Genomic DNA, 56,754 nt, shown 5'->3' on the forward strand with positions numbered 1-56,754 from the left:
AGCCCCAGGCGGGCCTGGGCCACATAGTTGCGGTACGGCGCCGGCGCCGGCAACTGCCCGGCACGGCCCTGCAGTACGCTGCTGATTTCCTCCACCAGCACTTCCAGGGAGGTGTGATCCAGGGCCAGGTGATGGAACAACAGGCTGGCGAACCAGCGTTGCTGCCCCGGCTCCTGGGCACAGGCCAGGCGCAGCAGAGGCGCCCGGGTCAGGTCCAGGCGATAGCGCCGGGGATCGAAGTGCGCCTGCAACTGCTCCAGGGTCGAGCCCGCGGCCGGGTCCGGCGCCAGCACTTCCACCGCCAGCGAGGCCCGACGCCAGACCACCTGCACCGGTTCGTCGAGGCCTTCCCAGACCACGCTGGTGCGCAGGATGTCGTGGCGCTGGATCACCTGCTGCAACGCCAGGGTGAAGGTCTGCAGGGCGTCTTCGCCGTCGAATTCGAACTGCACCTGGAGCCCGTAGGGATCGCCCTCGGCGCTGCTCAGGTGGTGATAGAGGATCCCCGCCTGCAGGGGCGCCAGGGCATAGATGTCCTGGACGTTGGCGACCCCGCCGGGCACCTGTGCCAGGACCCGGTCGATGCCCGGCTGGTCGAGGTCCGCCAGGGGCAGCAACTGCGGGGTGATGTGCTGGCACGTCGGCTCGATGCGGTTGGCCGGCACCTGCACCTCGCGCTGGCTACCCACCGCCCCTGCCAGGGCGGCCAGGGTCGGCTGGCCGAACAGCACCCGCACGTCGGCGCACAGGTTCACCTGGCGCATGCGTTCCATCAGCTTGACCGCCAGCAGCGAATGCCCGCCCAGCTCGAAGAAATTGTCCTGACGGCCCACCTGCGGCAGGTGCAACAGCTCCTGCCAGATCCGCGCGATGGCCTGCTCCACCTCACCCTCGGGCGCCTGGTATTCACGCCGGGCCAGCGACTCGCCGTCCGGGGCCGGCAGGGCCTTGCGGTCGAGCTTGCCGTTGGTGGTCAGAGGCCAGGCCTGCAGCCGCACGAAAGCGCTGGGCAGCATGTAGTCGGCGAGGGTCCGCTGCAGTTGCTCGCGCAGGTGCGCGGCGCTTGGCGTCGCGCCTGGCCGGGCAATCACATAGGCCACCAGGCGCTTGTCCCCCGGGCTGTCTTCCCGGGCGATCACCACCGCCTCGCGCACCCCGTCGCAGTCCGCCAGGCGGGCTTCGATCTCCCCCAGCTCGATGCGGAAACCGCGGATCTTCACCTGGTCGTCATTGCGCCCCAGGTACTCCAGGCTGCCATCGCCGCGCCAGCGGGCCAGGTCGCCGGTCTTGTACAAGCGTGCGCCCGGCTGGGCACTGAAGGGGTCGACGATGAAGCGCTCGGCGGTGAGCTGATCGCGGTTGAGGTAGCCCCGGGCGACCCCGGCCCCGCCAACATACAGCTCGCCCACCACGCCAGTGGGCACCGGCTCGCGCCGGGCATCGAGGACGTACAGCTGCAGGTCGGGAATGCGCCGGCCGATGGGGCTGCTGCCCACCAGTTGGGCATCCGCTGCCTGCAGCGGGCGATAGGTCACGTGCACCGTGGTTTCGGTGATGCCGTACATGTTCACCAGCTGAGTGCCGACATTCTCCACCCGGGCGTACCAGGGCTTGAGCATTCCCGGCTCCAGGGCTTCGCCACCAAAGATCACCTGGCGCAGGGAGTGCTTGAGCGAGCTCTGGCCCTGGGCCGCGATCAACGAGCGGAAGGCGCTAGGGGTCTGGTTGAGGATGCTCACCGAGGCTTCGCAGAGCAGCGCGTAGCAGGCCTCTGGCGAACGGCTGAGGGCCTGGGGCACCACCAGCAGTTGCCCGCCATGAACCAGCGCGCCCCAGATCTCCCACACCGAGAAATCGAAGGCAAAGGAATGGAACAGCGCCCACACATCGCGCCAGTTGAAATCGAACCAGTCGCGGGTGGCGGCAAACAGCCGGGTGACGTTGCGGTGCTCCACCATCACCCCTTTGGGCAGGCCGGTGGAACCGGAGGTGTAGATCACATAGGCCAGGTGCGCCGGGGTCAGCCCCGGCACCTCGGGGTTGTCCCGGGACTCGTAGGCCAGGGTCGGGCTGTCGAGGTCCAGCAGCGGCACTTGCAACTCGGCCACCAGGGCCTGGGTCTGGGCCTGTACCAGCAACGCCACCGGGGCACTGTCCTGCAGGGTGTAGGCGATGCGTTCCCGGGGGTAGGCCGGGTCGATGGGCACGTAGGCGCCGCCGGCCTTGAGGATCCCCAGCAGGCCAATGATCATTTCCGGGCCACGTTCGACGCAGATCGCCACTCGCTGGTCCGGGCGCACCCCCAGCGCCAGCAAGCGATGGGCCACCTGGTTGGCACGCTGGTTGAGTTCGCCGTAGCTCATGCGTTGCTGCAGGTGGATCAGCGCCGGGGCCTCGGGCTGGACCCGGGCCTGGGCCTCTACCTGCTGATGGATCAGCAGGGGTTCCGGGTAATGCCCCAGGGGCGTGTTCAGCCCTTGCAGCAGGTAGCGCCGCTCGCTGGCCGGGAGTATTTCCAGGCTGTGCAGAGGCGCCTCGGGCGTGGCCTGCAGGGCCAGGGCCAGGCTCTCCAGGGCGGTCAGCAGGTAACCGCCGATGCGCTCGGCGCCCAGGCGCAGGTCCGCCAGGGCAGTAATACGCAGGTCCTCGCCCAGGTCGTCGATGTTGATCGTCAGCGGGTAGTTGGTGCGCTCCTCGGCCCCCAGCACCTGGATGCCCGGCACCAGTTCCTGGACCTCGGCGCCGTCCCCGGCGTGGCTGTGACGGTAGTTGAGCATGGCGCTGAACAACGGGGTCGGCGCGCTGACCCCGCTGCAGCGCTGGGCCAGGGCCAGGGACGCGTGCTCATGGGCCAGCAGCGCGGTCAGCCGCTGGTGCGTGGCCAGGACCCCAGCACGCACGCCCTGGGCGCCCACATCCACCCGCAAGGGCAAGGTGTTGATGAACATGCCCAGGGCCCGCTCGCCGCCTTCGCCAGCCTCCATGCGCCCCAGCAGCACGGTGCCGAAGACCACCGCCTCGCGCCCCGACAACTGCCCCAGGACCCGGGCCAGGGCCAGGTGCATCAGGCTCGCGGTGCTCACCCCCAGTTGCCGGGCCTGACTGCGCAGGCGCTGGCTCAGGGAGCGGTCCAGGGTCACCCGGTGTTCTTCGATCTGCCCGCCCGTACCCTGCACGTCCCCCAGGCCACAGGGCAGGGTCGGCTCGTCGATGTCGCCAAGCATCTCGCGAAAAAAGGCTTCGTGCTGCGCCGCGCTCTGGCCCAGGCGGGCCTGGGCGAGGTGATTGCGAAAGGCCACGGGTGCCGGCAGCTGTGCCCGGTGCCCCAGCAGGAAGGCCTGGATTTCCTGGCGCACCACGTCCAGGGCCGAGTGGTCCAGGGCGATGTGGTGGAACAGCAGCAGCGCCACCTGGCGCCGATTCTCCGGGTCCGCGGCATGCACCAGGCGCAGCAGTGGTGCCTGGCGCAGATCCAGGCGCCAGTGCCGGGCATCGTAGCGCGCCTGCAACTGGCTCAGGACGTCGCCGCCAGGCGCCAGCGTCACCGCTTCACACACCAGCGCAGCGTGACGCCAGACCACCTGCAGCGGTTCATCGAGGCTTTCCCAGGCAATCGCCGTGCGCAGGATGTCATGGCGCTCGACCACCCATTGCAGGGCCTCGGCAAAGACCTGCAGGTGTTCATCGCTGGCAAACGCGAAGCGCGCCTGCAGCACGTAGGGATCGCCCTCGGGCGCGGACAGGTAGTGATAGAGCATGCCCTCCTGCAGCGGCGCCAGGGGGTAGATGTCCTGCACGTTGGCGGCGCCGCCCGGCACCCCGGCGACGATGCGCTCGATGGCCGGCGGGTCCAGTTGCACCAGGGGCAGCATCTCCGGGGTGATCCGGAACGCCGGGCTCAGCCAGGCGCCGCCCTGCTCCGTCACCAGCGCCAGAAGCTGCGCCTTGTGCTCGATCAGGCGGTCCCAGAGGGCGTCATCCAGCGCCTCGTCATCCCCCTGGACGATCAGGTCCTGCGCCTCCCGTTGAAGACGGATCGCGAGGGTCGAAAGAACTGCCATCAATTCGCTGAACTGCATGAGTAACCTGCCTGAGAATTCGGTAACGGTTGAAGAGAACGTCCTTGTTTCAGATGCAACCTGGCCTTACGCGAAACCTGTAGCCGAACATCGACCCCCTGCTGCGAGAACGCCGGGGACAGCGCACCCGCCAGGGGCTCCCCGGCAGCCTGGAAACGCTAAAACATCCGCTCGGGGGTGTCTGACATGGGAAGCCGGGACAGGGTCCCGGCCCTGTCCCGGGGTTGCACCACGCCGCGCGCCGGCCCTGGGGCCGGCGCATCGGGTGGGGCTCGGCAGGCGCTTAAAGGCGCCGTTGGCGCTTGAGCTGAGGGATGGTGGTGGCGGGGATTTCCAGGCGCTGCAACTGACCCAGGGTGTTGGCTGCCAGCGCCGCCAGGGTCGGCTGGCTGAACAGCATTCGTGCATCGGCGTACAGGCCCTCCTGACGCATCCGCGCCACCAGGCTGACTGCCAGCAGTGAATGCCCGCCCAGCTCGAAGAAGTGGTCGTGGCGCCCTACCCGCTCGACCTGCAGCACTTCGGCCCAGAGCCGTGCCAGGGTGGTTTCCAGTTCGCCCTGGGGGGCCTCGAACGCCCGGCTCAGCACCGCGTCCGCCCCGGGTTCCGGCAGCGCCTTGCGGTCCAGCTTGCCATTGCCGCTCAGGGGCAAGGCCGCCAGCTGCACATAGGCCGCCGGCACCATGTACTCCGGCAGGCGCTCCAGTACATGGGCCCGCAGCGCTTGGATGCCCGGCGCCGGCACGCCGTCGCGCAGGCTGAAATAAGCCACCAGGCGCTCGTCGCGCATCAGCACCGCCACCTCGCGCAGGGCCGGATGGCTGGCCAGCCGCGCCTCGATCTCCCCCAGTTCCAGGCGCAGGCCGCGCAGCTTGACCTGGAAGTCGTTGCGGCCGAGGAATTCCAGGTCGCCGTCGGCGTTGCAGCGCACCCGGTCTCCAGTGCGATACAAGCGGTCACCGGCGACGAAGGGGCTGGCGATAAAGCGCTCGGCCTGCAACTGCGGCAGGCCCAGATAGCCCCGGGCGACCCCGACCCCGCCAATGTGCAACTGCCCGCTGACGCCACGGGGCACGGGCTGGTCGTGGGCGTCGAGCACATACAGCCGGGTGTTGCTGATGGCCCGGCCGATGGGCAACTGCACCGCAGGCACCGGCGCCCCGGGTTCCAGGGTCCAGGCACTGCTGTCCACCGTGGCTTCGGTGGGGCCGTAGACGTTGTGCAGGCGAGCTCCGGGCAGGCGCTGCTGGAACAGCCGGGCGATGGCTTCGGTCAACTCGCCACCGCCGCACAGCACGTCGGTCAGGCTGTGGCACTGGCCGGCTTCTTCCAGCTGCAGGAACTGCAGGAGCATGGCGGGCACGAACTTGATCAGGGTCACCTGCTGCTCTTGCACCAGTTGCGCCAGGTAGGCCGGATCGCGGTGGCCATCGGGGCGCGCCAGGAGCAGGCGCAGGCCGCTGACCAGGGGCCAGAACAGCTCCCAGACCGAACCGTCGAAACTGAACGGCGCCTTTTGCAGCAAAGTGCCGCCGGCGGCGTCCGGGCACAACTGCGAGCCCCAGTGCATCAGGTTGCCCAGACCGCGGTGCTCCACCATCACCCCCTTGGGTGTGCCGGTGGAGCCGGAGGTGTAGATCACATAGGCCAGGTGCGAGACGTCCAGCCCCGGCACCCGCGGATTGTCCAGCGGCTGCTGTTGCCAGTGGCTGCGGTCGAGGTCGATCAAGGGCAGTGCCAGTGTCGTCAGCAGCTCCCGGGTCGGCTGATGCACCAGCACCGCCTGTGGCTGGCTGTCCTGCAGCAGGTAACGCAGGCGCTCCAGGGGGTACTGCGGATCCAGGGGCACGTAGGCGCCACCGGCCTTGAGAATCCCCAGCAGGCCGATCACCAGCTCCGGGCTGCGCTCGATGCACACACCGACGCGTACGTCCGGCCCCACGCCCAGCTCACGCAGGTGGTGAGCCAGTTGATTGGCCCGCTGATTGAGGTGCTCGTAGCTCAGTCGCAGCTCGCCAGCCTGCAAGGCGATGGCCTGGGGCGTGCGCCGCACCTGGGCTTCGAACAGCCCGTGCAGGGTTTGCTCCCGGGGGTAGTCGGACGCGGTGGCATTGAGCTCCAGCACCAGCTCCCGGTACTCCGCCGCCGGCAGGATCGACAAGCGCTGGAGCGGGGTCTGCGGCGCCTGTTCCAGGGCCTGCAGCAACGCCTCGACAGCGCTCGTCAGGTGGTCCAGCAGGCGCTGCGCGCCGACCTGCTGCGGCGCCCGGGCACCCAGGCGAAAGCCCGTGTCCAGGTCATCCACCGCCAGCATCAGCGGATAGCTGACCACTTCTTCGCTGCTGAGCAGGGTCACGCCCGGCTGGCCCGGCAACAGCTGTTGCCCGTCGGCGCCCAGCCCATGGCGGTAGTTGAGCAAGGCGTTGAACAGCGGCGTCGGCGCCGCCACCCCGCTGCAACGCTGGGCCAGGGACAGGGGCGCCTGCTCGTGGGCCAGCAGTGCGCTGAGGCGCTCCTGGGTCTGCAGCAGGCCGGCGGCGACGCTCTGCCCCTCCAGTTCCAGGCGCAGCGGCAAGGTGTTGATGAACATCCCCAGGGCCTGGTCGGCGCCGACACCGGCCTGCAAGCGGCCCAGCAACACGGTGCCGAACAGCACGTCCTCGCGACCGCTGGCACGCCCCAGCACCAGGGCCCAGGCCAGGTGAAACAGGCTCGCGGCACTGACCCCAAACTGGCGCACCCGGGCCCGCAGCCGCTCGCCGAGAGCCGGGTCCAGCAGGATTCGGGCCTCCTGCAGATCCAGGGCCTGCCCCGGGCGCTCCTGCAGTTCGAAGGCCAGGGTCGGTTCGTCCACCCGGGACAGGCCCTCACGGAAAAACGCCGCGTGGGATTCCAGCCCCAGCCCTGTGCGCGCCACGTAATCGCGGTAGGCAAAGGCCGGCGCCAGCAGCCCTTGCCGACCGCCCATGTGGGCGGCGATTTCCGCCATCAGCACGGCGGTGGAGGTGGCGTCGTTGACCAGGTGATGGAAACGCAGCAGAGCGAGCCAGCGCTGGTTCGCCCGGTCCTCGGCCCAGGCCAGGGCCAGCATCGGTGCCTGGCGAATGTCCAGCGGGTTGTGGCGCGGATCGTAATGCCGGCGCAACTGCTCCAGCACGGCCCCGCCAGCGGGATCCGGCACCCGCTCCTCCACCGTCAGCCGAGCCTCGCGCCAGACCACCTGCACCGGCTGCTCGAGCACTTCCCAGACCAGGCTGGTGCGCAGGATGTCGTGCCGGGCAATCACCGCCTGCAGGGCCTCGGCGAAGGCCTCAAGCTCTGCCCGATGGGCAAAGGCGAACGTTGCGTGCTGCTGATAGGGATCGCGCGCGGTGTAGGTCATGTGGTGGTAGAGCAACCCTGCCTGCAGCGGCGCCAGGGGGTAGATTTCCTGCACATTGGCGGCGCCTCCGGGGATGCCGGCCACCACCCGGTCGATGCTGTCCTGGTCCAGCTCCACCAGCGCCAGCATCGACGGGGTGATCCGCTGGCAGCCGGAGGGCACCCGATTGGCCGGGATCTCCAGCGCCGGCTGAGCGTGCACCGCCGCCGCGAGGCTGGCCAGGGTCGGCTGGCCGAACAGCACCCGCACGTCAGCCTGCATGCCGGCCTGAGCCATGCGCTGGATCAGTTGCAGGGCCAGCAGCGAGTGGCCGCCCAGTTCGAAGAAGTGGTCCTGGCGCCCTACCCGCTCCACCTGCAGCAGCTCGCACCAGAGTTGCGCCAGGGTGGTTTCCACGGTGCCCCGGGGGGCCTCGTATTCACGGCTGATCAACGCCTGCGCCCCCGGGGCCGGCAGGGCCTGGCGGTCCAGCTTGCCATTGCTGGTCAGGGGCAGTGTGTCGAGCTGCACATAGGCCATGGGCACCATGTAGTCCGGCAAATACTGGCGAAGATAGTCCCGCAGCGCGCTGATCGACACCTCCTCGCGGGCGCTGAACCAGGCCACCAGTTGGCCGTCGCGGGCCTGGACCACCGCCTCGCGCAATGCCGGGTGGGCGCCCAGGCGGGTTTCGATTTCCCCCAACTCGATGCGCTGGCCACGGATCTTCACCTGGTCGTCATTGCGCCCCAGGTATTCCAGGGTGCCGTCCGCCAGCCAGCGGGCCAGGTCGCCGGTGCGGTACAGACGCGCCCCGGGCCGAGCGCTGAACGGGTCCTGCAGAAAACGCTCGGCCGTCAGTTGATCGCGGTTGAGGTAGCCACGGGCGACGCCAGCGCCACCGACATAGAGTTCGCCAACGATGCCGATGGGCACCGGGCGTTGCTGCTCATCCAGCAGATGGACCTGGGTATTGGCGATGGGCCGGCCAATATGCAAGGCCTGACCGGCCTCGATGACCCCGGAGGTGGCGACCACCGTGGCCTCGGTAGGGCCATAGTTGTTGACCACGGCAAAGCCCTGCCCCTGGGGCATCTGCCGCAGGCGGTCGCCGCCGATCAGCAGGGTGCGCAGGGTCGGATGGCCCAGTGCCTGGCTGAAGGCGTACTCGGCCACCGGGGTCGGCAGGAAGCTCACGTCGAGGGGCTGCTGGCGCCACCAGGCGAGCAAGGCTTGCAGGTCTTCGAGGCCGTCGCTGACCGGCGCCAGGTGCAGGGTGGCACCGGCGCACAAGGTCGGCCAGACCTCCCAGGCCATGGCGTCAAAACCGAACCCGGCCAGGCACGAGACTTGGCTGGCAGGCTGCAGGTCGAAGGCCTGGCAGTGCCAGTCCACCAGGCTGGACAGGCTCCGGTGCTCAACCATCACGCCCTTGGGCAGGCCGGTGGAACCGGAGGTGTAGATCACGTAGGCCAGGTGTTCCGGACTCAGCCCCGGCACCTGTGGCGCAACCCGCGAGCCCGGCAGCCACTGGCGGCTGTCCAGCTCGACCAACGGCACGCTCAAGGCCGGCAATTGCTCACGCAGGGCGTGCTGGGTCAGCACCGCCACGGGGGCGCTGTCGGTCAGCAGATAGGCCAGGCGCTCCGCAGGATGGGCCGGGTCCAGGGGCACGTAGGCGCCGCCGGCCTTGAGAATCGCCAGCAACCCCACCAGGGTTTCCAGGCTGCGCCGGGCAACGATCGCCACCCGGTCATCCGGGCGCACCCCCAGCCCCTGCAGGTGCAACGCAAGGGCGTTGGCCCGCTGATCGAGCTGCGCGTAACTCAGGGACTGCCCCTGGGCCAGCAGGGCAATCGCCTCGGGCGTGCGCCGGGCCCATTCCTCGACCCGCCGGTGAATCCGCTGCTCGGCGGCCGGCGGTCGCTGCGTGGCGTTCCATTGCTCCAGCTGCGCGCATTCGGCAGCGGTCAGCAGGGAAAATTGCCGGACCGGCAAGTCGACATCCTCCAGCCCCTGCTCCAGCACATGGATCAGCCGCGCCGCCAGGGCCTCGACTTCCTCGGCCTGGAAATAGGCGCTGTCGTAGACGTAGTGCATCCATGCGGTGTCATCGAAACTGTTGCTGCGCAGGTGAATCGCCAGGGGCGTCGGCTCGTGGCGGTTGGAGACTTTCACCGACGAGGCGTCCGCCTCGCCATAGCGGTAGTCGAGGTCTTCCAGCTCATAGGACAGCGACAGCTCGAACAGCTGCGCGCGGTCCTCGCGCAACAGGCCGAGGGAACGGTTGAGCTCGCTCAGGGGAAAGCGCTGGTGGCGAAAATCCTGTTTCAGCACGTCGCGCACCGCGCCCACCAGGGCCTCGAACCTCAGCTCGCGGCCAAAGTCCATGCGCACCGCGCTGACCTGGGTGAAGGAGCCCAGGGTCACCTTGAAGGCCGCGTTGGGCCGGTTGAGCACCGGCATGCCGACCACCCACTCGTCACGCTGCCCGGTGCCGGTGAAGTACACGTGCAGCGCCGCCAGCAGCACATGGAAGGCCGAGGCCCCGGCCTGCTTGCCCAGGGCTTTCATGCGCTCGTGCAGGACCGCCGGAAAGGGCTGCACCAGGGTCGCTCCCGGGGTGGGGCCGTCCGCGGAGGCAGGGTGGCGCGCACGCAGCAATGGCTCCGGCAAGGTGCGGTACTTGTCCAGCCAGTAGTCGCGGTCACGGGCGTAGCGGCTGGACTGGTGATAGCGCGCGTCGTCCTCGATGAAGTCGATGAAGGACGGCGCCGACACCTGGGGCTCCTGCCCTTGCACCAGGGCGCTGTAGATCCCTCCCAGGGACTGGGACAGCTGGGCAAACCCCCAGCCGTCGAGAATCAGGTGGTGGGCCTCGACTTCCATCAGGTGATGCTCGGGGCTCAGGCGAAACAGCGAGAAGCGGCACAGGCGCTCGCCGTTGAGCTTGAACGCCTGCTGCATCTGCCGGCCAATCTGTGCCTGCGCCGCGGCCAGTGGATCGGTGTGGCCCGACAGGTCATGGAACACCAGCTGCACCGGCCAGTGCCGGTCGAAGTGCTGCAACGGCAGGCCGTCGTCGCAGCCCTCCAGGGACAGTACCGTGCGCAGCACGTCGTGCTTGTCCACCAGCAGTTCCACCGTGCGCTGCATCAGCTCGGGCCGGAAGGGCCCCCGGAGGACCGCATAGCCGCCGATGTTGTACAGCGGCGAATCGCCACGGCTCAGTTGGTCGAGCCAGATATCCCGTTGCCCGGCGGTCAGCGGCCGGCCCGGGCCCTGCATCGGACCCAGGTTCATGGGCGCCCCCGAGCCGCGCAGCGTGCGGCAGGCGAGCGTGGAAGGGGGCTGGTTTGTGCGGCGAGGTCGCCCACGACAACGGCAGAAAAAAGCGTCATAAGATCCTTCTCATGTGATGGCCCGGGCACCGGCGTTCGCGGATTTAAGCATCGGCCCCACGGCCTGTATGTCACCCGAAACCCGGACAATTCGGGCCGCCACCGGCCCTGGCCCGGCCCGTTGCAAGGCAATCTGTCGCCTGCTGCCGGGGCCACGCCCGGGACGCTGCGGATCAGCTGAAATGGCTGTAGGAGATTGGCTATCCGTCAACGACGCTCCTGGCTGCAAAAGCGCCTTCGGCAGCGGCTGATCCCTTCGCTATTTCAGCGACTTGCGCAGGCCTCGCGCCGAACGCCTACGGGCTCGACAAGCCCCTCGCAACCCCTTGATCCAGAGCCCTCGACACCGGCAGGCCGAGGCATGCTGTCCCGGTTTCCCCCTACAGACGCCAGGCAAATGCATAGGCTTAAATTACCTTCCGGGAACCGGCTCAGGTTCATGAAGAATCTGCTGCGGTGCACCCTGGCCACCGCGCTTCGATCAGCGATTTGTCTCGATCAAGGATGATAAGGATATGAGTCTGACCAGCAGTATTGCGAACATGGAAACCCCGCATTTCTACTTCGAGATGGGGCAATTGATCTCCAGCACCGGGCACCCGCAATTCGCCAGCAACATGCTCCAGCTGGTGGACAAGCTGGTGCCGGCAACCCAGCTGGTGCTCAGTGAATGGACCCTCGACGAGCGCCAGACCAGCCCGTTGGAAATTTCCCTGCTGGGCCGCGCCGGGTTGCAGGACGACCTGCCACTGCCCGAGCCGCCGCGACGCCACGACCCGCTGCTGCACAAGATGCTGGAAATGGACGACTCGCTGCTGATTCAAATGAATGCCCAGGGCGGCCATTCGCGCAATCCCCCGCACCAGTGCCATCTGGTCTCGCGCAAGGCCAACCGGCGCTGTGTCATCGGCCTCTACCGCGAGCCGTCCCAGGGGGTCTATTCCTTGGCCGAACTGTCGTTTCTCAAGAGCCTCTCGGCAACCCTGCTGCCCCTGCTGGAGCGGCATGCCCAGTTCCATCGCCAACAGGTGCTGAAGAACCTGCGCAGCTGGAGCACCCGGCCCTTCGATGCCCTGCAGCGGACGCCGTTGCAACGGGAATTCGACGAGCGCCTGTCGCTGGGGGACATCAACCTTTCGGCCCGGGAAAAGGAAGTCTGCCTGGGGCTGCTGACCGGCGGCACCGTACCGGAAATGGCCCAGCGCCTGAGCGTCAAGAACAGCTCGGTTGAAACCTACCTCAAGCGTGCCGCCGCCAAGCTCGGGGTCAGTGGCCGCCACGGACTGGCCAAGTGGATGGTCGGCGCCTGAAACCTGCTCCCGTCCCCCTGCCGTCCGCCATCAGGATGTCCTTGTCACGAGGCTGATCAATGCGTAACTCCCCCCTCCCCCTGGCGATCCTGGCCCTGGCCCTCGGTGGCTGCTCGCTGATCCCGGACTACCAGCGCCCGCCGCCACCGGTGGCTGCCCACTACCCCGAGGGCGAGGCCTATGCGCCAGCCAGCGGGGCGCCAGGGGCCAACTGGCACAGCCTGTTCCAGGACCCGCTGCTGCAACAGCTGATCCGCGATGCCCTGGAGAACAACCGCGACCTGCGGGTGGCCGCGCTGAACGTGGCGGCCTACCAGGCCCAGTACCGCATCCAGCGGGCCGACCTGTTCCCCGCGGTGTCGGCCAGCGGCCTGGAAAAACGCCAGCGCCTGCCCGAGCGAATGACCGGGGGCAAGGCGCAGATCAGCTCCAGCTACTCGGCGAACCTGGGCATCAGCGCCTACGAACTGGATTTCTTCGGCCGCATCCGCAGCCTCAGCGAACAGGCGCTGATGACCTACCTGTCCAGCGAACAGGCCCGGCGCAGCGCGCAGTTGAGCCTGGTGGCCAACGTCGCCAGCGCCTACCTGACCTGGTGCGCCGACCTGGAATTGCTGGAGCTGACCCGCAAGACCCTGGCGGCGGACGAGCAGAGCCTGCGCCTGACCACACGCAACGGCAACGCCGGCAAGGTCTCGGCCCTGGACGTGGCCCAGGCCCGGACCAGCGTCGACAGCGCTCGCGCCAGCCTGGCCCGCTACCAGCGCCAGGTGGCCCAGGACCTGAACAACCTGACCCTGCTGGTGGGCGCCCCGCTGCCGGCGGACATGCCGAGGCGTGGGCTGGCCGACGGCATGCTGGCCCAGGTGCCCGCCGGGCTGCCATCGAGCCTGCTGCAGCGACGCCCGGACATTCTCCAGGCCGAGTACCAGTTGCAGGCTGCCAACGCCAACATCGGCGCAGCGCGGGCAGCGTTCTTCCCCAGCGTCAGCCTGACCGCCAACGCCGGCAGCTCCAGCAAGGAACTCTCGGGGCTGTTCAAGGGCGGTTCCGGCGGCTGGCTGTTCCAGCCACAGATCAACCTGCCGATCTTCAACGCCGGCAACCTGCGGGCCAGCCTGGACTATGCCCGGCTGCAGAAGGACATCGGCGTCGCCCAGTACGAGAAGGCCATCCAGACCGCCTTCCAGGAAGTGGCCGACGGCCTGGCCGCGCGCCAGACCTACCAGCAGCAACTGACGGCCCAACGCAACCTGGTGCAGGCGACCCAGAACTACTACGACCTGGCGGAGCATCGCTATCGCATCGGCGTCGACAGCAACCTGGTGTTCCTCGACGCCCAGCGCTCGCTGTTCAGTGCCCAGCAGGGGCTGATCAACGATCACCTGGCGCAGCTGATTGCCGAGGTCAACCTGTACCGGGCCCTGGGCGGCGCCTGGGACGAGACACCGAGCCTGGCCCGCGGGCAGAGTCAGCCCTGAGCAACTGGCGAGCTTTGCCCAGGAGCGTCCAGGCGCCTTCCGGCCAGGCATCGGGCGGTTGGACGAGGGGCTGTTCGGGGAGGGCGGCGAGTGGGGCAATGAATGAATGTTGCAGGCTGTAGAACCAACCCGGTCAGCCAGGGCAGTAGGCGAAACATGGACCGGGCAGGCAAGTACAGCAGAGTTGCAGCCCGCCCTGACCAGCCACCGTCATTCAGCGTGTTGCCTGAGGTAGCAGGCCGGGCGAACAGGGAGCGAGTCTAGACAGAGGCTCCAGCAGCGTATGTAGGAACATTCTGAATCCAGACCAATACACATCTTGGTTTGGCCCCGGATAAAACAGGCTCGCACCCAGCCCCCGGCTGCGGGGGCCGGCCGCCAGCGCCTAACGGGTACCCGGCACCAGGTCGAGGATTTCATCGATGCCCAGGCACCGAGGCTCCACCTCCAGAGTCCGGCCGTGCTCAAGAATCCCCACCGCCACATCACGCATGGCCATATAGGCACTGCGCAGCATGTGGTTGGCGTAGATCACCGCGTTGAAACCGGCCCCCTCCAGCTCGTCGAAACCCAGGTGCGCATAGCTGGTGGGCACGCAGATCAGCGGCACCCGCGGGCAGTGGCGACGGAACAGCCGGGCGAACTCGAGGATCTCCAGGCCGTCCTTCTTGCGGCTGTGGATCATGATCCCGTCGGCGCCGGCCGCAACATAGGCCAGGCAGCGTTCGAGGGCGTCGTCCATGCCCTTGTCGAGGATCAGGCTTTCACAACGGGCGATGATCAGCAGGTCCTCGTGGCTGCGGCTGCTGCAGCCCACGCGAATCTTCTCGCAGAACTCCTCGATGGAGTCCTGCAGCTGGCTCACCGCGTTGCCGAACAGCGAGTTTTTCTTCAGCCCGCACTTGTCCTCGATCACCACCGCCGAGACCCCGGCCCGGTCGAGCATCTTCACGTGGATCGCGAAGTGCTCGGCCTTGCCGCCGGTGTCGCCGTCGAAAATCATCGGCAGCGAACACACATCGAAGATCTCGCGGATGCCGTGCAAGCGGTTGCTCGGCGAGAGGATCTCGATGTCTGGCAGGCCCTTGTGGGTGGAGTCGGTCAATGAACTGGACCAGATGGCGTCGTACACCAGGCTCGGCCCGGCGCCCCGCTCCAGCCTGGACTGCTCCGCCAGCAGCGCGGAAATCGGACTGTGGGCTTCGAGCACGCGAAGGCAGCGCTTGCGGCGCAGCAACTGGCTCAGGTTGGTTCGGCGAATATCAGCTTCCTGCATGGGATTCACGCGCCTCTTGTGATGGGGGAACAGCGGGTTCGCTCAGGGGTGGGTCATGTCCAGGGCCACCACGTAGCGGTCGAAATCCGCCGCCGAGACATAGCCCAGCTGCTGGGCCACTTCCCGCAGCGACTTGCCCTCGTGGTGGGCGGTCTTGGCGATGATCGCGGCCTTGTCATAGCCGATGTGGCGGTTGAGGGCCGTCACCAGCATCAGGTTCTTCTCGATGTTGGCCTCGATGCGCGCGAGGTTTGGCTCGATGCCCAGCGCGCAGTGGTCGTTGAAGGCCCGGCAGGACTCAGCCAGCAAGGTGATGCTTTCCAGCACGTTGTGCACCATCACCGGCTTGTAGACGTTGAGCTGGAAATTGCCCTGGCTGCCGGCGAAGGCCACGGTGGCGTCGTTGCCGAAGACCTGGGTGCAGACCATGGTCAGCGCCTCGCACTGGGTCGGGTTGACCTTGCCCGGCATGATCGAGGAGCCCGGTTCGTTCTCCGGGATATCGATCTCGCCGATGCCGCAGCGCGGCCCGCTGGCCAGCCAGCGCACATCGTTGGCGATCTTCATCAGGGCCATGGCCAGGGTACGGATCGCCGCGGAGGTGTTGACCAGGGCATCGTGGGCCGACAGGGCGAAGAACTTGTTGGCGCAGGACTTGAACGGATAGCCGGTGAGCTCGGCGATGATCCGCGCGCATTCGTCGCCGAACTGCGGATGGGAGTTGAGCCCGGTGCCCACTGCCGTGCCGCCGATGGCCAGGTCGTAGAGGCCGGCGAGGTTGTGCTGGATAGCCGCCACGGCGTAGTCGATCTGCTCGACCCAGCCGCCGATTTCCTGGCCCAGGGTGATGGGGGTGGCGTCCTGCAAGTGGGTACGCCCGACCTTGACCACGTCGCGGTACTGCTCGGCCTTCTCGAACAGCGTGTCACGCAGCACCGAGACGCCCGGCAGCAGGGTTTCGAAGATTTCCGCCACCACCACCATGTACATCGCCGTGGGGAAGGTGTCGTTGGACGACTGGCCACGGTTGACGTGGTCGTTGGGGTGAATCGGCTTTTTGCTGCCCAACTCGCCGCCGAGCATCTCGATCGCTCGGTTGGCGATCACTTCGTTGGCGTTCATGTTGGACTGGGTGCCGGAACCGGTCTGGAACACCACCAGCGGGAAGTGCTCGTCCAGTTGCCCGCTGATCACTTCATCCGCGGCCTTGGCGATGGGCAGCGCAATGGCTTCCGGCAGCTCGCCGAGCTTGAGGTTGGCCAGGGCCGCAGCCTTCTTCAGGATGCCCAGGCTGCGGATCATCGGTGCCCCCCACTGGAAGCGTGCACGGCCGATGGGGAAGTTGTGGATGGAGCGCTCGGTCTGGGCGCCCCAGTACTTGTTGGACGGTACCGAAATGGAACCCATCGAGTCGGATTCAAGACGCATGTGGGTAGTTCTCCAATAAATGAATGAGGGGCTGGCCTTTGGTGCCGGGCAGGCGCCCTGCCCGGCCTGGTGGGCAGGCGCTTACTCCTTGAGTACCGAGGCCATCTTCTCCAGGTGCTGGCAGGCGCGCAGCACGTACTCATCGGACAGGGCAGCGATGCGCCGGTAGTTGATCTGCTGGCCGGTGGCCTGGGTGTAGAGCTTCAGGGCGTCGGTGGCGTGGCGGAAATGCCGGGCCTCGACGGCGCCGCAGTGAACGCTGAGGAAGCCGGCGATGCGGTTCGCCTCCCCGGTGGGGTAACCACAGGATTCGCGCAGCCAGTTCTTCCACAGCGGCGTCATCAGGTTGTACTCGCCGGTGTTGAACAGCTCGGTCAGGGCCATCATCTCCAGGGCTTCCACCAGGTTCGGCGCCAGCGGACGCTTCTCTCCGACCCAGGTGGAGAACTCCTTGGTGATGGGGTTCAGGTACTTGTCCTGCAGGCGCCAGTTGTCCGAGCCACAGATGGCCGAGGCCATGCGGTGATAGAGCTTGGAATGGTGGGGATGGCCGTGCATCTCACCCAGGCCGACGTCCTCGACGATGATCTCGCCGCAGTGCCGGGCGGCCTCCAGCAGCTTGAGTTTGTTGTCGTCGCCGGGCAGGTCCTCGGATTCCTGCAGCAGCCGCACGATGATGCTGGACACCGCATGGGCCGCGCCGTCCGGGCTGCGCCAGCCGCAGAAGAAGGTGCACAGCGAATCCTCGGACCACTTGCGCGAGGTCATGCGCTGGTAGGTCAGGCAGTAGCCGTCCAGCTTGTCGGGGTGGTTTTCAAAGCCCGTCAGCAGGGCCTCCACCAGGTTGCGGTCCTCGACATCCACCAGGGCCTGGTGCACGTAGCCGATGAACTCCTTGCGCGAACTCTCCATGTTTCTCTCCTGTAATTATTCTTCACATCACGGACAACAAGATGAACGACGCCGGCCCGAGCCTCGGCGGGCTCGGGAACGGGCTCGGTCCCCCTGGGGGTTGGGCTGCCGGGAACCGCTTCAGTCGATGACGATGGCCGAGATGAACTGGGCGAAACGGCTCAGGCCTTCGATCAGCTCCTCATATTCCACGGCGTAGGAAATGCGGATGCAGTGGGGGTCGCCACAACCGGAGCCGGGCACCACGGCGATGTGCGCCTCGGTCAGCAGCAGGTCGGCCAGGTGATCGACATCGCGCACCGCTTCGCCGCGGTAGTAGCCGCCGAGCCGGGAAGAGACATCGATATACAGGTAGAAGGCGCCTTCTGGCGGTGCGTAGCTCACCCCTTGCAGGCGATCGAGGTAGGTGCGTGCGGCGTGCAGCTGGCGTTGCAGGAACGGGTTGACCAGGTCGGCAAAGTGCGACGAATCGGCGTTCAGGGTATTGAGCGCAGCGTACTGGGACAGGCTGCTGGGGTTGGAGGTGGTGTGCCCCTGCAGGTTGTGCATGGCCGCGATCACCGGCGCCGGAGCGCAGGCATAGCCAACCCGCCAGCCGGTCACCGCCTGGCTCTTGGAGAAGGAGTCGATCAGCACCGTCTGCCCTTTCAATGCCGGGCACAGCGCGAGAATGTTGTGGTGCTGGTGGCCCTCGCGCACCAGGCCGCGGTAGCACTCGTCGAACATCACCCACAGTTGCCGCTCCTGGGCCAACTGGGCGATGGCCAGCAGTTGCTCGCGCTCATAGACGGTGCCGGTGGGGTTGTTGGGGGTGTTGATGACGATCATCCGGGTGCGCTCGGTGAGCGCGCCACGCACCGCCTCCACCGTCAGCCGGTAATGGTCGGAGCGGGTCTCGATGCACACCGGGGTGGCGCCGGCCAGGCGGATCTGGGTGGGAAAGGTTTCCCAGTACGGGGTCGGCACTATCACCTCGTCGCCGGGGTTGAGCAGCACCATGCAGGCGTTGTACAGCGCTTGTTTGGCCCCGGCGGTGACTGCCACTTCATTGGCGGCGAACGCAGCCCCGGTGCGCTGGCTGACCCGCTGCGCGAGCTTCTCGCGCAGGGCCGGCAGGCCGATGGGCGGGGTGTAGCGGTTGCGCGCATTGGCGATGGCTTCGATGGCCCCGGCGCGCATGTCCTCGCAGGCATCGAAGGACAATTCGCCGGCGGCGAAATTGATCACCTTGATCCCGCTTTCCTTCAGGGCGTTGGCTTTGCTGCGCATGCTCGAGGTGCCTGGGGCACTGAGGCCCAGCGCACGCTGGGACAAGGAAAAACGGACGGCCGTGGCTTCGCTGTTTGTCATTTTTGTACCTGCGAAAACAATCGGGAAACAGAGCGACCCAAACCTGTGCCAATGCGTCCCCGGCAACCTGGAAAGCTGGTCTAGGCTGGTCGTCTTACATTCTGATGACAGTCGCAAATAGCGGCCAATACTGTTTGCGTCGTGATTGATACTGGAAAAACAAGAAATGCTAGAACTGCGTCGTCTGCGTTATTTCGTCACCGTTGCCGATGAATTGCACTTCGGCCGCGCCGCCCTGCGCCTGCGGATTGCCCAGCCGCCCCTGACCCGACATATCGCCGCCCTGGAGGCGCGGCTGGGTATCCGCCTGTTCGAACGCTCGACCCGCACCGTGTGCCTGACCCCGGAGGGCGAACTGTTCCTGCGGCAGGCCCGGGGGGTGATCAGCGCCGTTGGCGAGGCCGAGGCCACGGCGCGCAAGATCGCCCATGGCGCCATTGGCCGTATCGTCATCGGTTATGCCAGCTCGATCCCTTTGTCCAACGCCTTCTCCGAGATGATCCGCAACACCAGCCGCAGCCTGCCGGAAGTGGAGTTGGCGTTTCGCGAGGTGTCCACCGCCAGCCAGCGCCAGCAGTTGATCGATGGCAGCCTGGATATCGGCTTTGGCTGGGGAGCGCCCAAATTGCCGGCCCACGGTTTGCAGTCGCTGGTGAGTTCGCGCGATTCCCTGGTGGTGGCGGTGCCGTCGCGCAGCGCCTTCGCCGGCAGGAGCAGCCTGGGGTTTGGCGAACTGGCCGGGGAATCCTTCGTGACCTTTCCCAGCGCCTACGGCTCGGCTCTGAACACCGCCCTGGAGGACCTCTGCGCCCACAGCGGAATCATCCCGCGCCTGGGGCCGACGGCGTCGCAGATGACCACCCTGGTGTCCCTGGTGGCGGCGGAACGCGGGGTGGCGGTGGTCCCCGACTACACCGCGACCCTGCAACGCCCCGGGGTGGTCTACGTGCCGCTCGCCGAGCCCTATGTGCTGGAACAGACGGTCAGCTGGCGCGAACCCCTGGGGTCGCGCTGCCTGGAGCGTTTCGTCGAACAGGCCAGGACCCTGGCGGCACCGCTGCCGGCCCCTGCCGTGGGGCCTGAATGGCGCCTGCGCGGCTAGCGGCTCCACCAGCCAGCAGCAGGCCCGGACCATCCAGCGCCGGGCCTGCGCTTTCAGTGCATTGGCGGGACCTCAGCCGGGGCTGGGCAAGGACCGGGCGTCGGCGTCCAGGCCGCGCTGCACGTACCAGGACAGCGGCAGGGTCAGCAGCAGGGTCGCGGCCAGGGCCATCACCGCCAGGGGAATCCCGGTGACGTCGCCGAGGCTGCCGAACAGCACCGGGGCCAGCGCCCCGCCGCCGATGGTGCCGGTGTAGAACAGCGAGAACGCCTGCTCGCGCTTGCCCGCTCCCGCGAGGTCCGGCACTGCGCCATAGAGCACCGAGGAGGTGCCGTTCAGCGCCAGCCCCAGCAGCGGCAGCATCACCATCAACCCCATATAGGGCAGGAACACCGCCAGCACGATCAGGCTGGCGGTGGTGAACTCGGTGATCCACACGGTCTTCATCATGCCGATGCGCGCGCCGAGGTAGCCGCACAGCAGTTTGCCGAAGGCGCCGCCGACAAACAGCAAGGTCAGGGCCAGGCCGATACCGGCGGTGCCGGCGCCCTTGGCCTTGAGCAGGAACGGCAGGAACGTCAGGAAGCCCATGCGCACCGCGCTGTCCAGGGTGCCGGTGAGGATCAGCGCCCGCAGGCCGCCGACCGAACCCTGGCCCTGGACGGTCTTCGGCGCTTTCTCCTGCATGGCCTGGGTCGCCGCCCGTGACGGGATCAGCCACCACAGCGCCAGCGCAGCACCCAGCCCCAGGAGGCCGATCAGAGTCACGCTGGCGCGCCAGCTGATCACGGTCAGCAGCAGCCCCACCAGCCCGGGAATCAGGGTCTTGCCGATGTCCCCGGCGAAGTTGTACTGGGACAGCGCTTCCTTGACCCCGCCGCCAGCCTCATGGGTGTCGGTGATGATCGAGGACGCCAGCGGGTGCTGGGTACTGGCCCCCAGGCCGCCCAGCAGCAGCGCCAGGAGCAGCACCCCCAGCCCTCCCGCCTGGCCCGCCAGCAGGTAGGCCAGGCCGGCCAGGGCGGTGCCGCCCACCAGCAGGCGCTCGCGCCCCCAGCGCTTGGCGCCACGGCTGGCCAGCAACTGGAAGCCGGCCATCATCCCGGAATAGGCACCGCGCAGCAGGCCGATCTGGGCATAGCTCATGGCGAACTGCGCCTGCCAGATCGGCAGCAGCACATAGATCACGTCAGTCAGGCCGTCATGCACCGCGTGGGCGCCGCAACCGGCCACCAGGGAACGGCGGCGCACCGACACATCGGACGCCGGCAATGCCTCCGGGGAGGCGTGATGTTTCAGGTCATTCATTGTCGAGGCAGGCTGCAAAATGAAAAGGAAGGGTCAATCAGCAACAGGATAGGCGAGCCTGGGTCAGCCACAAGCCCCGTTGCCGGGGCCGGGCCGGAACCATCAACGCAGCAGCTGGGCACAGTCGCGCATTACCCGAGCCTTGCGCTGCAGGTATTCAGCGAAGATTTCCCGCGCCGCCTGCGGGTCGACCCGCACCTGCATGGCATCGACGAACTCGTTGACCGCCGCCACCGCATGGGCGAAGTGATTGCTCTCGGTGCCGCCGGTGTGCACCGTGACCCAGGCCACGGTGGTGCGCGCCTTCTCTGCCGGCACCCCCATGTCGCGGACGAACCACTGCTTGTACAGCGGGTGGATGAACTCCACTTCGCCGTGGGTGTAGACCTCGTGGATCAGGGTGGTCAGCAGGCCTTGCAGCAGGTCGCGGTCACGCAGGCGGCGGAAATCCGTCCAGTCCTTGAAGCCCTGGGCCGAAGGCAGGCAGTTTTCCTTGAGCAGCCACTGGTCATCACCGCAGATGGGCGTGGCCATGTTGTAGAACAGGTCCGAGTGCAGGGTGTTGCCCAGAGCGCCCAGGTCTTCATCGGTGATCCGCTGCAGGCTGCCGCAGGCCCGGTACAAACCGTCGGCCGCTGCCGAGCCCTGCCCGGAACGGGCCAGCAAGGTGATGCGGTTGGCCAGCCCAGACACACTGGTGGCGGAGTTGTTGGTCTTCGACCAGCTGGCGAAGAACTTGCGCAGCACCGCAGGCTCGTGGCGACGGGAGGTGAGCTTCTCGAAGGCATGCTCGATGTCCACCAGGGCGCCCTCTTCGCTCCAGAACGCCTCGAACAGCGCATGCTTCAAGACACTGGCCGGCATGTCGTTCAACACAGGTTCGACAATCTTCAGCAACTGGCTCTGCCGGGTCAGTACGTTATTCATGGTCACCTCACGTATTCCTTGTTGGATGATGAATCTATCGGGTTGGACGGTCCGCGAGCGGCGACCGGGGTTTCGGGTTTGAGGGGCTTCCAGCCGCCCCAGGCAATCAGCAACGACAACACTTGGAACAGCACGATCAGCGCCACGCAGCCCGGCCAGCCCCAATGGCTCCAGAACAAGGCCGGGACCACGGCGCCAAAGCTGCCGCCCAGGTAGTAGCAGGTCAGATACAGGCCCACGGCGCCGGCCTTGTTGTGGCCGGCGGTGGCGGTGGTAAAGGAGTTGGCGGCGGCCTGGGCCAGGAACACCCCGGTGGAGCTCAGGGCCAGGCCCAGCACGATCAGCCACAGCGACGCCAGCAGGGTCAGGGCCGAACCGCAGACCCCGAGCAACGCCGCGGCCACCAGCAGCTCGGCCTGGGGCCGCGACTTGCTCAAGCGCCCGGCGATGGGAATGACCACCAGGGCCAGCAGGAACACGCTGTAGATCGCCCCCAGGGCGGCGGCGCCCAGATCGAAGGGTGCCTGGCTCAGGTAGAGCCCGGCGTAGGTAAAGGTGGCCACTTGCGAAAACAGCACGCAAAAACCCACGCCGTAGGCCGCCAGCAAGGGCCGCCGACACAGCTCGCGCAGCCCGCTGAGGCCGCTGGTTGCCCGGCGCACGGCCAAGGGAGGATTGGCCGGCAGCAGGAAATGAATGGCCACACCAATCAGCAGGCTCAGGCCCCCGAGCAGGACAAAGGCTTCGCGCCAGCCCACATATTCCGTCATGAAACCGCTGATGAAACGCCCGGCAAAGCCGCCCAGCACGGTGCCGGCGACATACAGGCTGGTGACCTCGGTGACGGTGCCGCCGCTCCAGCGGTCGCCGATGTAGGCCACGCTGGTGGCAAAGACCACCGGAATCAGCATGCCTTCGACCAGGCGCCAGACCAGCAACTGGGCAAAGCTTGCGGCATAGGCCGCCAGCACCGCCGGTACCGCCAGCAGCAAGGCAGCCATCACAATCACCCGGCGCTGATCGAAACGCCTGGTGCAGCGGCTGACGAAAGGTGCGGTGAACGCCACTGCCAGGGTGCTGACCGTGATGCTCCAGCCGGCCTCGCGGATGCTCACCTGAAAGCTCTGGGCCAATTCCTGGAGAATGCCCTGGGTCGCATACAGGTTGAGAAATGCCGCACAACCACACAAAAACAGCGCGATGCGAGCACAATGCTGACGCGAATTCATGAAACCTCTCGTTTTATGAGCAAAGGCCTTTATAAAATACGTCGCCAAGCCAAGACCAATACCGAATTCAGACCGATCAATACCCAGGGAACAGGATGCTCGATCTACGCAGGTTGCGTTATTTTCTGACGGTCGCCGAAGAGCTGCACTTTGGTCGCGCCGCCCTGCGCCTGCACCTGGCGCAACCGCCGTTGACCCGGCAGATTTCAACCCTGGAAACCGAGCTGGGCTTTCGCCTGTTCGACCGCACCAGCCGTACCGTGACCCTCACCGCCCAGGGCCGGCATTTCCTGCCGTACGCCCGGGCGGTGCTGGAACAGGTGGACCTGGCCCAGGTCATGGCCGGCAAGCTGGCCGCCGGCTGCGCCGGGCAACTGGCCCTGGGCTACGCCAGTTCCATCGCCCTCTCGGACCTGTTCAGCCAGGCGATCCAGGCCTTCGCCCAACGCTTCCCGGACGTGCAATTGACCCTGGTGGAAGGCGCTTCGGTCAGCCAGTGGTCGCAGCTTATCGACGGGCGCATCGATATTGGCCTGAGCCGGATGCAGCCTCCCGGCGAGCACAGTGAAATCCAGGCCCTGTCTCTGGGAGACGAGCCGCTGGTGGCGGCCATCTCCAGTGACAGCCCCCTGGCCATGCGGGACCAGGTGACCCTGGCCGAACTCAGCGAACATCCCCTGATTCTGTTTCCGGCCGACTACGGTTCTGGATTGAACGAGGCGATCGAACAGTTGTACCGGCGCAACGGCCTGGCCCTGCGCCCTGGCCCCAGCGGGCGCCAGATCACGTCAATCATCGCTCTGGTGGCTGCCGGCCAGGGCATCGCCCTGGTGCCGCGCTGCACCCAGACCCTGGCGAAAAAAGGCGTGACCTACCGGCCCCTGGCGGCCGCGGACGCCACCGCGCAGTTGCTGGTATTGACCCGTCGCCAGGGGCACAGCCCACTGGTGGAGGCCTTCATGGGGGTACTCGACGAACTGCTGCAGGCGCAACCGAAAACAACGGGGATACTGCTTTCGCCCCCAGGCCAAGCAAGCCAGTAAAGCGCCACCCCTAGGCTCCCCCGCATGCAAATGACGGGTTTGTGCCCTATGGAATGGCCATTCTGGCTTTGAGTTTTATTGACCTGAAGAATCCGCCCAACACGTCAGACCTATACTGAAAAATAGGGAGCCGATTTCCCTGCTGTGACCGATGAGGTGATGTGATTGGGCTGGAATAGTAACGATGGCAAGTGCTATCAGGGCAAGCTGTTCAAGGTATTCGTTTCGCTCAACGAATCACTGGAGATAGAGGACTACATCGATCACTTCCTGCGAACCCGCGGGTATGAACTGACAGAGGCAAACAGGAAGAAGATCGCCGAAAAACTTGAGCATATTGCAGACCGGTCTCACCACGCGCTCAGTGAACTGGACCATTGGCTGGACATTCAATTCAGCGGGTAGGACCTCACGACAGGAGCTTGCCGGAACGGATGAGCCGAAAGGAGAAAAGCTGCATGGGGCAATTGGAAACCTCAGCGGCTCCTGAAATGAACAACCCAGCCGATGGCTGGGTTGTTTATTTTCTGGGAAGTTCTTTTCCCGTGACTTCCAGATATTTCTGCTTGTATTTCTCGGTCATTTTATCCGCATAACCAGCCGCCGACTTTGTTGCATCCTTTGCCGAGCCGCCCCCTGATTTACCGGCGATGTAGCCACTCAAGGCCTGACCGGCAAAGAACTTCCATGCTTCAATTTCACTCATGCTCTTATCCTCCAATTTGAACAGGGAACCTAACACCCACCCTGGATGCAGACAACCCGCGACATGGAAACCGATCAGCAAAGGAATGCGAGCTCTCCAGCCTGAAGAAGCTGTCGGTGAGTGACAGGCATATACCCTTGGTGGGCGGTTCGCCTTGCAAGACAGTCGAGCTCAGCTAGCAAGACACAGGTGGTAATGTATTCGCACTGCCCTCCCCCCTGCAGAAGCCTTTTCCGATGACCAAGAAACACCCGGCGGACACCAACGCCGCCACAGCCGCTGACATCGAACGCTCCATTCAAGCCCTCAATAAAATGGCGGAACGCCTGTGGGGGGACGGTCGAGAAGTAGAGGCAAAGGCTCTCCTGGACGCCCTGGATGGGTTAAACAGGGCACTGGACCGAATCAGAATTGGCGAAAGCCGCAGGCTCAAGACACTCCATTGAAATAGCCACGGCACACCAACCTGGCGTGGAGCTCGGTCAAGAAAACTCAAGGCTTCGGCATTTACCGAGGCCCAAATAACCTGAAGTGAATGCAAAAGCCCAACCCAGCCCCCGGACTTTGTGCACTCGCCCTGCTCGTCGACGCAGCAGACGCCAGGAAATCGATCTGCCGCCGGCTCCACTGCTGATGGATCGACCCAGCACAGGGCTTCAGGAATCTGGAATGCCAGGCAACCCTCTCCATCCCTATCCGGCAAACAATGTGAAATTCTTCACAGTTATGGAGCGTCAGGGTTGAAGGTCAATAATTGACCAAATTATATTTTTTCTCGCCCGAGCGCTCATTTCTAATACGGATATTGTTCTGCGCCAGCTCGGGCCCCTCTGTGCGCAGGCAATCAAACATTGAGGTTTGCCATGCGTCTCTCCAAACTCGTGCCAGTCACCGCTCTGTTCAGCCTGTTCGCCCTGAATGCCCACGCCGCCGACCTGACCGCCCTGACAGGCGCCCTTGGATCGGTTCTAGGAGGGGCCAGCAACACCACGGCCAATGCAAACAACACCTCCTGCCAGCAACAGATCCGCGACCTGCAGGCAAACATCAATGCTGCCAATGCCAAGGGTGATACCTTGCGAGCGAATGCCTTTCAGGCAGCCCTGACGCAGACCAACAAAAGCTGCAGCGGTGCCAACTACAACGCTCAGACTCAGGTGGACACCAACTCCCAGCGCCAGCAGAACATGAACAAGGCCGCAGATGCGATTAACGCCATTGGAGGCCTGTTCAAATAAACCGGAATGCCCTCTGAAAAGGCCCGCGCTTGCGGGCTTTTTTCTGCCAGTCCAAGAGGCGGCGGTTACTCGACCAAGGCGAATTCGTCATTCAAGTCAGCGAACGACAAAGAATCCAGCCCTCCCCCAAAAAAGCGAATGTTGCTGTCCAGAGGAGAGAACGGATTCAAGTTCGTTGAAATGCCCTGCAGCGCATCGGCAAAGTGGGTTGCCGATCGTATGAATGATTCGCTAGGGAAAAGAACCTCGGCGAGCGAGACCCGATCCTGGCCAGAGAAGTAGCTGTGAACGCTATTGCCTGGCTTTGTACCGGTCCTGCCAGGCACTGAAGTACAAGGCTATAGCAAACGAGAAAGAGGAAGAGAGGCCATCAATAAAGCATCGATCAGGAGTTGACGCGAGCCTGCACTGGCAGTGCCAAGAGGGAAAGCGAAGCCTCTCCCTGCAGATGTCCCAGACATGAAAAAGCCCAACCTGTGAAGATTGGGCTAAGTCATTGAATAATATGGTCGGGACGGAGTGATTCGAACACTCGACCCCTAGCACCCCATGCTAGTGCGCTACCGGACTGCGCTACGCCCCGACTAGGCGTGAAACCTGTTTCACTTCTCAGGAAACGTTGAGGAATATACCGCAACCTTTTGAAAAGTGGAAGTATTTAAACACTGAATTATTTCTTGAGCACCACAAGCACATCTTCCAGCTCGGAAATCATCTGGCGGATCAGTTGCTTGTACTGAGTGGTGTCGTCTTTGGCCTCATCACCAGACAAACGCAGGCGCGCGCCGCCGATGGTGAACCCCTGATCGTACAGCAACGCACGGATCTGCCGGATCATCAGCACATCCTGGCGCTGATAATACCGGCGATTTCCGCGGCGTTTGACGGGGTTGAGTTGAGGAAACTCCTGCTCCCAATAACGCAGCACATGCGGCTTGACCGCACAGAGCTCACTGACCTCACCAATGGTGAAGTAGCGTTTACCCGGGATGACCGGGAGCTCGTCGTTATGACTTGGTTCCAGCATAAGCCTCAACTCGGGCCTTCAACTTCTGCCCTGGACGAAAGGTGACCACACGGCGAGCCGTGATCGGGATTTCTTCACCCGTTTTCGGGTTGCGGCCAGGACGCTGGCGTTTATCCCGAAGGTCGAAGTTACCGAAACCGGACAATTTGACCTGTTCGTTGTCTTCGAGAGCGTGCCTGATTTCTTCAAAGAATAGCTCGACCAATTCCTTGGCCTCGCGTTTATTCAGGCCTAGCTCTTCGTAGAGACGTTCGGCCATTTCAGCTTTCGTCAGAGCCCCCATACGTCACTTCCTTAACGTGGCGTTCAACCTTTGTTCGAGCGAGGTGAGGATGTTTTGCGTCGTGGAGTTCACCTCATCGTCATTAAGAGTGCGCGATGGATGCTGCCAGGTCAAGCCAACGGCCAGGCTTTTTCTATGCGGATCAATGCCTTTACCCTGATACACGTCAAATAGCCTGAGGTCCGTCAGCCATTCACCTGCATTCTCACGGATTACGTCCATTACCGCACTGGCTGCCACGTCACGATCGGCCAGCAGCGCCAGGTCACGGCGCACTTCCGGGAAACGCGACAGTTCGTGGAACTTCGGCAAACGGCCTTGGGCCACTTCACTCAGGACCAATTCGAACACATAGACCGGACGATCCAGGCCGAGGTGCTTGGCCAACTCAGGGTGAATGGCTCCCAGGTAGCCGACTTCACGACCATCACGCTCGATACGTGCAGTCTGGCCAGGGTGCAGGGCAGGATGCTTGCCCGGAGCAAAGGTAAATGCATCCAGCGCACCCGCAAAGCCCAGTACCGCCTCGACATCTGCCTTGACGTCAAAGAAGTCCACACCATCACGGCCCTGTGCCCAGCCTTCTGGCAAGCGGCTGCCACAAACGACACCGGCGAGCATAGGCTGCTGCTTCAGGCCTTCCAACTGACCGACAAAACGCAAGCCGCTTTCAAACATGCGGACGCGGTCCTGCTGGCGGTTCAGGTTGTGTTGCAGCGACTTGACCAGGCCGGGCCACAACGAGGAACGCATGGCTGCCATGTCCGCCGAAATCGGATTGGCCAGCAGTAGCGGTTCGACGCCTGGGTTGAACAGCTCAAACAGTTTCGGATCGATGAAGCTATAGGTGATCGCTTCCTGATAACCACGTGCCACCAGCAAACGGCGCAATGCTGGCAGGTCACCTTGGGCTTCCGCCTTGGCCTGAGGAGCAAGGCGCGCCTGCGGGTAACGAACCGGCAAGCGGTTGTAGCCGTAAAGACGTGCCAGCTCTTCGATCAAGTCGACCTCAAGGCTGATATCGAAACGATGACTTGGCACCTCGACACGCCATTGCCCCGCCCCATCAGCGGTCACGGTCAGGCCCAGACCGGTGAGCAGACGCTCCACCTCGGGACCGTCGAGTTCCATGCCCAGCATCTGAGTAATACGCTCGGCGCGCAAAGTCACGGGCGCTACGGATGGCAGGTACTGTTCGCTGACGGTCTCGATAATCGGACCGGCATCGCCTCCTGTGATTTCCAGCAGCAGCCCCGTAGCACGCTCCATGGCCTCACGGGCCAGTTGCCAGTCCACACCACGCTCATAGCGATGGGAGGCATCGGTGTGCAGGCCGTAGGAGCGGGCCTTGCCGGCAACCGCGATCTGGTCGAAGAAAGCGCTTTCCAGGAACAGGTCACGGGTCGTTGCAGTAACGCCGCTGTGCTCTCCCCCCATCACGCCGGCAATTGCCAGGGCCCGGGTGTGGTCAGCAATCACCAGGGTATCGCTGCGCAGCGCGACTTCCTGACCGTCCAGCAGTACCAGCTTCTCGCCCTCTTCCGCCATCCGAACTCGGATGCCACCGTTGATCTCGGCGAGATCGAAAGCGTGCAGCGGCTGACCCAGTTCAAGCATCACGTAGTTGGTGATATCCACTGCTGCATCGATGCTGCGTACATCGGCACGGCGCAAGCGCTCGACCATCCACAGCGGAGTCGGCTTGGACAGGTCGACATTACGAATCACTCGGCCCAGATAACGCGGGCAAGCTGCAGGTGCCAATACTTCTACAGGGCGCACTTCATCATGCACCGCCGGGACCGCTTGCACTTTCGGACGCCGCACTTCAGCCCCGTAGAGGGCTCCGACTTCACGGGCCAGGCCAGCCAACGACAGGCAGTCACCGCGGTTCGGAGTCAGGTCGACCTCAATGCTGGCATCTTCCAGATTCAGGTAGACACGAACGTCCTCCCCTACTGGCGCATCAACCGGCAGTTCCATCAGGCCGTCATTGCCTTCACCAATCTGCAGCTCCGCCTGGGAGCACAGCATGCCGTTGGACTCAATGCCACGCAGCTTGGCCTTCTTGATCTTGAAGTCACCCGGCAGCTCGGCACCGATCATCGCAAACGGGGTCTTCAGGCCAGGGCGCACATTGGGCGCGCCACAAACAACCTGGAAAGTTTCCACGCCATTACTGACCTGGCAAACCCGAAGTTTGTCGGCATCCGGGTGCTGCTCGGTGCTCAGCACCTCGCCCACCACTACACCACTGAAATCACCGGCGGCTGGTGTAACGCTGTCAACCTCAAGACCGGCCATCGACAGACGAGCTACCAGCTCATCGCGACTTACCTGCGGGCTAACCCAGCCGCGCAGCCATTGTTCACTGAATTTCATCCTGCTCTCCTAATAGATTCGTTACGGACGCGCGACTAGCGAAATTGCGCGAGGAACCGCAAGTCGTTGTCGAAGAACAGGCGCAAGTCATTCACACCGTAACGCAGCATGGCCAGACGCTCGGCGCCCATGCCGAAGGCAAAGCCCTGGAATTCTTCCGGATCGATCCCGGACATACGCAGCACGTTCGGGTGAACCATGCCGCAACCCATGACTTCCAGCCAGCCGGTTTGTTTGCAGACACGGCAGCCTTTACCGCTGCACATCACGCATTCCATGTCGACTTCAGCGGATGGCTCGGTGAACGGGAAGTACGAAGGGCGGAAACGCACGGCCAGTTCTTTTTCAAAGAACACCCGCAGGAATTCCTCGATGGTGCCTTTCAGGTCGGCGAAGTTGATGTCGCGATCAACCAGCAGGCCTTCGACCTGGTGGAACATCGGCGAGTGGGTGATATCCGAGTCGCTACGATACACACGGCCTGGGCAAACGATGCGGATCGGCGGCTGCTGCGACTCCATGGTGCGAACCTGTACCGGGGAGGTATGGGTGCGCAACAGCATGTTCGCATTGAAATAGAAGGTGTCATGCATCGACCGGGCCGGGTGATGGCCAGGGATGTTGAGCGCCTCGAAGTTGTGATAGTCGTCTTCAACCTCAGGGCCTTCGGCAATGCCGTAGCCGATACGGGTGAAGAACTGCTCGATACGTTCCAGGGTCCGCGTAATCGGGTGCAGACCGCCAGAGGTCTGGCCACGGCCCGGCAGGGTCACGTCAATGCATTCAGCGGCGAGCTTGGCGCTGAGTTCCGCCTCCTCGAAAGCCGCTTTACGGGCATTGAGAACCTCTGTCACACGCTCCTTGGCCACGTTGATCAGCGCACCGACTTGCGGACGCTCTTCGGCTGGCAGGTTGCCCAGGGTCTTCATCACCTGAGTCAGCTCGCCCTTCTTGCCAAGGAAGTGAACCCGGATCTGCTCCAGGGCATTGATGTCTTCAGCGTGTTGCACGGCCTCAAGTGCTTGAGAAACCAGCGCATCCAGGTTTTCCATGTACAGACTCCAGATACAAAATAGGGGAAGAGCTTGAAGGCTCTTCCCCTATTTATGACGTTTAACACCAGAGCCCACGGAAGTGAGCCCGGATGACTGTCGGGGGTACTTAAGCCAAGGTGGCTTTAGCTTTCTCGACAATCGCAGCAAACGCCGCTTTTTCGTTCACTGCCAGATCAGCCAGAACCTTACGGTCGATCTCGATGGACGCTTTTTTCAGGCCAGCGATCAGACGGCTGTAAGACAGACCGTTGATACGAGCACCAGCATTGATACGAGCGATCCACAGAGCGCGGAACTGACGCTTTTTCTGACGACGGTCACGGTAGGCGTATTGGCCTGCCTTGATTACCGCTTGCTTGGCAACACGGAATACGCGCGAGCGTGCACCGTAGTAGCCTTTAGCAAGTTTCAGAATTTTTTTGTGACGCTTACGGGCAATGACGCCACGCTTTACACGAGCCATGAGTTACTTCCTCTATTCTTGATCCAAAAATTAACGAAGGCGCAGCATGCGCTCGACTTTTGCCACGTCAGACGGATGCAGCAAGCTGCTACCGCGCAGTTGACGCTTACGCTTGGTCGACATTTTGGTCAGGATGTGGCTCTTGAAAGCGTGCTTGTGCTTGATACCGTTAGCAGTTTTCAGAAACCGCTTAGCAGCACCACTTTTGGTTTTCATCTTTGGCATGTTCGGATACTCCGCATTCAGTTGATAAACATAATCAGAAGGCCTGCCGTGCCCTATTGATTACTTCTTCTTTTTCGGGGCGATGACCATGATCAGCTGGCGTCCTTCCATCTTAGGATGCTGTTCGACCGAACCGTACTCTTGCAGGTCAGCTTCAACCCGCTTGAGGAGTTCCATCCCCAGCTCCTGGTGGGCCATCTCACGGCCGCGGAATCGCAAGGATACCTTGGCCCTGTCCCCATCACTCAGGAAACGTACCAGGTTGCGCAGTTTTACCTGGTAATCCCCTTCCTCCGTCCCTGGACGAAACTTGATTTCTTTAACCTGAATCTGCTTCTGGTTCTTCTTCGCCGCAGCAATCTGCTTCTTCTTCTCGAAGATCGACTTGCCGTAATCCATCACCCGGCAAACCGGCGGGACTGCGTCGGCGGAGATTTCCACCAGATCCAGCTTGGCTTCTTCAGCTATACGAAGCGCTTCATCAATCGAGACGATGCCAATCTGCTCGCCGTCAGCGCCAATTAACCGAACCTCGCGTGCCGAGATATTCTCGTTGATCGGGGCTTTCGGTGCAGCTCGTTTATCTTGTCTCATATCACGCTTAATAATAATTACTCCGAATCTTGGCGACCACGCCGGGAAACCGCTTGTGCGAGGAACGCCGAGAATTGGTCCACAGGCATCGAGCCCAGGTCTTCACCTTCACGGGTGCGCACAGCGACAGTCTGCATCTCGACCTCCCGATCTCCAATAACCAAGAGATAGGGAACCTTGAGCAAAGTATGCTCGCGGATTTTAAAGCCGATCTTTTCATTTCTCAAGTCGGACTTGGCACGAAATCCGCTTTGATTGAGTGTTTTTTCCACTTCAAGGGCAAAGTCTGCCTGTTTATCAGTGATATTCATCACCACAGCCTGGGTCGGAGCCAGCCACGCAGGGAACGCGCCCTCGTAATGCTCGATCAGAATCCCGACAAAACGCTCGAAGGAACCGAGGATCGCCCGGTGCAGCATCACCGGATGCTTGCGGCTGTTGTCTTCGGATACGTATTCGGCACCCAGACGAATCGGCAGGTTGAAGTCCAGCTGCAAGGTACCGCATTGCCAAACGCGGCCCAGGCAATCCTTCAGCGAGAATTCAATCTTCGGACCATAGAACGCGCCCTCACCCGGCTGCAGATCATACGGCAACCCTGCGCTGTCCAGAGCGGCAGCCAGCGCACTTTCCGCGCGATCCCACAGCTCATCGGAACCCACGCGCTTTTCAGGGCGAGTGGACAGCTTCATTTCGATGTCCTTGAAGCCGAAGTCGGCATAGACATCCATGGTCAGCTTGATGAACGCAGCGGACTCGGCCTGCATCTGGTCTTCAGTACAGAAGATGTGAGCATCGTCCTGAGTGAAGCCACGCACGCGCATGATGCCGTGCAGCGCGCCGGACGGCTCGTTACGGTGGCAAGCACCGAACTCGGCCAGACGCATCGGCAGCTCGCGGTAGCTCTTCAAGCCCTGATTGAACACTTGCACGTGGCACGGGCAGTTCATCGGCTTGATCGCGTAATCGCGGCTTTCCGACTCAGTGGTGAACATGTTCTCGGCATAGTTGGCCCAATGCCCGGATTTCTCCCAGAGACTGCGATCGACCACTTGCGGCGTCTTGATCTCCAGGTAACCGTTTTCACGCTGCACCTTGCGCATGTACTGCTCGAGCACCTGGTACAGGGTCCAGCCATTCGGGTGCCAGAACACCATGCCCGGTGCTTCTTCCTGGGTATGGAACAGGCCCAGGCGCTTGCCGATCTTGCGATGGTCGCGCTTTTCAGCTTCTTCGATACGCTGGATATAGGCAGCGAGCTGCTTCTTATCCGCCCAGGCAGTACCGTAGATCCGCTGCAACTGCTCGTTCTTGGCATCACCGCGCCAGTAGGCGCCGGACAACTTGGTCAGCTTGAAGGACTTCAGGAAACGTGTGTTCGGCACGTGCGGACCGCGGCACATGTCGACATATTCTTCGTGGTAGTAAAGGCCCATGGCCTGCTCGTTCGGCATGTCTTCGACCAAACGCAGCTTGTAGTCCTCACCACGAGCCTTGAACACTTCGATCACTTCGGCGCGCGGCGTGACCTTCTTGATCACGTCGTAATCTTTCTCGATCAGCTGTTGCATGCGCTGCTCGATGGCGGCCATGTCTTCAGGCGTGAAAGGACGCTCGTAGGCGATGTCGTAATAGAAGCCTTCATCGATGACCGGGCCGATGACCATCCGGGCCGTCGGATACAGCTGCTTGACCGCATGCCCCACCAAGTGAGCGCATGAGTGGCGAATGATTTCCAGCCCCTCCTGGTCTTTTGGCGTGATGATTTGCAAGGTCGCATCGCCGTCGATCACATCGCAGGCGTCGACCAGCTTGCCATTGACCTTGCCGGCCAGAGTGGCCTTGGCCAGGCCGGCACCAATGGATGCAGCGACCTCTGCGACTGAAACCGCATGGTCGAATGAACGTTGACTGCCGTCGGGAAGAGTAATGGTGGGCATGGCGCCTCCTCTCCTAGTGGTGACCCCTACCAAAGGTCACGTGGGTTGGGATGAGCCAGTACGCGATTCAGTCCGGCCGTTCTATTCAGAACGCCTGCCTCACAGTGGCAAGAGCCTTACGGCCAACCGGGAAACCGAACCAGAGTGACTGGGGTTCACATCAAGAATTAATGAGGCATCGACCGCGTGGACAGAAAAACGCCCAGTGCTTGAAAACACCCAAGCCGGGCATGCTAGCACAGATAAATCGCAATCCGCGCGCAAGGCCTTTAGCTATGAGGAGCTTTCCGGTCTTTTAATGAAGAAAATGAACTTGGGATGTACGCCGGGCCTCAAATACCCGGAGAATCGTCGTCCTTGCTATCGACTTCAGGAGAACCCGACTCATGCGTCTGATCAAATCCCTTGCCCTTGCTGCACCACTCGCCCTACTGCTGCCCTTGAGCGCACACGCCGCCTGGCCAGCAGGAGCACGTGCCGACTATATGAAGGACTGCACCGCCGCTGCCAGCCAGAGCATCGACGCCAAAAGCGCCGAGAAACATTGCGCCTGCGGTGCAGAGAAACTGAATGAGAAATTCACCACCGAGGAAATCAAGGAACTGATGAGCAAGAGCAAGCAGCCGAGTGCAGAATTGAGAACCCGAGCACTGGATGCCATCGCAGCTTGCCGGGTAACCAAATAACCCGCCAATGCTCGAAACGGGCTGCGCCGAGGCTTGCCAGAGAGCCTGAAACGCGGTCTTTTTCACAATTTACGCAGCTTTTACGGGTTTTTTTATCTCCGCTTATTTTCGGCGAAACCCTTTTAAACCGGGGCCTTCAGCCAACCTAAGCGGCAAAACACAAGGATACACCGAGCAAACAGCTTCCAGAGGGGGCTCCCAAGCCGAACATTTCGACTATGATAGCTCGGTGTGCCCAGTTGGCCTGAGCAGCACAGCACTACTGAAAATATATGTTTCTTGGAGATACACCATGTCTAATCGCCAAACCGGCACCGTAAAATGGTTCAACGATGAAAAAGGCTTCGGCTTCATCACTCCTCAAGGTGGCGGTGACGACCTGTTCGTACACTTCAAAGCTATTGAAAGCGACGGTTTCAAAAGCCTGAAAGAAGGCCAGACCGTTTCCTTCGTGGCTGAGAAAGGCCAAAAGGGTATGCAAGCTGCACAAGTTCGCCCTGAGTAATTTCTCAGCGAGCTAAAAAAACCCCGTCCATGTGACGGGGTTTTTTATGGACGACTGAAAAGCCTCAGCCTTCAACCACAATTGACCCGGGTTATCACCAGAGCGTCGTCAGTGTTGAGGTTCAGGCGATCAGAACGGTATTCCAAGGTGATCATGTCGTTGGGCTTGAGGAACCTTGCATACTGCGCTCCAGCGCGAGTACGGGCCTGCTCGAGGAGCTCGGGAGAGGCCTTCTTGCCAATAGCGAATTCAGCGGCTGTTGCTTCACAACGCGTGTGCCCGGACTCCGAGGCCACAGGTGCCTTTGTCGACCCGTCGGTGCTGCACCCACTGAGGACAACGGCGGCCAACAAGGTTCCGAATGAAGCGAGCTTCCAAGGCATGAAGCCTCCTTTTCAAAATTAAGCAGAGATCGTGCGACAACCGATTCGGCCTTTGGTTTCAAAACAAAATGGCCATTTGCCCTATCGCTTGGGCAGCGGGCAAGTCTGCCTCAGCTGCCGCCATACTTTCAGGGGACAATCGTCACTGAATATGAACAGCACTCAATAGATATCGATGTAATCGAACGCAGGCTTCGGCCAGTTCTGCTTGAGCGCGTTGAAGATCTGCATCACCCAGACCTCATCATTGGCCGCCACATTGCCCACATAACCGGATCCGGCGGCCCAGGTTTCCAGCCGAAACAGCAGCCCCTCGATCTCGACCCCACCCACCACTCCCGAAGAAATGTAGGCAATCCCGCTTTTGGTCACCCGCAATTGGGTATGCGCGTTATCACTGGCCGAAGCCAGTAGCTGGCGCACCGCCTCCAGGGTCAGGGCATCGGGCTGGTTCAAATCGATTTGCACACCGGCTTCCTTGATCACAGGAAAAATGCAAGTGTCGCATAGCCCCGAGCCTGATGCCTAAGTCGGAGTGCCAAACGCCCGGCAACATGGTTAACTCTGCGCGGTAGCAAGCATCGCCCAGGATTTCCCTGACGCCCGCCTTATCCGAATTCGTGAGACTGTCATGGCCACCGTGAGTATCGACGCCGACATCAAAGCCAAATGGCCCCAGGGCCAGTGCTCCTACAGCCCGGGGAGCGCAGAGGAGTTGGCGATCATTGGCATAGACCTGCTGGTCAAGGAACTGGGGACTCAGTCGGCCCTGGCGTTTATCGAGCAGGTATTCGAGAAATACCCCGCCGATCACCTGGGCGCACAAGCCCCGGAACGGGAATAGAACCCCGCAGGCAGGCGCCTGCGGGGGCACTGTTTACTTCAAACGCGCCAGGCGCTCGGTGAGCAGGTCAAAGAAACCCTGAGCATCGCCGTTCTCGACCCAGAACACGTTCTTTTCCTGCTTCAAGCCGTCATACCAGTCGACAATGGTCTGGCCAAAAGTAGGCCCTTCACGACTGTCGATTACCATATTGGCCTGACGCCCGCTGAACAGCTCGGGCTTGAGCAGGTAGGCGATCACGGTCGCATCGTGCACTGGGCCGCCAGGAATGCCGTAGTGCTCCATGTCGCCCTTGACGTATTCATTGAGAATATCGCCCACCACCTTGCTGGCGTTGTTGTTCAACGCGGCAATCTTCTTCAGGCGCGCCTCGCTGGTCAGCACCTTGTGGGTCACGTCCAGCGGTAGGTAGGTCAACTTGACCCCGCTCTTGAGTACCACCTCCGCCGCCTGAGGGTCGGCGAACAGGTTGAACTCGGCCACCGGGGTGATATTGCCGCCGTTGAAATGCGCACCACCCATGACCACCACTTCCTTGATGCCCTGGGTAATGTCCGGCGCCTGGATCAGCGCCAGTGCCAGGTTGGTCTGCGGACCGAGCATGGCGATGGTGATGCTGTGGGGCTTGGCTGCGCGCAACGTGTCGATCAGGTAGTTGATCGCGCTGCCCTGGGCCAGTGGCGCCTTGGGCTCATGCACGGTCACACCGGAAATGCCTTCCTTGCCGTGGATGTTCTCGGCATAGATCGGCGTACGCAGCAGCGGTTTTGGCGCCCCGGCATAGACCGGCACTTCTTCGCGCCCAGCCCATTCACGCGCCAACCGAGCGTTGCGCGATGTCTTGTCCAGGCGCACGTTGCCTGCCACGGTGGTCAAGGCCCGAATCTGCAACTCCTCGGGCGAGGCCAGGGCAAACAGCAGGGCCACCACATCATCGGCCCCCGGATCGGTGTCGATGATCAGATCGATTTTTTCCGCCGCCTGAGCGCCGGTAGCAGTGAGCAGAGACAAGAGCAACAGACTCCGAAACCAGTGATGAAACAGCTGAGCATAGCGGCGCATGGCGCACTCCTTGTGCAAGTTAAGGAAAAGCCTGAAAGCGGCCTAGAAGGTCACCCCGGCAATCAGGGCGATGTTGCAATACGGCTGGCACTCTCCCGTGCGAATCACCGCACGGGCCTGTCGAGTGAGCGCCTTGAAATCCTCGTGGCTCAAGAGCTGGCGTTGACCCAACTCGGCGCTGGCGGTCAAGGCTTCAAGGGCTGGCAGTGGTGTCGGTTGCTTGAGCAGAATTTCTTCGGCCAGCACATGGCGCTCCACCTGCATCTCGCTGAGCAGCACCTTGAGGGTGCCGAGAAAATCGGGAACGCCATGGGTCAGCGCCAGATCGATCAACTCGACACCGGGCGGCACCGGCAGGCCGGCATCGCCAATCACCACGATATCGCCGTGCCCCAGGGAGGCCACCAGGCGTGACAGGGCAATGTTGAGCAAGGGTGTTTTCTTCATGAGGGGACAAACGCCTGAACGTCGGATAACGAGGGAATGGAAGGCTGCGCACCAGCGCGCGTCACTGAGAGGGCGGCGGCGATCTGGCCAAAGCGAATGGCCTCGGCCTCGCTCCTGCCGTTCGCCAGGGCCGCGGCAAAACCTCCAACGAAGGTATCCCCGGCCGCCGTGGTATCGATCGCCCTGACCTTGGGCGCCGGAAAGTGCTCGAAACTGCTGCCATTGGCAAACAATGAGCCTTGCGCACCCAGCGTGACGATGACCTTGCCGGCACCCGCCGCGATCAAGCGCCCGGCCGCCGCTTCGGCGCTCGCCAGGGAATCCACCGGCAATCCGCTGAGGGCCGATGCCTCGCTCTCGTTGGGAATCAGGTAGTCAATCGAGCTATACCACTCGACGGGCAGCGGGCCGCTGGCGGGCGCCGGGTTGAGAATCACCGTCTTGCCCAGTTCACGCCCGCGCTTGAGGGTGTAGCCCACCGTTGCCAGTGGTACTTCAAGCTGGCAGATGATCACCTCGGCCTGCTGCAACACTGGATCAAAAGCCGCGACCGTCTCGGGAGCGAGCCGGCCATTGCCACCGGCGACGATGACGATTGCATTCTGACTGCTGTCATCCACCACGATCAGGGCCACGCCACTGGAACCCTCGACCACGCTCACCGCCTGGCAATCGATCTGTTCGGCGAGCAAGGCATCGCGCAATTGCCCGCCATAAGCGTCATCGCCGACACAACCGACCATAGACACTTGCGCCCCCAGGCGCGCCGCCGCCACCGCCTGGTTGGCCCCCTTGCCGCCGGATACGGTGGCGAAAGACTTGCCGATCAGCGTCTCTCCCCCTCGAGGCAAGCGCTCGGCCCGAGTCACCAGGTCCATGTTGAGGCTACCCACTACCACTACTTTTGCTGGCATACATCATTACTCATCAATTCGGTTCAGCGGTATTCGGCAAAGGCGCCACTGAGCGGCGCTGTCGATTCCCGCAGGACAATATTCGGCGTGACGATTCGCTGGTCGACCGGCAGATCTCGGCTAGCGATCCGCCGCAACAACAACTCCGCCGCGGTCTCCCCCAACTGCAGGATCGACTGGCCAACCGTGGTCAGTGCCGGGAAGACATAACGGCTCATGAGAATGTCGTCGAACCCGATCACTGAAAGTTCGCTGGGCACGCGAATGTTGCGTTCCGCCGCTGCCCGCAATACACCGATGCCCATCATGTCGTTCGCGGCGAAAATCGCGCTCGGCGGATCCCGTTCCAGCAACTGCGCCGCCGCACGGTAACCGCCGGTACTGCTGAAATCGCTCTCCAGGATGCGCCCCGCAGGCACCTCGACCCCCGCCTCTTGCAGCGCCTGGTGAAACCCGGCCAGACGCATCTGCGCCACACTGGTGTTGGCCGGGCCACCAATACAGGCAATGTCCCGATGCCCCAGCTCAAGCAAGTGCCGGGTGGCCAGATAGGCGCCATGGTGGTGATCGATACGCACCAGGTCCGCATCCACCCCTTCCAGCCCACGGTCGACAATCACCATTGGCGTGCGCACACCGGCCAACCCCTGGGCCAGGCCGCTGTCTCCACCGGCAGAGGTCACGATCAGGCCGTCGATGCGCTTTTCCAGCAACACCCGCAGGTAGTTGCGCTGCTTCTGCGGGTTATCGTCGGAATTGCAGAGGATCACGCAGTAGCCGTTGCGCTCGCAGTAATCCTCAATTCCTCGGGCCAGCTCGGCAAAGTACGGGTTGAGGCTGTTGGGCACCAGCAAGCCGATGGTCGCCGTGGTCTTGGCCTTCAACGAACGCGCCACCGCGCTGGGCACATAGTCCAGTTGCTGGATCGCCGCCTCGACCTTGACCCGCACCTCTTCACTGACCGGACGCGTCTTGTTCAGCACATGGGACACCGTGGTGTAGGAAATCCCCGCCAGCGCCGCCACATCCTTGATTGTTGCCATGAATCAAACCCGCCGATTGGCGCGCTGGCTGCGATAGGTGTCCAGCACCACGGCAATCACGATGACTGCACCGGTGATGATGCGCTTGGTCGGCTCCGTTGCACCGATTTGCGCAAGGCCTGCAGCCAGCACGGAAATAATCAAGACGCCGAAGAAGGTACTGATCACCGAACCACGTCCGCCCATCAGGCTGGTGCCGCCGATCACCACCGCGGCGATGACCTGCAGCTCCAGACCGGAGCCCGCATTCGGGTCTGCCGCTTCCAGGCGAGAAATTTGAAACAGCGCAGCAATGCCTGCCAGCAGCCCCATCAGGCTGAACACCAGGATCTTGTAGGGCTTGGGATTGATCCCCGCCAGGCGCACCGCCTCTTCGTTGGTTCCGATGCCGATCAGATAGCGGCCGAACACGGTGCGGGTCAGCACCGCCTGAGCCAGGAAGATAATCAGCAGGGCAATGATAAACGACGGTGAAATGCCAAAGGCAATTGGATTCGACAACCAGGCAAAGGCATCCCCGATATAGGCCGTGCGCGAGCCGGTCATCTGGTAGGCGACGCCACGGGCCATTTCCAGCACGCCCAGGGAAACGATGAACGACGGAATACGCCAGGCCACGGTGATCGAACCGGTGATGGTTCCGGCCAGCGCCGCGCAAGCCATGCCCAGCAGCGCCGCGGGCACCACGCTCCAACCCCAGCCGAGGATCGCCACACTGACCGCCGAGGCGGCCAGGGCCAGTACCGAGCCCACCGACAGATCGATGCCACCGATGATCAGGACGAAAGTCATGCCCACTGCCAGCACCATCAGGTCGGGAATCTGGTTGGCCAGGGTGCTGAAGGTGTCATAGGAGAGAAAATGGCTACTGAGCAGGGAGAACAGCACGATCATCGCCAACAGCGCGCCGGCCAATCCCAGGTATGTGCCAAGGCCGTAGTAATGGCCGCCGCGCTTGGCGCTCGCAGGTGCAGTTTTCATGAGGCATTCCTAGGCGCCGCTTCATTGAGCAGCGCATCTCGTTTTTGATAGCCGGCAAATGCGGCAGCCAGTAACTCGTCCTGGGTCCAGCTGTCGCGCTCGAAGGTCTCGATCAATTGCCCAGCGGAAAGCACCCCGATGCGATCGCAGATCAGCATCAGCTCTCGCAGGTCGCTGGACACCACCACCAACGCCTTGCCCTGGCGAGTCAGCTCGCCCAACAGGCCATAGATGTCGAACTTGGCACCGACATCGATGCCACGGGTCGGCTCGTCGAACAACAACACCGAACAGTCGCGCTCCAGCCAGCGGCCGATCACCACTTTCTGCTGATTGCCGCCGGACAGCTCGGACACCAGTTGCGCCGGGCTGGAACTGCGAATGCGCATGGCGTCGATCTGGCGCTGGGCCAATTGCCCTTCATCCTGGGGCCTGACCAGACCACCGCTGGAGATCGCCGGCATGTTGCCCAGGGCGATATTGGCGCTGATGGACTGCGTCAGCAGCAGCCCCTCGCCCTTGCGGTCCTCGGTGATCAACGCAATACCATTGGCGACGGCGTCGACAGGAGAACGAATGCTCACCGGTCGCGCCGGCGTACCCAGGGCAATGCTGCCGCTGTCGGCAACATCAGCCCCGAAGATCAGCCGCAGAAGCTCGGTGCGCCCTGCCCCGATCAGCCCGGAAATCCCGAAAATCTCGCCGCTGCGCACCTCGAAGGACACATTGCGAACCTTGTCCGAGCGACTGAGATTGCTGACAGTCAACGCCGGGGCACCGATGTGGCGCTCACCCAAGTCGATGTGTTCGCCCAGCTCGCGACCCACCATCAGGTTCACCAGCTGCTCGCTGTTGTAGTTGGCCATGGGCTCGACGCAGACCAGACAGCCGTCGCGCAGCACGGCAATGCGCTGGGCCACCCGGGCCAGCTCTTCCAGTCGATGGGAGATGTAGATGATCGACACACCACGGGCCTGCAGGCGAGTGATCTGCTCGAAGAGCATTTCCACCTCGCGGGAAGTGAGCATGGCGGTTGGCTCGTCGAGAATCAGCACGTGGCAATCGCCGATCAGGTTGCGGGCGATCTCCACCATCTGCTGGTGCCCAATGCCCAGTTCGCCCACCGGGGTGTCGGGGTCGATGGCATCCAGGCCGACCTGGGCCATGGCCTCGATCGCCGCCTTGCGCAGTTGCTTGCGACTGATCCAGCCGCCCGTGCTGGGTAGGTTGTCGAGGAACAGGTTCTCGGCCACCGACAGTGTCGGCAGCAGGTTGAGCTCCTGCATCACCATGCGGATACCGGACTCCTCGGCCTGGGTCCGACTGCCCGGACGGTAGTCCTGGCCATTGAACTGCATGTGGCCAGTGGTGGGGCTGACCAGGCCACCGATGATCTTCGACAAGGTGCTCTTGCCGGCGCCGTTCTCACCGGTCAGCGCCAGCACTTCCCCGCGCATCAGCGTCAGGTCGATGCCGGTCAATACCGGTTGCACATAGGTTTTGCCGATGCCGCTGACCGAGAGGACAGCGTTCGCAGCGGAAACTGACATAGGAAAATCTCCATGCGCCCGCCCGGTCGGGCGAGCGCCGTTGTACCGCTGGAAAGACTACTGGGTGACCAGCTCAACCGGAGTTTCGATCACGCCATTGGTGCCGCTGTCGACCTTCTCGCCCTTGAGGATCTTCAGTGCCGTCTCGATGCCAAACACCGCTTGCTTGGCAGCGAACTGGTCGGCGGTAGCCAGGACCCGGCCATCCTTGAGCATCGGCTTGATGGCATTGATGTTGTCGTAGCCCACAACCTGCACCTTGCCAGCCTTGCCGGCAGCACGCACGGCGGAAACCGCACCCACGGCCATGCTGTCGTTGCCGGCCAGCAGCGCCTTGAGGTTCGGGTACTCACTGAGCATGGCCGCGGCCACACGGTTGCCCGCGTCGATTTCCCAGTCGCCGGACTGCAGTGAAACCACCTTGATCTGCGCAGCCTCCATGGCATCCTTGAAGCCGGCGGTGCGCTGCTGCGCATTGGTGGTGGTGGAGACTCCTTCAATGATCCCCACCTCGTCGCCGGCCTTCAGCTGCTTGGCCAGGTATTCACCCACCAGACGCGCGCCCTTGCGGTTGTCCGGCCCCACGAAAGGCACGCTGATGTTCTTGCTTTTCAACACGCCGGGGTCGAGCTGGTTATCGATGTTGATGACCGTGATCCCGGCGTCCACCGCCTTCTTGATCACCGGCACCATGGCTTTGGAGTCAGCCGGGGCAATCACCAGGGCGTTGACCTTGGAGACGATCATCTGCTCGACGATACGGATCTGGTTGGCGGTATCGGTTTCATCCTTGATGCCGTTGGACACCAGGTCGAAATCGGCGGAATGGTCTTTCTGATACGCCTTGGCGCCATCTTCCATGGTCAGGAAGAATTCGTTGGCCAGGGACTTCATGACCAGGGCGACCTTGGGCTTTTGCGCCGTGTCGGCATGGGCCGAAGAGAGAGGAAGGGCAGCGGATGCGGCGGCCAGGACAGCAACAGCGAGCAGACGTCCAGCGAAGGGCAGCTTCATGAATTCACTCCGATCTTATGATTATTGTGAGCAGCGTTCGCACGGCAGGGTGAGCAGGTCGTCATCAGCATGGATGAGAGGCCGCTGCCGCACCTTGGAAAGATAGACGATTGTCGTTATCCAAAGACCGCGCAAACGTTTGCGTAAAACGAACTATGCGAACCTCGCCAGAGTTTGTCAACGCCGATCAGAGTCTGGAAATAGAACAACGACAGGGGGCAAAACCCGGCTGTACGAGAAGAGGAAACTGTCCGCAGCGCAGTGTCGAACAGGTTCTGAGGGTCATGCGGTGGTGTTGACCAGACCACCCGAGGAGGAGTCCTTGGCCAGCTCCCGAACCAGATTGCCCGATACCTCTGCCAGGGCACCGTTGGTTTGGGCGATCTGCCCTTGAAGCCCCATGACCACGGTCTGCTTGGCTTCAGGGGTCGGATAGTCGGCGGCCTGGGCGGCAGCCAGTTGCTGTTGCTGCTGCTTGAGCTGCTCCTGCAACTCTTGCATGCGCTTGAGCAGCATCTTGACGACGATACTCTGATTATCTCCACCCGAGTCTGCGGCTTCGGACTTTTCGGACTGCTTGCTGGAACCAACCCGGAGGGGGCCCGACTCATCAGTGCCCAGCGCCGTGGACGCCTCCTCGGCAGTGGCGTTACTCAATGCATCAATGGTCGCCGGCGACTTGCCATTGATCAAAATCGCTCCTGCGCCAGGAAATCCGACCGACAGAGACATATGAACTCCTGAAAAAAAAGATCCTGTCGGGTCATCGACCATCTCGCGACATTCTTTAATGACGCCCACCTGTCCCCTTGTGCCGAACCACTGACGGGCATTTTCGGATTGCCGAACACCCACCCGCAAAACGTTCGGAAACCCGGACGCACGTCACTCCATTGCCGCTAAAAATACAAATAAAATTGATATAAATCAGTAACTTAAAATACTTATCAGGCCAAGGTAGCGCTGGTACAGATCCTGCTCAATCCTCGCTGCCCCGCCGCATCCAGATCTGCAGCCGGGGTGTTTCTAGATGAACCTGCATCAGCACCGTCTCACTACTAGAGAGAAAATAATGAAATCTGCCTTCAAAACTTTCGTCCCGGGCGCTTTGGCCCTCCTTCTGCTTCTGCCTGCGGCAGCACACGCCAAAGAAGCTGAAACTCAACAGAAACTCGCTAACGTCGTAGTGCTCGCCACCGGCGGCACCATTGCCGGCGCCGGCGCCAGTGCGGCCAACAGCGCGACCTATCAAGCGGCCAAGGTCGGCATCGAACAACTGATCGCCGGCATCCCCGAGCTGAACCAACTGGCCAACGTGCGTGGCGAGCAGGTCATGCAGATTGCCTCGGAAAGCATCACCAACGAAAACTTGCTGCAATTGGGTCGTCGCGTTGCCGAACTGGCCGACAGCAAGGACGTCGATGGGATTGTCATCACCCACGGCACCGACACCCTGGAAGAAACCGCCTACTTCCTCAACCTGGTGGAAAAGACCGACAAGCCCATCGTAGTGGTCGGCTCCATGCGCCCAGGCACCGCCATGTCGGCTGACGGCATGCTCAACCTGTACAACGCCGTGGCCGTGGCTGGCAGCAAGAACGCCCGCGGCAAAGGCGTGCTGGTGACCATGAACGACGAGATCCAGTCTGGCCGCGATGTAAGCAAGATGATCAACATCAAGACCGAAGCCTTCAAGAGCCCCTGGGGCCCGCTGGGCATGGTGGTGGAAGGCAAATCCTACTGGTTCCGCCTGCCAGCCAAGCGCCACACCATGGATTCGGAATTCGACATCAAGAACATCAAGAGCCTGCCTGACGTAGAAATCGCCTACGGCTACGGCAACGTCGATGACACCGCCTACAAGGCCCTGGCTCAAGCCGGCGCCAAGGCCATCATCCACGCCGGCACCGGCAACGGCTCGGTGTCCTCTCGCGTAGTGCCGGCCCTGCAGGAACTGCGCAAGAACGGCGTACAGATCATTCGCTCTTCCCACGTCAACGCCGGCGGTTTCGTCCTGCGCAACGCCGAGCAGCCTGACGACAAGAACGACTGGGTCGTAGCACACGACCTGAACCCGCAAAAAGCCCGCATCCTGGCCATGGTCGCTCTGACCAAGACCCAGGACAGCAAAGAACTGCAGCGCATGTTCTGGGAATACTGATGGCCCCCGCTCGACCGGATCCGGTCGGGCACGCTCCAGACCACTCGCCCGCCCGGGCGGGTGGCTCCAGCCCCCCATGCCGGAGTCCGGCATCCCTCCCGTAAAAATATCTGCGTGTGCAGCGAGACAAATGCACAAAGTGTTGTCAGAGGAACTTCTTGAATTATAAGCAGTTGCGAAATGTCCTACAGTTAAATACTGTATGCACGTACAGCTTATTAAGGATTGTTCCGTGGCCACGACTCAAACACCCCTCAGCTCCTACGAACGCCTGGGTGTGCGCATCCAGAAAATCATCAACGCTCCCACCGCACAGAAAGCCAAGGCCGCGCTGATCTTTCGCCTTGCCGATGAGCCTCAGGACGAGTGGGAACGCCTGCTGGAGGAAATCGCCGAGAACGACAACGTCACCCTCGCCTATCGCGATGACGGCGGCGTACAGATTTTCTGGGTCGTGCCGAAGGAAGATTGAGTCAATGAGTGTTCGCTGTTTTGCCCTGCTGTTGCTGTTTCTTACTTTCACCGCCCAGGCCGATGCGCCCCGCACCTTCAGCGAAGCCAAAAAGGTCGCCTGGAAACTCTATGCCCCTCAATCCACCGAGTTCTATTGCGGCTGCAAGTACAGTGGCAACCGGGTCAACCTGGCGGCCTGCGGCTACGTTCCGCGCAAGAACGCCAAACGTGCGCAACGCATCGAATGGGAGCACATAGTGCCGGCCTGGCAGATTGGCCATCAGCGTCAGTGCTGGCAGCAAGGCGGTCGCAAGAACTGCACCCGCAGCGATTCGGTCTATCAGCGTGCCGAAGCCGACCTGCACAATCTGGTGCCGAGCATTGGTGAAGTGAACGGCGACCGCAGCAACTTCAGCTTCGGCTGGCTGCCAGAGCAATCGGGACAGTACGGCTCATGCCTGACTCAAGTGGACTTCAAGTCCAAGAAGGTCATGCCCCGCCCTTCGATCCGCGGCATGATCGCTCGCACTTACTTCTACATGAGCAAGCAGTACGGCCTGCGCCTGTCCAAACAGGATCGGCAGCTCTTCGAGGCCTGGAACAAGACCTACCCAGTGCAGGACTGGGAGCGCCAGCGCAACCAGACCGTAGCCTGCGTGATGGGGCGCGGTAACGAGTTCGTCGGCGCGGTCAACCTCAAGGCTTGTGGCTGACCGGGAGACGCCCGCCGGGAGCGGGCACTATTAGACGTTGCGTGAACAGGCTTACTGCGCAGCCCGGTGCTCGATCACCGTCGCCTCGATATCGCGCTTTTTAGCCTTGGCCAGCTTCTCGACGATTTCCCCCTGCTTCGCCTCGGCCTCGGCCTGGGTCGCGAATGGCCCGACCAGGACTCGCCGCTTGCCCTCCACGGTATCCACGCTGGACATGATCCCGTGCTCGATCAGCCACCCGGTCAGGTCACTCACCGCCAAGGGCAGCTCGCTACCCACCAGCACATCCCACTGCGGTGCGGTGGAGGCTTCGGCCGGCTGAACCTGTACCGCTGCGGCAGCACTCTTGTTCGCTTCGACGCGCTTGCCTTCGCCACAACCGGCCAACACCAATACCGCCATCATCATCGCTACTGTGCGCACAACCTACCCCTAGAAAGTCTGAGGCGCCGATTTTAGCACTCAAGACACAAGAGCCCCTGTCACAAAATCAGGCCGAAACAGGAAGATTGATATTTATTGCCTCTGTATAGTTGCGCCTTGGGAATTAATAGATCGTCTGCGCGTCAGAAAGATGCACCCACTCAGTGGAACTTCGCACTAATCTATACCTAAGACCGACCTCTGCACTGTTTGAATCTGGTGCCCTACAAAGCTATCAAGGAGAAGATCATGCTGATACTCACCCGCAAAGTCGGTGAAAGCATAAACATCGGTGACGACATTACGATCACCATTCTCGGCGTCAGTGGCCAACAGGTCCGTATCGGGATCAACGCGCCAAAAGACGTTGCGGTACACCGTGAAGAAATCTATCAACGCATTCAGGCAGGACTTACAGCTCCGGACAAACGCGAGACTCCTTGAACAGCATGCGCCCCAGCCCTTTGCCCAGGCACAATGGCTGGCGCAACGCGCGTCTTGCTTGCCTTGAGCTTTGCCCCGCAGAAAGCCCGCATGCCCCGACCGGACTGCGGCCACAGCCGATTCCCAGCCACTGGATTGCCCCCCACCACTGACCATCGCCTGCTCCAGGCGACAGACCCGACCGCCGGTGCCCGGCGCGCGGCGCCATAACAGTGCAGGCGTCGCCCCGGGGCCAGCCGTCAGTTGCCGGCTTCCGGCTCCACCGCCTTGAACCCCAATCCCTGATTGAACCGCAGCAGGTAACCGTCCGGGTCCAGCACCAGCAGGTTCAACTGGCCACACAACACGCCGTCCTGCCGATACCAGCACTCCTCGATCTCCCTGCGCAAAGCAATACCGGCCTGCGCCATCGCGGCGGCCAGTTGCCGGATATCCGGACACTCGATCGACAAGTTCATTCCACGACCGAAAGGCGCCTGCAGAGGACCGACACGCCAGGCCGACTCCTGCTGATCATCCTGCTCGAGCATTAACTGGCTGCCATTGAAGGATAGAAAGGCAAAGAAGTGTTCCGGACGCTGATACTCCACCTTGAAATCCAGAGTATCGCGATAGAAAGTCAAACTACGCTCCAGGTCCGAGACCAGCATCTCTGGAACCAGGCTATTCATTTGAAACATCGAAGGCTTCCATTGCACATTGATCGAGCCGCGAGACTACTCTCAAGCCCTACTTGGACGCAGCCCCCGCTTACCAATGTTTACAACTGAGCCCAGGTCACCCCACGCGCCATGCCACTGGCCGCGACGACCAGCAATACCACCAGTAGCGCCTGCAAGTGACTGACACGGGCGAACAACACGGCTTGGCCTGTCTCGATCGCCCCACTTCGTCCCAGGGCGATGCGCCACTTGATCAGGGCAATCATTGGCCGGACTTCCAACAGCAAAATTGCGATGAACAACGCCATCTTCAGATGAAACAACGGCTGGTGCAGGTAATAGTCCGTGCCTTTCTCATAACCACCAAAGGCCCTCAAGAGGCCGGTGACCAGCAACACCAGCGCCGCCAGCCCCCAGATATTGTCCGCCAGCAACACAACGCGAGGCGCACCCTGCCCAGCGGCCAAGCGCCTGAACGCCGAGCCACGTGCCAGCACCGCAGCAAAAGCGCCGGCAAACGCCAGCAAATGCACAGCCGCCAACAACCAATGCATCAACATCGGGCTCATCTCCGCTTGACTGCTCGACAGACTCGGGTAGCTCAGTAATAGCTCATGAGCAGACGATCTGCAGCGAACCTGCAACGAGCCAGAGGCAGACGCACACTGCACAAAAAAAGCGGCCCATCGCCGATCAACAAGATCGGCAATGGGCCGCCCGGTCATTTACAGCTTCAATGACCTGTACGGTTCAGCCGTGACTCTTCAGCAGTACCTTGCTCCACAGCGTAAAGGCCGCGGATGGCGTCCAGGCCGGGTTCGAGGTGTGCTCCTGAAGACACAGGTAACGGCTGCCTTCATAAGTGACCCCATCTTCCTTGAGATAGTGCTGGCTGGTGCGCCACTCGGGAAAACTCGGGTCAACGACACCGCCGGCAGTCCGGGTACTCACGCTACGACTGGGCAAGGACTCGCGCCCTTGAGTATCAGTGGCCGTGACGAAGTAGCTGTACTGGGTATCGGCGCTCAACCCCTGGTCCTCGAAAACCTGGGCCGGAGTCTGCCCCACCGCACGGCCATCGCGGTACAGGGTATAGAACTCCACCGGACGTACACCGCTGGAAAGGCTCCAGCTCAGACGGACGCTGTTGCGAGCGCTTTCCAGCACCTGCAGGTTGCCTGGAGCTCCGGGACGTTCCGGCTCGCTGCCATCACCATGAATCAGCGGTGCATAGCGATCACGAAACTCCCAGTTGTAGTGCACGCCTTGCCGGCTGATCCCTGCGTCCCAGTTCACCGACCAGGTCATCAAGCCCTTGATGGCGTGACCGGCACCCTGCAAACGCTTGAAGGCATTGCTCAGCGCAGTCGGATCGACGACGTAGCCGGTGGCCGCGGCGTCAACGTTGCTCGGCAGTCCGATCACCAGTTTGTCCGCCGCAATCGGCGTGTAGCCGCGGGTACCCGAGGCCAGGCTGTCGGTCAGGTAGAACAGGAAATCCTCCTTCATCGCGTCATTGTTCTGAGCGATCCAGGCCCCCTGTCCACCATTGGCCTCCTGCACCCAGAGCCCATCGCCGCCCTGGTTGTAGTACTGCGGCGCGACAAAGTCGTAATAGCCTTCCAACGCCTGCAGGTAAGCCACGTACTTGCCATTACTGGTCAGGTAGGGAAACTCCGGCGCCATGCTGATGATGAAATGCTTGCCTTGACCGGCGTAGTGATCCTTCACCAACTTCAGCGCCGCGGGCAGCACTGTCTTGTTGTCGGCAAAGTCGATGGCGCTCTGCTCCAGATCGATATCCAGGCCATCGAAGCCATAGGTTTCCACCAGGCGGATGATTTCATTGGCCAGGGGCTGCTCGTTGCCCTTGTGCAATTCGATATGCGCATCGGCGCCGCCCAGGGAGATCAGCACCGCCCGCCCCTGGCTGTTGAGCACGCCGACCTGGCGCCGGAACTCGGCATCCGACAGGTTATAGGGCTTGAAGGTGGGTATGCCGTTGCCCTTCATGAAGGCCACCGCAACCACGTTGTACTCCTTGGGCACATCCAGCAGGCTCAGGTTGGCGAACTGGCCCTGCTGGTACCCGTCACCAGGGCCCGCCGCCCAGTTGTGCCAGAAGCCCATGAGGATTTTCTTGCCGGCAATGCTCGGCATCAGCGACGCAGCATCCGCCGCTTGACTCTTGATCAATGCAAAGTCGATTTTATTCACGTTCTAATCCTTCAGAACTGTTAAAGAACCTTAAGTGGGCTTATTTGAAGTCCAGATCGAAAGCCTGGTAAAAGCCGTTACCGGTGTTGGCAACGTTCCACACCAACACTACAACATGGTGGCCTCTCTTATTTTTCGGCAGCACAACTTCGTGATGCGTCTTGGCTTTCAATACCGAGCCAAATTTATCGAATGGCACTTCGGTATAAAAATCCTTATAGAAAGCCGCCGGCTCCAGTTGTGCACGGCTGATACGTTGTTTCGGATCCCAGCCATCTTTGGTGATGAACCAGCTGTAACCACGCGTCACGTGTGGCGCGCTATATTCCCATTGCACCTGAAACACCTGGCCCGGATCCACATTGACCATGGGCCAGGTGAAGGGGCGTCCGATTTTTTTTGTCATTTCTTCATCGGTGAAGTTGATGCAGTCACGTTCATCAACCTTGCCACCGCTGAGAATATGGCCGTCGGCGGGCGGCGCAACGCTTGCTACATCACTGTCGTAGGGCTTCGGAAAAGGACCCGCGACCAAAGCCGGGAAATTCTTCCCGCCCTCCATTTCGTTGACCTGCCAGGTTCCCAGCAGCCCCAGATCCACGGCTACCGAACCGCGGCTGGATGGCGAAACGACGCGACCATGTTTAAGTTGAGCTTGTGGCTTGTTCATATCTTTCACTCCATTGATTAATTAACTTCTGCTCCATGTTGAGCACTTTAAACCTAGCGCATTTTTTCTGGCTTTTTTCATAAAACAGCAAACTAACCATTCAGGACAAAACATTAATAATGGCGCAAACCCCCTCACCCCTTAGACTTGCTTGTTCAAACTTACGCCTGGAATAGTCAATGTATTACACGCTTTGCCACACTAAGACCTGAGCATTCCCGGGAACAAGGCCTCAATTAGTGCAACTCACCGTGGACAGCACCCCCAAAAAACAAAAACCCGGCCTGAGCCGGGTCTGTGTACCGATGAGATGAACGCCTGTAGTGAAAAGCCGCGCCGCGTTACAAACAGGTCGCCAACGCCGCCAAACGACGTTTCGAGACATAGCTGTCTTCGATTGCGTAGTAGTGAACAGTGGTTCCCGAGGCTTCGGCCTTGATATCGACGAACACCTCGGCGCCACGGGTGTACACGGTATATCCACCGACCTTGCCAGCTTGCAGATAGGCGGCGGCATCAACGCCAAAGACGGCTTCATCCTGCCAGGCGAACTGCACGCACTGCGCCACCAACTGATCCGCCTTGGCCGACGCCAGAGTCTTGCTGGGGGCAGCTGTTCGAGCCCTGTCCATGGTGGAGCTCGCACAACCCGCCAGCAAGACCGCCACCATCACTGCCATCAACACCCGCATGCTGTCACCTCGTCCTTAAAACGCGAGAGTATCGCTCAGGCGACGGAAAAAAGGCGCCCAGACCAAAGAAAAAGCCGGCGCAGGTGTGTTTTCAGCACTCGGCCAAGGAGGCTGCCAACTGGGCGATAGCCTCCTGATCCTCGTTATCGAGATGCCGGTAATTCTCAATGATGGCGCGCTCATTGGTGTTCAGGCTGCCCTCGGGCAGCCTGGAGCGCTCCCCCGTCAACACATAGAGCAGGTCCACACCCTTGCGACCGAGCGCCATCAGGTAATCGGTTTTGGGCATGCGCTCACCGCTCTCGTATCGCCCCTGGGCATTGGCCTCGACCCCACCGACAGCACCAAATTCCTGCTGGGAGAGCCCCAGGGCCTTGCGCTGCTCTTTCAACCGCTCGCCAAAAGTCTGCATGATCGTCCTCACCCAACACGCTGATGAAGTTACGACCGCCGACATAAGGGAACGTGCCTTTTGTTTGCGCCCCCCATTGCCAGCCTCCAGGCAAAAGATTAACCTTCGCGCCCCTTCCCACACTTTTGCCAAGGAGATCCACCATGCAACAGCTGATCACCCCTTGCAGGACGTGCCTGGTTTAAACGCTGCAACCGCTATCCTATAGCGCCTTCGCTTAACCCCGCTTCGTCCTGCCATTACCTGAATTTATTTTTTCCAATCAGGAATTGGACATGGACAATTGCATCCGTCATTTGTCGAGCGGCATCTCTCTGATCGCCTCCGACACCACCTGGATCGAAGATAAAGCGCTCCAGCAACTGCACACCACCGCACAACTGACCGGCATGCGCCAGGTCGTTGGCATGCCTGACCTGCACCCGGGCCGAGGCTATCCGGTAGGCGCGGCATTTTTTTCCACCGAGGTGATCTATCCGGCACTGGTGGGCAACGATATCGGCTGCGGCATGGCGCTGTGGCAAACCGATCTTTCCAGCAAGCGCCTGAACCTCGACAAGCTGGAAAAGAAAATCGGCAACATCGACCGCCCCCTGGATGAACACTGGGACCAGGACCTCGCACAACTGGCGCTTCCTGCCAGCGGTCACGAACACTCACTGGGCACCATCGGTGGCGGCAACCATTTCGCCGAACTGCAACAGCTTGACGACGTATACGACACCCAGGCTGTGCAGGAGCTGGAGCTCGATCCACAAGCCCTGTTGCTGCTGGTGCACAGCGGGTCTCGCGGCCTGGGAGAGGCCGTTTTGCGCCGCCACATGGACCAGCACGGCCACAACGGCCTGGACATGGCCAGCGCAGCCGGCGCCCGCTACCTGCAAGAGCACGATGAAGCCCTGGTCTTCGCCGAAGCCAACCGCCGCCTGATAGCCCAGCGCCTGCTACACAATCTGCGCGCCAAGGGCCGGAGCATCCTGGACATCAACCACAACCTGGTGTCCGCGGCGAACGTTGACGGCGTCCCGGGCTGGTTGCACCGCAAGGGCGCTACACCTTCGGACCAGGGCCTGGTGGTGATTCCCGGCTCTCGCGGAGACTACAGCTACCTGGTGAAACCCGATCCATCACCAGTCAGCCTCTATTCGCTGGCCCATGGCGCCGGGCGCAAATGGCTGCGCAGCGACTGCAAGGATCGACTGGCAAACCGCTTCAGCTTCGATCAGCTCAAACGGACCCAACTGGGCAGCCGGGTGATCTGTGAAGATCGCGGGCTGATGTACGAGGAGGCTCCCGAAGCCTACAAGAGTATCGACACTGTCCTGGGCAGCCTGCGTGACGCCGGCCTGGTGAAGATCATTGCCCGGCTCAAGCCGGTACTGACCTACAAACGCCGGGGGTGCTGCTGATGATTCTTCTACAACTTTCTTCCGCCCAGGGGCCGGTCGAATGCGAACTGGCAGTGACTCAGGCCCTGCGTCGACTGCACGATGAAGCCGAGGCACGGGGCGTACGCCTCGGCATCGTCGAGCGAGTTGCCGGCCAGGCTCGCGACACCTGCCGATCGGTGCTGGTCAGCCTTGATGGCAATCAGGCAGCGAGCCTTGCCGAGCACTGGACAGGCACCCTGCTCTGGACCTGCAAGAGCCCCTATCGTCCCGGCCACAAGCGCAAGAACTGGTTCTTTGCCGGGCAACTGTTCAGCGCGCCGGCGGAGAGCCTGGAAGGCGAGATCCGCTTTGAGGCCATGCGCGCTTCGGGTCCGGGCGGACAACACGTGAACAAGACCGACTCCGCCGTACGCGCCACGCACCTGGCAACCGGCATCAGCGTGAAAGTGCAATCCGAGCGCAGTCAGCACGACAACAAGCGCCTGGCGCGCCTGCTGATCCAGCAACGCCTGGCAGCACGGCAACAGCAATCCGAAGACGACCTACGCCTGCAACGCCGCGAGGCCCATCACCGGGTCGAGCGTGGCAACCCGCGGCGCACCTTCAACGGCAGCACCTTTATTCCCCTGGACTGACCAACCCAGCCACAGGGAGCCGGCAGGCTCCCCACCAAGGGCATCTGCCGCTCCGGGAGCTGAAGGCGCGAGATGATGTGCAAAAAATTTTTAACCCATCAAGACCACAAGTGCCAGAACACTCCGTCGACTCCTGGCATCCCGCACAACAGACAAGTACGTCAGCGCAGCCAGGCGAAAGGCCGGGCTGCCAGTCGCACGATAGAACGCACGACTGAAAGCCACACGCCTGAAGACATGGAGAATGAGCGGCGATGAGCAATTATTTCGAAAGCCCCTTCAAGGGCATCACACTTGAGCAGCAGGTGACCCATCCAAATATCCGGGTGGGTCGCTACAGCTACTATTCCGGCTACTACCACAGCCACAGCTTCGATGATTGCGCGCGATACCTCTCTCACGAGGCAGGAGCGGACCAACTGATCATTGGCAGCTTCTGCTCGATCGGATCAGGCGCTGCATTCATCATGGCCGGCAATCAAGGCCATCGGAACGAGTGGATCAGCACCTTCCCCTTCTATTGGATGAATGAGGAACCCTCCTTTAACGAAGCACTGAATGGATATGAACCCGCCGGCGACACCGTGATCGGCAATGACGTCTGGATCGGCTCAGAAGCCATTGTCATGCCAGGCATCAAGGTCGGCCACGGCGCCGTAATAGGCACACGCGCCCTGGTGGCCCGAGATGTCGAACCTTATGCAATCGTCGGCGGAAACCCTGCCAAGACACTGCGCAAACGCTTTGACGATTGCAGGATCGAGCTGCTTCTTGAGATGGAGTGGTGGAACTGGACCAATGACCAGTTAAAGACGGCGATGCCGCTGATGACCTGTGCCAATGTCGAGGCGCTGCACGAGTATTGGCTAAAGTCCATCCACCGCACTTGAGCGCGCTAATCTTTCCTGCATCGACAGTTCAGGGCGGTCTTGATGCCCAGAGCACTTTTCGAACGGCCGGTTAGAACAGTCGGATCCAGCGTCCCCGGGTCAGTCACGAAAGGCCATCGACCCGACTGCCCGCCGAAGCACTCGATAGCCATTAAAATGCCCAGAAACAAAAAAGGGGTTCACCTTTCGGTGAACCCCTTCTAGACCGCCCAGCAGAGCGGATTTTGTTTGGTAGGCGCGATTGGACTCGAACCAACGACCCCCACCATGTCAAGGTGGTGCTCTAACCAACTGAGCTACGTGCCTGCTGTGAGGCGGCATTCTACGGAATTTCGAAGGGGTGTCAACACCTTTTTTTCAGCTAAGCCTATGAATATGCGAATTTTTTATTTTCAGGGCCGAGAAGAAGTTATGGCTCCCGTCTGGCAGCCAATTTGCAACTCAGGTAGCATCGGCGCACTCGTAAAATATATTAAACACATGAGGTCGCAGGATGGCGAACATTCCTTACCCACAGTCCTATTACGCCGCCTCGGCCAATGCGGCGCCAGAGCGGCCGTCGCTGCAAGGCGAGGTTGAAACCGATGTCTGCGTGATCGGCGCGGGCTACACCGGCCTGTCCAGCGCCCTGTTTCTTCTGGAGAACGGTTTTCGCGTAACGGTGCTGGAGGCCGCCAAGGTCGGCTTTGGTGCGTCCGGGCGCAACGGCGGGCAGATCGTCAACAGCTACAGCCGTGACATTGACGTGATCGAGCGCACTGTCGGCCCCAAGCAGGCGCAACTGCTGGGACAGATGGCCTTCGAGGGCGGCAGGATCATCCGCGAGCGCGTTGCCAAGTATCAGATCCAGTGCGACCTGAAGGACGGCGGCGTCTTCGCAGCAATGACCAGCAAGCAGATGGGCCACCTGGAGTCCCAGAAGCGCCTCTGGGAGCGCTACGGGCACACCCAGTTGGAATTACTGGATGAGCGGCGGATTCGTGAGGTAGTGGCCTGCGATCAATACAAGGGCGGCATGCTCGACATGAGCGGTGGCCATATCCACCCGCTGAACCTGGCACTGGGCGAGGCCGCGGCCGTGGAGTCCCTCGGCGGCACTCTGTACGAACAGTCCCCAGCGGTGCGCATCGAGCGCGGCGCCAATCCCGTGGTCCACACGCCGGAAGGAAAGGTACGCGCCAAGTTCGTCATCGTCGCTGGCAACGCCTACCTCGGCAACTTGGTTCCCGAGCTGGCAGCCAAGTCCATGCCATGCGGCACCCAGGTGATCACCACGGAGCCCCTGAGCGATGAACTGGCCGCCAGCCTCCTGCCCCAGGACTACTGCGTCGAGGACTGCAATTATCTGCTGGACTATTACCGCCTTTCCGGCGACAAGCGCCTGATCTTCGGCGGCGGCGTGGTCTATGGCGCACGTGATCCAGCCAATATCGAAGCGATCA

53 protein-coding genes and 2 tRNA genes (2 of these 55 only partly in view) are annotated in these 56,754 nt (G+C 62.1%); 18 read left to right on the top strand and 37 right to left on the bottom strand.

Annotated features, from left to right (window positions below; genetic code table 11):
* A protein-coding gene (locus U873_RS0121085; protein WP_025130131.1) for a non-ribosomal peptide synthetase crosses the window boundary here: on the bottom strand, positions 1-4,079 show its 5' portion. Its footprint begins 9,013 nt before the window's first position; the window shows 4,079 of its 13,092 coding nt (coding positions 1-4,079); it begins with the start codon at positions 4,077-4,079; the stop codon falls past the left edge of the window.
* A gap of 283 nt (positions 4,080-4,362) precedes the next feature.
* The gene (locus U873_RS0121090; protein WP_025130132.1) at positions 4,363-10,743 is read right to left on the bottom strand and encodes a non-ribosomal peptide synthetase; all 6,381 of its coding nucleotides are present in this window, start codon (positions 10,741-10,743) and stop codon (positions 4,363-4,365) included.
* A gap of 613 nt (positions 10,744-11,356) precedes the next feature.
* Between U873_RS0121090 and U873_RS0121095 the strand changes: the two genes are divergently transcribed.
* The gene (locus U873_RS0121095; protein ID WP_025130133.1) at positions 11,357-12,151 is read left to right on the top strand and encodes a helix-turn-helix transcriptional regulator; all 795 of its coding nucleotides are present in this window, start codon (positions 11,357-11,359) and stop codon (positions 12,149-12,151) included.
* Positions 12,152-12,210: 59 nt separating this feature from the next.
* The gene (locus U873_RS0121100) at positions 12,211-13,632 is read left to right on the top strand and encodes an efflux transporter outer membrane subunit (protein ID WP_025130134.1); all 1,422 of its coding nucleotides are present in this window, start codon (positions 12,211-12,213) and stop codon (positions 13,630-13,632) included.
* 385 nt (positions 13,633-14,017) lie between these two features.
* Here U873_RS0121100 and aepX read toward each other — a convergent pair whose 3' ends face one another.
* The 4 genes from aepX to U873_RS0121120 all read right to left on the bottom strand — a co-directional run bounded on the left by aepX (position 14,018) and on the right by U873_RS0121120 (position 18,598).
* Positions 14,018-14,908, bottom strand: coding sequence for a phosphoenolpyruvate mutase (gene aepX, locus U873_RS0121105; protein WP_025130135.1), 891 nt, complete (start codon positions 14,906-14,908; stop codon positions 14,018-14,020).
* 42 nt (positions 14,909-14,950) lie between these two features.
* Complete coding sequence (fumC, locus tag U873_RS0121110) at positions 14,951-16,336, bottom strand: class II fumarate hydratase (protein ID WP_025130136.1); 1,386 nt, start codon at positions 16,334-16,336, stop codon at positions 14,951-14,953.
* Between the two features lie 81 nt (positions 16,337-16,417).
* A complete protein-coding gene (locus tag U873_RS0121115) occupies positions 16,418-17,248 on the bottom strand; it encodes a hypothetical protein (protein WP_025130137.1) in 831 nt (276 codons plus the stop codon).
* Positions 17,249-17,368: 120 nt separating this feature from the next.
* A complete protein-coding gene (locus U873_RS0121120; RefSeq protein ID WP_025130138.1) occupies positions 17,369-18,598 on the bottom strand; it encodes a pyridoxal phosphate-dependent aminotransferase in 1,230 nt (409 codons plus the stop codon).
* 166 nt (positions 18,599-18,764) lie between these two features.
* Here U873_RS0121120 and U873_RS0121125 point away from each other — a divergent pair, with 166 nt between their 5' ends.
* A complete protein-coding gene (locus tag U873_RS0121125; RefSeq protein ID WP_025130139.1) occupies positions 18,765-19,700 on the top strand; it encodes a LysR substrate-binding domain-containing protein in 936 nt (311 codons plus the stop codon).
* A gap of 72 nt (positions 19,701-19,772) precedes the next feature.
* Here the strand turns inward: U873_RS0121125 and U873_RS0121130 are convergent, their stop codons facing one another.
* The 3 genes from U873_RS0121130 to U873_RS0121140 form a co-directional block, all read right to left on the bottom strand.
* Positions 19,773-21,008, bottom strand: a complete 1,236-nt coding sequence (locus U873_RS0121130; RefSeq protein ID WP_025130140.1) for an MFS transporter — start codon at positions 21,006-21,008, stop codon at positions 19,773-19,775.
* A gap of 102 nt (positions 21,009-21,110) precedes the next feature.
* Positions 21,111-21,935 (bottom strand): hypothetical protein, encoded by an 825-nt coding sequence (locus U873_RS0121135; protein WP_025130141.1) that lies wholly within the window; start codon positions 21,933-21,935, stop codon positions 21,111-21,113.
* 2 nt (positions 21,936-21,937) lie between these two features.
* Positions 21,938-23,164, bottom strand: a complete 1,227-nt coding sequence (locus U873_RS0121140) for an MFS transporter (RefSeq protein ID WP_025130142.1) — start codon at positions 23,162-23,164, stop codon at positions 21,938-21,940.
* 95 nt (positions 23,165-23,259) lie between these two features.
* Here U873_RS0121140 and U873_RS0121145 point away from each other — a divergent pair, with 95 nt between their 5' ends.
* Positions 23,260-24,207, top strand: a complete 948-nt coding sequence (locus U873_RS0121145; RefSeq protein WP_025130143.1) for a LysR family transcriptional regulator — start codon at positions 23,260-23,262, stop codon at positions 24,205-24,207.
* 165 nt (positions 24,208-24,372) lie between these two features.
* On the top strand, positions 24,373-24,612 hold the full coding sequence (locus U873_RS0121150; protein ID WP_025130144.1) for a hypothetical protein: 240 nt from the start codon (positions 24,373-24,375) through the stop codon (positions 24,610-24,612).
* Positions 24,613-24,727: 115 nt separating this feature from the next.
* On the opposite strand, the gene U873_RS0121155 is transcribed toward U873_RS0121150, so the two are convergent.
* Positions 24,728-24,913: a hypothetical protein gene (locus U873_RS0121155; RefSeq protein WP_157838114.1), complete on the bottom strand. Its 186-nt coding sequence runs from the start codon at positions 24,911-24,913 to the stop codon at positions 24,728-24,730.
* A gap of 236 nt (positions 24,914-25,149) precedes the next feature.
* Between U873_RS0121155 and U873_RS0121160 the strand changes: the two genes are divergently transcribed.
* Together U873_RS0121160 and U873_RS0121165 are read left to right on the top strand one after the other, a co-directional pair.
* Positions 25,150-25,359 (top strand): hypothetical protein, encoded by a 210-nt coding sequence (locus U873_RS0121160; RefSeq protein WP_025130146.1) that lies wholly within the window; start codon positions 25,150-25,152, stop codon positions 25,357-25,359.
* Positions 25,360-25,776: 417 nt separating this feature from the next.
* Positions 25,777-26,151: a DUF1090 family protein gene (locus tag U873_RS0121165; RefSeq protein WP_025130147.1), complete on the top strand. Its 375-nt coding sequence runs from the start codon at positions 25,777-25,779 to the stop codon at positions 26,149-26,151.
* A gap of 506 nt (positions 26,152-26,657) precedes the next feature.
* Here U873_RS0121165 and U873_RS0121170 read toward each other — a convergent pair.
* From U873_RS0121170 to thrS, 9 genes are all read right to left on the bottom strand, one after another.
* A tRNA-Pro gene (locus U873_RS0121170) sits at positions 26,658-26,734 on the bottom strand.
* A gap of 87 nt (positions 26,735-26,821) precedes the next feature.
* A complete protein-coding gene (locus tag U873_RS0121175) occupies positions 26,822-27,178 on the bottom strand; it encodes a MerR family transcriptional regulator (RefSeq protein ID WP_007920509.1) in 357 nt (118 codons plus the stop codon).
* Complete coding sequence (gene ihfA, locus U873_RS0121180) at positions 27,159-27,461, bottom strand: integration host factor subunit alpha (RefSeq protein WP_002553164.1); 303 nt, start codon at positions 27,459-27,461, stop codon at positions 27,159-27,161. Before ihfA ends, U873_RS0121175 begins: the two co-directional genes overlap by 20 nt.
* Before the next feature lie 3 nt (positions 27,462-27,464).
* Positions 27,465-29,843 (bottom strand): phenylalanine--tRNA ligase subunit beta, encoded by a 2,379-nt coding sequence (pheT, locus tag U873_RS0121185; protein WP_025130148.1) that lies wholly within the window; start codon positions 29,841-29,843, stop codon positions 27,465-27,467.
* 35 nt (positions 29,844-29,878) lie between these two features.
* Positions 29,879-30,895: a phenylalanine--tRNA ligase subunit alpha gene (pheS, locus tag U873_RS0121190; RefSeq protein ID WP_025130149.1), complete on the bottom strand. Its 1,017-nt coding sequence runs from the start codon at positions 30,893-30,895 to the stop codon at positions 29,879-29,881.
* Positions 30,896-31,004: 109 nt separating this feature from the next.
* Positions 31,005-31,361, bottom strand: coding sequence for a 50S ribosomal protein L20 (gene rplT, locus U873_RS35385; protein ID WP_081818697.1), 357 nt, complete (start codon positions 31,359-31,361; stop codon positions 31,005-31,007).
* Positions 31,362-31,391: 30 nt separating this feature from the next.
* Positions 31,392-31,586: a 50S ribosomal protein L35 gene (rpmI, locus tag U873_RS35390; protein ID WP_002553160.1), complete on the bottom strand. Its 195-nt coding sequence runs from the start codon at positions 31,584-31,586 to the stop codon at positions 31,392-31,394.
* A gap of 60 nt (positions 31,587-31,646) precedes the next feature.
* Positions 31,647-32,198, bottom strand: coding sequence for a translation initiation factor IF-3 (infC, locus tag U873_RS0121200; RefSeq protein WP_169893379.1), 552 nt, complete (start codon positions 32,196-32,198; stop codon positions 31,647-31,649).
* Entirely contained in the window at positions 32,198-34,120 is a 1,923-nt protein-coding gene (thrS, locus tag U873_RS0121205) for a threonine--tRNA ligase (RefSeq protein ID WP_025130150.1), read from the bottom strand. The genes infC and thrS overlap by 1 nt, the downstream gene beginning before the upstream one ends.
* A 386-nt stretch (positions 34,121-34,506) precedes the next feature.
* On the opposite strand from thrS, the gene U873_RS0121210 reads away from it, so the two are divergent.
* Both U873_RS0121210 and U873_RS0121215 read left to right on the top strand, forming a co-directional pair.
* Complete coding sequence (locus tag U873_RS0121210) at positions 34,507-34,806, top strand: hypothetical protein (protein ID WP_025130151.1); 300 nt, start codon at positions 34,507-34,509, stop codon at positions 34,804-34,806.
* A gap of 292 nt (positions 34,807-35,098) precedes the next feature.
* Complete coding sequence (locus tag U873_RS0121215) at positions 35,099-35,311, top strand: cold-shock protein (protein WP_003179963.1); 213 nt, start codon at positions 35,099-35,101, stop codon at positions 35,309-35,311.
* Between the two features lie 71 nt (positions 35,312-35,382).
* Here the strand turns inward: U873_RS0121215 and U873_RS0121220 are convergent, their stop codons facing one another.
* Together U873_RS0121220 and U873_RS0121225 are read right to left on the bottom strand one after the other, a co-directional pair.
* Positions 35,383-35,694, bottom strand: a complete 312-nt coding sequence (locus U873_RS0121220) for an I78 family peptidase inhibitor (RefSeq protein ID WP_025130152.1) — start codon at positions 35,692-35,694, stop codon at positions 35,383-35,385.
* 162 nt (positions 35,695-35,856) lie between these two features.
* The gene (locus U873_RS0121225; protein ID WP_025130153.1) at positions 35,857-36,162 is read right to left on the bottom strand and encodes a hypothetical protein; all 306 of its coding nucleotides are present in this window, start codon (positions 36,160-36,162) and stop codon (positions 35,857-35,859) included.
* Positions 36,163-36,325: 163 nt separating this feature from the next.
* On the opposite strand from U873_RS0121225, the gene U873_RS0121230 reads away from it, so the two are divergent.
* Positions 36,326-36,538: a hypothetical protein gene (locus U873_RS0121230; protein WP_025130154.1), complete on the top strand. Its 213-nt coding sequence runs from the start codon at positions 36,326-36,328 to the stop codon at positions 36,536-36,538.
* A 33-nt stretch (positions 36,539-36,571) separates the two neighbouring features.
* On the opposite strand, the gene U873_RS0121235 is transcribed toward U873_RS0121230, so the two are convergent.
* The 8 genes from U873_RS0121235 to U873_RS0121270 form a co-directional block, all read right to left on the bottom strand.
* A complete protein-coding gene (locus tag U873_RS0121235) occupies positions 36,572-37,600 on the bottom strand; it encodes a nucleoside hydrolase (protein WP_025130155.1) in 1,029 nt (342 codons plus the stop codon).
* Between the two features lie 42 nt (positions 37,601-37,642).
* The gene (gene rbsD / locus U873_RS0121240; RefSeq protein WP_025130156.1) at positions 37,643-38,047 is read right to left on the bottom strand and encodes a D-ribose pyranase; all 405 of its coding nucleotides are present in this window, start codon (positions 38,045-38,047) and stop codon (positions 37,643-37,645) included.
* Positions 38,044-38,961: a ribokinase gene (rbsK, locus tag U873_RS0121245; protein ID WP_025130157.1), complete on the bottom strand. Its 918-nt coding sequence runs from the start codon at positions 38,959-38,961 to the stop codon at positions 38,044-38,046. The genes rbsD and rbsK overlap by 4 nt, the downstream gene beginning before the upstream one ends.
* Positions 38,962-38,984: 23 nt before the next feature.
* Positions 38,985-40,004, bottom strand: a complete 1,020-nt coding sequence (locus tag U873_RS0121250; protein ID WP_025130158.1) for a LacI family DNA-binding transcriptional regulator — start codon at positions 40,002-40,004, stop codon at positions 38,985-38,987.
* A gap of 3 nt (positions 40,005-40,007) precedes the next feature.
* The gene (locus U873_RS0121255) at positions 40,008-40,985 is read right to left on the bottom strand and encodes an ABC transporter permease (RefSeq protein WP_025130159.1); all 978 of its coding nucleotides are present in this window, start codon (positions 40,983-40,985) and stop codon (positions 40,008-40,010) included.
* Positions 40,982-42,535 carry a sugar ABC transporter ATP-binding protein gene (locus U873_RS0121260; RefSeq protein WP_025130160.1) on the bottom strand — a complete coding sequence of 518 codons (1,554 nt, stop codon included), beginning with the start codon at positions 42,533-42,535 and terminating at the stop codon, positions 40,982-40,984. Before U873_RS0121260 ends, U873_RS0121255 begins: the two co-directional genes overlap by 4 nt.
* A gap of 57 nt (positions 42,536-42,592) precedes the next feature.
* Positions 42,593-43,549, bottom strand: a complete 957-nt coding sequence (locus U873_RS0121265; protein ID WP_025130161.1) for a sugar ABC transporter substrate-binding protein — start codon at positions 43,547-43,549, stop codon at positions 42,593-42,595.
* 282 nt (positions 43,550-43,831) lie between these two features.
* Entirely contained in the window at positions 43,832-44,281 is a 450-nt protein-coding gene (locus U873_RS0121270) for a hypothetical protein (protein WP_025130162.1), read from the bottom strand.
* 340 nt (positions 44,282-44,621) lie between these two features.
* Between U873_RS0121270 and U873_RS0121275 the strand changes: the two genes are divergently transcribed.
* From U873_RS0121275 to U873_RS0121285, 3 genes are all read left to right on the top strand, one after another.
* Positions 44,622-45,710, top strand: a complete 1,089-nt coding sequence (locus U873_RS0121275) for an asparaginase (RefSeq protein WP_025130163.1) — start codon at positions 44,622-44,624, stop codon at positions 45,708-45,710.
* 202 nt (positions 45,711-45,912) lie between these two features.
* Positions 45,913-46,182 (top strand): DUF1654 domain-containing protein, encoded by a 270-nt coding sequence (locus tag U873_RS0121280; protein WP_051586102.1) that lies wholly within the window; start codon positions 45,913-45,915, stop codon positions 46,180-46,182.
* Between the two features lie 4 nt (positions 46,183-46,186).
* On the top strand, positions 46,187-46,876 hold the full coding sequence (locus U873_RS0121285) for an endonuclease (protein ID WP_025130165.1): 690 nt from the start codon (positions 46,187-46,189) through the stop codon (positions 46,874-46,876).
* Between the two features lie 51 nt (positions 46,877-46,927).
* On the opposite strand, the gene U873_RS0121290 is transcribed toward U873_RS0121285, so the two are convergent.
* The gene (locus U873_RS0121290; RefSeq protein ID WP_029978548.1) at positions 46,928-47,284 is read right to left on the bottom strand and encodes an SPOR domain-containing protein; all 357 of its coding nucleotides are present in this window, start codon (positions 47,282-47,284) and stop codon (positions 46,928-46,930) included.
* Positions 47,285-47,548: 264 nt separating this feature from the next.
* On the opposite strand from U873_RS0121290, the gene csrA reads away from it, so the two are divergent.
* Positions 47,549-47,743, top strand: coding sequence for a carbon storage regulator CsrA (gene csrA, locus U873_RS0121295; protein WP_007920550.1), 195 nt, complete (start codon positions 47,549-47,551; stop codon positions 47,741-47,743).
* Positions 47,744-47,982: 239 nt separating this feature from the next.
* Here csrA and U873_RS0121300 read toward each other — a convergent pair whose 3' ends face one another.
* The 6 genes from U873_RS0121300 to U873_RS0121325 all read right to left on the bottom strand — a co-directional run bounded on the left by U873_RS0121300 (position 47,983) and on the right by U873_RS0121325 (position 52,396).
* The gene (locus U873_RS0121300) at positions 47,983-48,423 is read right to left on the bottom strand and encodes a VOC family protein (protein WP_025130167.1); all 441 of its coding nucleotides are present in this window, start codon (positions 48,421-48,423) and stop codon (positions 47,983-47,985) included.
* Positions 48,424-48,503: 80 nt separating this feature from the next.
* Positions 48,504-48,965: a DUF2214 family protein gene (locus U873_RS0121305; protein WP_025130168.1), complete on the bottom strand. Its 462-nt coding sequence runs from the start codon at positions 48,963-48,965 to the stop codon at positions 48,504-48,506.
* Positions 48,966-49,155: 190 nt separating this feature from the next.
* Positions 49,156-50,622: a carbohydrate-binding protein gene (locus tag U873_RS0121310; RefSeq protein WP_025130169.1), complete on the bottom strand. Its 1,467-nt coding sequence runs from the start codon at positions 50,620-50,622 to the stop codon at positions 49,156-49,158.
* Between the two features lie 40 nt (positions 50,623-50,662).
* Complete coding sequence (locus U873_RS0121315; protein WP_025130170.1) at positions 50,663-51,292, bottom strand: lytic polysaccharide monooxygenase auxiliary activity family 9 protein; 630 nt, start codon at positions 51,290-51,292, stop codon at positions 50,663-50,665.
* A 341-nt stretch (positions 51,293-51,633) separates the two neighbouring features.
* Positions 51,634-51,984 carry a hypothetical protein gene (locus tag U873_RS0121320; protein WP_025130171.1) on the bottom strand — a complete coding sequence of 117 codons (351 nt, stop codon included), beginning with the start codon at positions 51,982-51,984 and terminating at the stop codon, positions 51,634-51,636.
* Between the two features lie 91 nt (positions 51,985-52,075).
* Positions 52,076-52,396, bottom strand: a complete 321-nt coding sequence (locus U873_RS0121325; protein ID WP_025130172.1) for a helix-turn-helix domain-containing protein — start codon at positions 52,394-52,396, stop codon at positions 52,076-52,078.
* A 275-nt stretch (positions 52,397-52,671) separates the two neighbouring features.
* On the opposite strand from U873_RS0121325, the gene U873_RS0121330 reads away from it, so the two are divergent.
* The 3 genes from U873_RS0121330 to catB all read left to right on the top strand — a co-directional run bounded on the left by U873_RS0121330 (position 52,672) and on the right by catB (position 55,312).
* On the top strand, positions 52,672-53,805 hold the full coding sequence (locus tag U873_RS0121330) for an RNA ligase RtcB family protein (protein ID WP_025130173.1): 1,134 nt from the start codon (positions 52,672-52,674) through the stop codon (positions 53,803-53,805).
* Positions 53,805-54,422, top strand: coding sequence for a peptide chain release factor H (gene prfH / locus U873_RS0121335; RefSeq protein ID WP_025130174.1), 618 nt, complete (start codon positions 53,805-53,807; stop codon positions 54,420-54,422). Before U873_RS0121330 ends, prfH begins: the two co-directional genes overlap by 1 nt.
* Positions 54,423-54,676: 254 nt before the next feature.
* Positions 54,677-55,312: a type B chloramphenicol O-acetyltransferase gene (gene catB, locus U873_RS0121340; protein ID WP_025130175.1), complete on the top strand. Its 636-nt coding sequence runs from the start codon at positions 54,677-54,679 to the stop codon at positions 55,310-55,312.
* Between the two features lie 229 nt (positions 55,313-55,541).
* Here the strand turns inward: catB and U873_RS0121345 are convergent.
* Positions 55,542-55,618: transfer RNA gene (locus tag U873_RS0121345), tRNA-Val, on the bottom strand.
* Between the two features lie 187 nt (positions 55,619-55,805).
* Here U873_RS0121345 and U873_RS0121350 point away from each other — a divergent pair.
* Positions 55,806-56,754 carry the 5' portion of an FAD-binding oxidoreductase gene (locus U873_RS0121350; protein WP_025130176.1) on the top strand. The gene runs 335 nt beyond the window's last position, so the window shows 949 of its 1,284 coding nt (coding positions 1-949); it begins with the start codon at positions 55,806-55,808; its stop codon lies off the right edge, out of view.

Source organism: Pseudomonas sp. PH1b, from assembly GCF_000633395.1.
Lineage (GTDB): Bacteria > Pseudomonadota > Gammaproteobacteria > Pseudomonadales > Pseudomonadaceae > Aquipseudomonas.

Coding starts and splice junctions, on each gene's coding strand:
- U873_RS0121090 (WP_025130132.1), bottom strand. CDS start 10,743: ATGAACCTGGGTCCGATGCAGGGCCCGGGCCGGCCGCTGACCGCCGGG.
- U873_RS0121095 (WP_025130133.1), top strand. CDS start 11,357: ATGAGTCTGACCAGCAGTATTGCGAACATGGAAACCCCGCATTTCTAC.
- U873_RS0121100 (WP_025130134.1), top strand. CDS start 12,211: ATGCGTAACTCCCCCCTCCCCCTGGCGATCCTGGCCCTGGCCCTCGGT.
- aepX (WP_025130135.1), bottom strand. CDS start 14,908: ATGCAGGAAGCTGATATTCGCCGAACCAACCTGAGCCAGTTGCTGCGC.
- fumC (WP_025130136.1), bottom strand. CDS start 16,336: ATGCGTCTTGAATCCGACTCGATGGGTTCCATTTCGGTACCGTCCAAC.
- U873_RS0121115 (WP_025130137.1), bottom strand. CDS start 17,248: ATGGAGAGTTCGCGCAAGGAGTTCATCGGCTACGTGCACCAGGCCCTG.
- U873_RS0121120 (WP_025130138.1), bottom strand. CDS start 18,598: ATGACAAACAGCGAAGCCACGGCCGTCCGTTTTTCCTTGTCCCAGCGT.
- U873_RS0121125 (WP_025130139.1), top strand. CDS start 18,765: ATGCTAGAACTGCGTCGTCTGCGTTATTTCGTCACCGTTGCCGATGAA.
- U873_RS0121130 (WP_025130140.1), bottom strand. CDS start 21,008: ATGAATGACCTGAAACATCACGCCTCCCCGGAGGCATTGCCGGCGTCC.
- U873_RS0121135 (WP_025130141.1), bottom strand. CDS start 21,935: ATGAATAACGTACTGACCCGGCAGAGCCAGTTGCTGAAGATTGTCGAA.
- U873_RS0121140 (WP_025130142.1), bottom strand. CDS start 23,164: ATGAATTCGCGTCAGCATTGTGCTCGCATCGCGCTGTTTTTGTGTGGT.
- U873_RS0121145 (WP_025130143.1), top strand. CDS start 23,260: ATGCTCGATCTACGCAGGTTGCGTTATTTTCTGACGGTCGCCGAAGAG.
- U873_RS0121155 (WP_157838114.1), bottom strand. CDS start 24,913: ATGAGTGAAATTGAAGCATGGAAGTTCTTTGCCGGTCAGGCCTTGAGT.
- U873_RS0121160 (WP_025130146.1), top strand. CDS start 25,150: ATGACCAAGAAACACCCGGCGGACACCAACGCCGCCACAGCCGCTGAC.
- U873_RS0121165 (WP_025130147.1), top strand. CDS start 25,777: ATGCGTCTCTCCAAACTCGTGCCAGTCACCGCTCTGTTCAGCCTGTTC.
- U873_RS0121175 (WP_007920509.1), bottom strand. CDS start 27,178: ATGCTGGAACCAAGTCATAACGACGAGCTCCCGGTCATCCCGGGTAAA.
- ihfA (WP_002553164.1), bottom strand. CDS start 27,461: ATGGGGGCTCTGACGAAAGCTGAAATGGCCGAACGTCTCTACGAAGAG.
- pheT (WP_025130148.1), bottom strand. CDS start 29,843: ATGAAATTCAGTGAACAATGGCTGCGCGGCTGGGTTAGCCCGCAGGTA.
- pheS (WP_025130149.1), bottom strand. CDS start 30,895: ATGGAAAACCTGGATGCGCTGGTTTCTCAAGCACTTGAGGCCGTGCAA.
- rplT (WP_081818697.1), bottom strand. CDS start 31,361: ATGGCTCGTGTAAAGCGTGGCGTCATTGCCCGTAAGCGTCACAAAAAA.
- rpmI (WP_002553160.1), bottom strand. CDS start 31,586: ATGCCAAAGATGAAAACCAAAAGTGGTGCTGCTAAGCGGTTTCTGAAA.
- thrS (WP_025130150.1), bottom strand. CDS start 34,120: ATGCCCACCATTACTCTTCCCGACGGCAGTCAACGTTCATTCGACCAT.
- U873_RS0121210 (WP_025130151.1), top strand. CDS start 34,507: ATGCGTCTGATCAAATCCCTTGCCCTTGCTGCACCACTCGCCCTACTG.
- U873_RS0121215 (WP_003179963.1), top strand. CDS start 35,099: ATGTCTAATCGCCAAACCGGCACCGTAAAATGGTTCAACGATGAAAAA.
- U873_RS0121220 (WP_025130152.1), bottom strand. CDS start 35,694: ATGCCTTGGAAGCTCGCTTCATTCGGAACCTTGTTGGCCGCCGTTGTC.
- U873_RS0121230 (WP_025130154.1), top strand. CDS start 36,326: ATGGCCACCGTGAGTATCGACGCCGACATCAAAGCCAAATGGCCCCAG.
- U873_RS0121235 (WP_025130155.1), bottom strand. CDS start 37,600: ATGCGCCGCTATGCTCAGCTGTTTCATCACTGGTTTCGGAGTCTGTTG.
- rbsD (WP_025130156.1), bottom strand. CDS start 38,047: ATGAAGAAAACACCCTTGCTCAACATTGCCCTGTCACGCCTGGTGGCC.
- rbsK (WP_025130157.1), bottom strand. CDS start 38,961: ATGCCAGCAAAAGTAGTGGTAGTGGGTAGCCTCAACATGGACCTGGTG.
- U873_RS0121250 (WP_025130158.1), bottom strand. CDS start 40,004: ATGGCAACAATCAAGGATGTGGCGGCGCTGGCGGGGATTTCCTACACC.
- U873_RS0121255 (WP_025130159.1), bottom strand. CDS start 40,985: ATGAAAACTGCACCTGCGAGCGCCAAGCGCGGCGGCCATTACTACGGC.
- U873_RS0121260 (WP_025130160.1), bottom strand. CDS start 42,535: ATGTCAGTTTCCGCTGCGAACGCTGTCCTCTCGGTCAGCGGCATCGGC.
- U873_RS0121265 (WP_025130161.1), bottom strand. CDS start 43,549: ATGAAGCTGCCCTTCGCTGGACGTCTGCTCGCTGTTGCTGTCCTGGCC.
- U873_RS0121270 (WP_025130162.1), bottom strand. CDS start 44,281: ATGTCTCTGTCGGTCGGATTTCCTGGCGCAGGAGCGATTTTGATCAAT.
- U873_RS0121275 (WP_025130163.1), top strand. CDS start 44,622: ATGAAATCTGCCTTCAAAACTTTCGTCCCGGGCGCTTTGGCCCTCCTT.
- U873_RS0121280 (WP_051586102.1), top strand. CDS start 45,913: ATGCACGTACAGCTTATTAAGGATTGTTCCGTGGCCACGACTCAAACA.
- U873_RS0121285 (WP_025130165.1), top strand. CDS start 46,187: ATGAGTGTTCGCTGTTTTGCCCTGCTGTTGCTGTTTCTTACTTTCACC.
- U873_RS0121290 (WP_029978548.1), bottom strand. CDS start 47,284: ATGATGATGGCGGTATTGGTGTTGGCCGGTTGTGGCGAAGGCAAGCGC.
- csrA (WP_007920550.1), top strand. CDS start 47,549: ATGCTGATACTCACCCGCAAAGTCGGTGAAAGCATAAACATCGGTGAC.
- U873_RS0121300 (WP_025130167.1), bottom strand. CDS start 48,423: ATGTTTCAAATGAATAGCCTGGTTCCAGAGATGCTGGTCTCGGACCTG.
- U873_RS0121305 (WP_025130168.1), bottom strand. CDS start 48,965: ATGTTGATGCATTGGTTGTTGGCGGCTGTGCATTTGCTGGCGTTTGCC.
- U873_RS0121315 (WP_025130170.1), bottom strand. CDS start 51,292: ATGAACAAGCCACAAGCTCAACTTAAACATGGTCGCGTCGTTTCGCCA.
- U873_RS0121320 (WP_025130171.1), bottom strand. CDS start 51,984: ATGCGGGTGTTGATGGCAGTGATGGTGGCGGTCTTGCTGGCGGGTTGT.
- U873_RS0121325 (WP_025130172.1), bottom strand. CDS start 52,396: ATGCAGACTTTTGGCGAGCGGTTGAAAGAGCAGCGCAAGGCCCTGGGG.
- U873_RS0121330 (WP_025130173.1), top strand. CDS start 52,672: ATGGACAATTGCATCCGTCATTTGTCGAGCGGCATCTCTCTGATCGCC.
- prfH (WP_025130174.1), top strand. CDS start 53,805: ATGATTCTTCTACAACTTTCTTCCGCCCAGGGGCCGGTCGAATGCGAA.
- catB (WP_025130175.1), top strand. CDS start 54,677: ATGAGCAATTATTTCGAAAGCCCCTTCAAGGGCATCACACTTGAGCAG.